General features: G+C 43.0%; 65 protein-coding genes and 5 pseudogenes. 53 read left to right on the top strand and 17 right to left on the bottom strand.

From position 1 onward, the window contains the following. Window positions 1-26: 26 nt before the first annotated feature. Window positions 27-464: a Spy/CpxP family protein refolding chaperone gene (locus tag IQO02_RS16525; RefSeq protein WP_010430581.1), complete on the bottom strand. Its 438-nt coding sequence runs from the start codon at window positions 462-464 to the stop codon at window positions 27-29. Between the two features lie 201 nt (window positions 465-665). Between IQO02_RS16525 and IQO02_RS16520 the strand changes: the two genes are divergently transcribed. The 4 genes from IQO02_RS16520 to IQO02_RS16505 all read left to right on the top strand — a co-directional run bounded on the left by IQO02_RS16520 (window position 666) and on the right by IQO02_RS16505 (window position 4649). Beyond that, entirely contained in the window at window positions 666-911 is a 246-nt protein-coding gene (locus tag IQO02_RS16520) for a hypothetical protein (protein WP_010430578.1), read from the top strand. Window positions 912-1294: 383 nt separating this feature from the next. After that, the gene (locus IQO02_RS16515) at window positions 1295-2299 is read left to right on the top strand and encodes a response regulator (RefSeq protein ID WP_010430576.1); all 1005 of its coding nucleotides are present in this window, start codon (window positions 1295-1297) and stop codon (window positions 2297-2299) included. Window position 2300: 1 nt separating this feature from the next. After that, window positions 2301-2738, top strand: a complete 438-nt coding sequence (locus IQO02_RS16510) for a PAS domain-containing protein (RefSeq protein WP_004731659.1) — start codon at window positions 2301-2303, stop codon at window positions 2736-2738. 867 nt (window positions 2739-3605) lie between these two features. Next, on the top strand, window positions 3606-4649 hold the full coding sequence (locus tag IQO02_RS16505; RefSeq protein ID WP_016796868.1) for a GMP reductase: 1044 nt from the start codon (window positions 3606-3608) through the stop codon (window positions 4647-4649). Window positions 4650-4773: 124 nt separating this feature from the next. On the opposite strand, the gene IQO02_RS16500 is transcribed toward IQO02_RS16505, so the two are convergent. Then, window positions 4774-5805 carry a tyrosine-type recombinase/integrase gene (locus IQO02_RS16500; protein ID WP_193838619.1) on the bottom strand — a complete coding sequence of 344 codons (1032 nt, stop codon included), beginning with the start codon at window positions 5803-5805 and terminating at the stop codon, window positions 4774-4776. Window positions 5806-5956: 151 nt separating this feature from the next. On the opposite strand from IQO02_RS16500, the gene IQO02_RS16495 reads away from it, so the two are divergent. Together IQO02_RS16495 and IQO02_RS16490 are read left to right on the top strand one after the other, a co-directional pair. Next, complete coding sequence (locus IQO02_RS16495; protein WP_193838618.1) at window positions 5957-6337, top strand: hypothetical protein; 381 nt, start codon at window positions 5957-5959, stop codon at window positions 6335-6337. Between the two features lie 119 nt (window positions 6338-6456). Then, on the top strand, window positions 6457-7323 hold the full coding sequence (locus tag IQO02_RS16490) for a hypothetical protein (protein WP_193838617.1): 867 nt from the start codon (window positions 6457-6459) through the stop codon (window positions 7321-7323). 30 nt (window positions 7324-7353) lie between these two features. Here the strand turns inward: IQO02_RS16490 and IQO02_RS16485 are convergent, their stop codons facing one another. The 4 genes from IQO02_RS16485 to IQO02_RS16470 all read right to left on the bottom strand — a co-directional run bounded on the left by IQO02_RS16485 (window position 7354) and on the right by IQO02_RS16470 (window position 12789). Beyond that, the gene (locus IQO02_RS16485) at window positions 7354-8730 is read right to left on the bottom strand and encodes a DUF3427 domain-containing protein (RefSeq protein WP_193838616.1); all 1377 of its coding nucleotides are present in this window, start codon (window positions 8728-8730) and stop codon (window positions 7354-7356) included. Beyond that, complete coding sequence (locus IQO02_RS16480) at window positions 8727-10553, bottom strand: AAA family ATPase (protein WP_193838615.1); 1827 nt, start codon at window positions 10551-10553, stop codon at window positions 8727-8729. Before IQO02_RS16480 ends, IQO02_RS16485 begins: the two co-directional genes overlap by 4 nt. A 217-nt stretch (window positions 10554-10770) precedes the next feature. After that, window positions 10771-12162 carry a hypothetical protein gene (locus IQO02_RS16475; protein WP_193838614.1) on the bottom strand — a complete coding sequence of 464 codons (1392 nt, stop codon included), beginning with the start codon at window positions 12160-12162 and terminating at the stop codon, window positions 10771-10773. Then, window positions 12163-12789: a helix-turn-helix domain-containing protein gene (locus IQO02_RS16470; RefSeq protein ID WP_193838613.1), complete on the bottom strand. Its 627-nt coding sequence runs from the start codon at window positions 12787-12789 to the stop codon at window positions 12163-12165. It lies immediately after the preceding gene. A gap of 88 nt (window positions 12790-12877) precedes the next feature. On the opposite strand from IQO02_RS16470, the gene IQO02_RS16465 reads away from it, so the two are divergent. The 12 genes and pseudogenes from IQO02_RS16465 to IQO02_RS16415 all read left to right on the top strand — a co-directional run bounded on the left by IQO02_RS16465 (window position 12878) and on the right by IQO02_RS16415 (window position 19315). Then, window positions 12878-13090: a hypothetical protein gene (locus tag IQO02_RS16465; protein WP_004742462.1), complete on the top strand. Its 213-nt coding sequence runs from the start codon at window positions 12878-12880 to the stop codon at window positions 13088-13090. A gap of 114 nt (window positions 13091-13204) precedes the next feature. Beyond that, a complete protein-coding gene (locus IQO02_RS16460) occupies window positions 13205-13744 on the top strand; it encodes a phage regulatory CII family protein (RefSeq protein ID WP_016793057.1) in 540 nt (179 codons plus the stop codon). Window positions 13745-13755: 11 nt separating this feature from the next. Further along, window positions 13756-14049 (top strand): hypothetical protein, encoded by a 294-nt coding sequence (locus IQO02_RS16455; RefSeq protein WP_016798827.1) that lies wholly within the window; start codon window positions 13756-13758, stop codon window positions 14047-14049. Between the two features lie 110 nt (window positions 14050-14159). Continuing rightward, on the top strand, window positions 14160-14564 hold the full coding sequence (locus tag IQO02_RS16450) for a hypothetical protein (protein WP_026084426.1): 405 nt from the start codon (window positions 14160-14162) through the stop codon (window positions 14562-14564). Between the two features lie 2 nt (window positions 14565-14566). Then, window positions 14567-15010 carry a DUF3850 domain-containing protein gene (locus tag IQO02_RS16445; protein WP_017632641.1) on the top strand — a complete coding sequence of 148 codons (444 nt, stop codon included), beginning with the start codon at window positions 14567-14569 and terminating at the stop codon, window positions 15008-15010. Then, complete coding sequence (locus IQO02_RS16440) at window positions 15007-15408, top strand: hypothetical protein (protein ID WP_016788132.1); 402 nt, start codon at window positions 15007-15009, stop codon at window positions 15406-15408. The genes IQO02_RS16445 and IQO02_RS16440 overlap by 4 nt, the downstream gene beginning before the upstream one ends. Continuing rightward, window positions 15408-15638: a hypothetical protein gene (locus tag IQO02_RS16435; protein WP_102518963.1), complete on the top strand. Its 231-nt coding sequence runs from the start codon at window positions 15408-15410 to the stop codon at window positions 15636-15638. The genes IQO02_RS16440 and IQO02_RS16435 overlap by 1 nt, the downstream gene beginning before the upstream one ends. Beyond that, a complete protein-coding gene (locus tag IQO02_RS16430; RefSeq protein ID WP_193838612.1) occupies window positions 15635-16165 on the top strand; it encodes a hypothetical protein in 531 nt (176 codons plus the stop codon). The genes IQO02_RS16435 and IQO02_RS16430 overlap by 4 nt, the downstream gene beginning before the upstream one ends. A 3-nt stretch (window positions 16166-16168) precedes the next feature. Beyond that, window positions 16169-18277, top strand: a complete 2109-nt coding sequence (locus IQO02_RS16425) for a hypothetical protein (protein ID WP_193838611.1) — start codon at window positions 16169-16171, stop codon at window positions 18275-18277. Between the two features lie 65 nt (window positions 18278-18342). After that, on the top strand, window positions 18343-18573 hold the full coding sequence (locus IQO02_RS16420) for a hypothetical protein (RefSeq protein WP_193838610.1): 231 nt from the start codon (window positions 18343-18345) through the stop codon (window positions 18571-18573). A 24-nt stretch (window positions 18574-18597) separates the two neighbouring features. After that, window positions 18598-18981, top strand: a pseudogene (locus IQO02_RS22250) (replication endonuclease); the annotation flags it as partial. Window positions 18982-19093: 112 nt separating this feature from the next. Continuing rightward, on the top strand, window positions 19094-19315 hold the full coding sequence (locus tag IQO02_RS16415; protein ID WP_193838609.1) for a hypothetical protein: 222 nt from the start codon (window positions 19094-19096) through the stop codon (window positions 19313-19315). Here IQO02_RS16415 and IQO02_RS16410 read toward each other — a convergent pair. The 5 genes and pseudogenes from IQO02_RS16410 to IQO02_RS16385 all read right to left on the bottom strand — a co-directional run bounded on the left by IQO02_RS16410 (window position 19312) and on the right by IQO02_RS16385 (window position 24682). Further along, window positions 19312-19563, bottom strand: a complete 252-nt coding sequence (locus tag IQO02_RS16410; RefSeq protein ID WP_193838608.1) for an ogr/Delta-like zinc finger family protein — start codon at window positions 19561-19563, stop codon at window positions 19312-19314. The genes IQO02_RS16415 and IQO02_RS16410 overlap by 4 nt on opposite strands. Before the next feature lie 61 nt (window positions 19564-19624). Beyond that, window positions 19625-20343: pseudogene (locus tag IQO02_RS22590) on the bottom strand (putative phage abortive infection protein). Between the two features lie 832 nt (window positions 20344-21175). Next, window positions 21176-21394 (bottom strand): hypothetical protein, encoded by a 219-nt coding sequence (locus tag IQO02_RS16395; RefSeq protein ID WP_193838606.1) that lies wholly within the window; start codon window positions 21392-21394, stop codon window positions 21176-21178. A gap of 482 nt (window positions 21395-21876) precedes the next feature. Continuing rightward, complete coding sequence (locus IQO02_RS16390; RefSeq protein WP_016788140.1) at window positions 21877-22896, bottom strand: phage portal protein; 1020 nt, start codon at window positions 22894-22896, stop codon at window positions 21877-21879. 4 nt (window positions 22897-22900) lie between these two features. Then, window positions 22901-24682 (bottom strand): terminase large subunit domain-containing protein, encoded by a 1782-nt coding sequence (locus IQO02_RS16385; RefSeq protein WP_193838605.1) that lies wholly within the window; start codon window positions 24680-24682, stop codon window positions 22901-22903. Window positions 24683-24858: 176 nt separating this feature from the next. Here IQO02_RS16385 and IQO02_RS16380 point away from each other — a divergent pair, with 176 nt between their 5' ends. The 28 genes and pseudogenes from IQO02_RS16380 to IQO02_RS16245 form a co-directional block, all read left to right on the top strand. Beyond that, window positions 24859-25734, top strand: a complete 876-nt coding sequence (locus IQO02_RS16380; RefSeq protein ID WP_017083973.1) for a GPO family capsid scaffolding protein — start codon at window positions 24859-24861, stop codon at window positions 25732-25734. Further along, entirely contained in the window at window positions 25735-26745 is a 1011-nt protein-coding gene (locus IQO02_RS16375; protein WP_193838604.1) for a phage major capsid protein, P2 family, read from the top strand. Between the two features lie 9 nt (window positions 26746-26754). Beyond that, complete coding sequence (gene gpM, locus IQO02_RS16370; protein WP_016788144.1) at window positions 26755-27471, top strand: phage terminase small subunit; 717 nt, start codon at window positions 26755-26757, stop codon at window positions 27469-27471. A 129-nt stretch (window positions 27472-27600) separates the two neighbouring features. Then, the gene (locus tag IQO02_RS16365; RefSeq protein ID WP_016796846.1) at window positions 27601-28020 is read left to right on the top strand and encodes a head completion/stabilization protein; all 420 of its coding nucleotides are present in this window, start codon (window positions 27601-27603) and stop codon (window positions 28018-28020) included. Further along, a complete protein-coding gene (locus tag IQO02_RS16360; RefSeq protein WP_016788146.1) occupies window positions 28017-28508 on the top strand; it encodes a phage tail protein in 492 nt (163 codons plus the stop codon). Before IQO02_RS16365 ends, IQO02_RS16360 begins: the two co-directional genes overlap by 4 nt. Beyond that, on the top strand, window positions 28492-29148 hold the full coding sequence (locus IQO02_RS16355) for a virion morphogenesis protein (protein ID WP_016796845.1): 657 nt from the start codon (window positions 28492-28494) through the stop codon (window positions 29146-29148). Before IQO02_RS16360 ends, IQO02_RS16355 begins: the two co-directional genes overlap by 17 nt. Before the next feature lie 15 nt (window positions 29149-29163). Then, window positions 29164-30285, top strand: coding sequence for a DUF2586 domain-containing protein (locus IQO02_RS16350; RefSeq protein WP_102576115.1), 1122 nt, complete (start codon window positions 29164-29166; stop codon window positions 30283-30285). A 2-nt stretch (window positions 30286-30287) separates the two neighbouring features. Beyond that, window positions 30288-30743, top strand: a complete 456-nt coding sequence (locus tag IQO02_RS16345; protein ID WP_016788149.1) for a phage protein — start codon at window positions 30288-30290, stop codon at window positions 30741-30743. Between the two features lie 26 nt (window positions 30744-30769). After that, window positions 30770-30988, top strand: a complete 219-nt coding sequence (locus tag IQO02_RS16340) for a TraR/DksA C4-type zinc finger protein (RefSeq protein WP_016788150.1) — start codon at window positions 30770-30772, stop codon at window positions 30986-30988. After that, window positions 30985-31407, top strand: a complete 423-nt coding sequence (locus IQO02_RS16335; RefSeq protein WP_016788151.1) for a DUF5675 family protein — start codon at window positions 30985-30987, stop codon at window positions 31405-31407. The genes IQO02_RS16340 and IQO02_RS16335 overlap by 4 nt, the downstream gene beginning before the upstream one ends. 3 nt (window positions 31408-31410) lie before the next feature. Then, window positions 31411-31995, top strand: a complete 585-nt coding sequence (locus IQO02_RS16330) for a 3TM-type holin (RefSeq protein WP_016789676.1) — start codon at window positions 31411-31413, stop codon at window positions 31993-31995. Continuing rightward, a complete protein-coding gene (locus tag IQO02_RS16325; RefSeq protein WP_016788153.1) occupies window positions 31996-32232 on the top strand; it encodes a hypothetical protein in 237 nt (78 codons plus the stop codon). Then, a complete protein-coding gene (locus IQO02_RS16320; RefSeq protein ID WP_016789677.1) occupies window positions 32229-32492 on the top strand; it encodes a putative phage tail assembly chaperone in 264 nt (87 codons plus the stop codon). Before IQO02_RS16325 ends, IQO02_RS16320 begins: the two co-directional genes overlap by 4 nt. A 41-nt stretch (window positions 32493-32533) precedes the next feature. Further along, window positions 32534-32677 carry a DUF6890 family protein gene (locus IQO02_RS16315; RefSeq protein ID WP_016788155.1) on the top strand — a complete coding sequence of 48 codons (144 nt, stop codon included), beginning with the start codon at window positions 32534-32536 and terminating at the stop codon, window positions 32675-32677. Between the two features lie 27 nt (window positions 32678-32704). Next, window positions 32705-34819 carry a phage tail tape measure protein gene (locus tag IQO02_RS16310; RefSeq protein ID WP_193838603.1) on the top strand — a complete coding sequence of 705 codons (2115 nt, stop codon included), beginning with the start codon at window positions 32705-32707 and terminating at the stop codon, window positions 34817-34819. Then, window positions 34819-35151 carry a DUF2590 family protein gene (locus IQO02_RS16305; RefSeq protein WP_193838602.1) on the top strand — a complete coding sequence of 111 codons (333 nt, stop codon included), beginning with the start codon at window positions 34819-34821 and terminating at the stop codon, window positions 35149-35151. Before IQO02_RS16310 ends, IQO02_RS16305 begins: the two co-directional genes overlap by 1 nt. Continuing rightward, entirely contained in the window at window positions 35144-36331 is a 1188-nt protein-coding gene (locus IQO02_RS16300; protein WP_193838601.1) for a baseplate J/gp47 family protein, read from the top strand. Before IQO02_RS16305 ends, IQO02_RS16300 begins: the two co-directional genes overlap by 8 nt. Before the next feature lie 19 nt (window positions 36332-36350). Next, complete coding sequence (locus IQO02_RS16295) at window positions 36351-36851, top strand: hypothetical protein (RefSeq protein WP_193838628.1); 501 nt, start codon at window positions 36351-36353, stop codon at window positions 36849-36851. A 4-nt stretch (window positions 36852-36855) separates the two neighbouring features. Further along, entirely contained in the window at window positions 36856-37449 is a 594-nt protein-coding gene (locus tag IQO02_RS16290; protein WP_193838600.1) for a phage tail protein, read from the top strand. Beyond that, window positions 37442-38317 (top strand): hypothetical protein, encoded by an 876-nt coding sequence (locus IQO02_RS16285; protein ID WP_193838599.1) that lies wholly within the window; start codon window positions 37442-37444, stop codon window positions 38315-38317. The genes IQO02_RS16290 and IQO02_RS16285 overlap by 8 nt, the downstream gene beginning before the upstream one ends. Continuing rightward, window positions 38318-38662 (top strand): phage tail assembly chaperone, encoded by a 345-nt coding sequence (locus IQO02_RS16280; RefSeq protein ID WP_193838598.1) that lies wholly within the window; start codon window positions 38318-38320, stop codon window positions 38660-38662. 8 nt (window positions 38663-38670) lie between these two features. Continuing rightward, window positions 38671-39207, top strand: coding sequence for an adenine glycosylase (locus IQO02_RS16275; protein WP_193838597.1), 537 nt, complete (start codon window positions 38671-38673; stop codon window positions 39205-39207). A gap of 15 nt (window positions 39208-39222) precedes the next feature. Next, complete coding sequence (locus IQO02_RS16270; RefSeq protein WP_193838596.1) at window positions 39223-39912, top strand: hypothetical protein; 690 nt, start codon at window positions 39223-39225, stop codon at window positions 39910-39912. Continuing rightward, complete coding sequence (locus IQO02_RS16265; protein ID WP_193838595.1) at window positions 39903-40601, top strand: hypothetical protein; 699 nt, start codon at window positions 39903-39905, stop codon at window positions 40599-40601. Before IQO02_RS16270 ends, IQO02_RS16265 begins: the two co-directional genes overlap by 10 nt. Next, complete coding sequence (locus tag IQO02_RS16260; protein WP_193838594.1) at window positions 40601-40798, top strand: hypothetical protein; 198 nt, start codon at window positions 40601-40603, stop codon at window positions 40796-40798. The genes IQO02_RS16265 and IQO02_RS16260 overlap by 1 nt, the downstream gene beginning before the upstream one ends. Before the next feature lie 186 nt (window positions 40799-40984). Next, the gene (locus IQO02_RS16255; RefSeq protein WP_193838593.1) at window positions 40985-41422 is read left to right on the top strand and encodes a hypothetical protein; all 438 of its coding nucleotides are present in this window, start codon (window positions 40985-40987) and stop codon (window positions 41420-41422) included. 268 nt (window positions 41423-41690) lie between these two features. Next, window positions 41691-41981, top strand: a complete 291-nt coding sequence (locus IQO02_RS16250; protein WP_193838592.1) for a hypothetical protein — start codon at window positions 41691-41693, stop codon at window positions 41979-41981. Between the two features lie 130 nt (window positions 41982-42111). Continuing rightward, a pseudogene (locus IQO02_RS16245) lies at window positions 42112-42369 on the top strand (IMP dehydrogenase); the annotation flags it as partial. A gap of 474 nt (window positions 42370-42843) precedes the next feature. Here IQO02_RS16245 and IQO02_RS16240 read toward each other — a convergent pair. Further along, window positions 42844-44328 carry a dihydrolipoyl dehydrogenase family protein gene (locus tag IQO02_RS16240; RefSeq protein WP_016785411.1) on the bottom strand — a complete coding sequence of 495 codons (1485 nt, stop codon included), beginning with the start codon at window positions 44326-44328 and terminating at the stop codon, window positions 42844-42846. A gap of 187 nt (window positions 44329-44515) precedes the next feature. Continuing rightward, a pseudogene (locus IQO02_RS16235) lies at window positions 44516-44721 on the bottom strand (hypothetical protein); the annotation flags it as partial. 353 nt (window positions 44722-45074) lie between these two features. On the opposite strand from IQO02_RS16235, the gene IQO02_RS16230 reads away from it, so the two are divergent. Together IQO02_RS16230 and IQO02_RS22380 are read left to right on the top strand one after the other, a co-directional pair. Next, on the top strand, window positions 45075-45557 hold the full coding sequence (locus tag IQO02_RS16230) for a hypothetical protein (RefSeq protein ID WP_016797317.1): 483 nt from the start codon (window positions 45075-45077) through the stop codon (window positions 45555-45557). A gap of 104 nt (window positions 45558-45661) precedes the next feature. Further along, the gene (locus tag IQO02_RS22380) at window positions 45662-45790 is read left to right on the top strand and encodes a hypothetical protein (RefSeq protein ID WP_016797318.1); all 129 of its coding nucleotides are present in this window, start codon (window positions 45662-45664) and stop codon (window positions 45788-45790) included. Window positions 45791-45796: 6 nt separating this feature from the next. Here the strand turns inward: IQO02_RS22380 and IQO02_RS16225 are convergent, their stop codons facing one another. The 3 genes from IQO02_RS16225 to IQO02_RS16215 all read right to left on the bottom strand — a co-directional run bounded on the left by IQO02_RS16225 (window position 45797) and on the right by IQO02_RS16215 (window position 47763). Then, window positions 45797-46141: a hypothetical protein gene (locus tag IQO02_RS16225; RefSeq protein ID WP_102282436.1), complete on the bottom strand. Its 345-nt coding sequence runs from the start codon at window positions 46139-46141 to the stop codon at window positions 45797-45799. Window positions 46142-46164: 23 nt separating this feature from the next. Then, the gene (locus IQO02_RS16220) at window positions 46165-46560 is read right to left on the bottom strand and encodes a hypothetical protein (protein WP_016797320.1); all 396 of its coding nucleotides are present in this window, start codon (window positions 46558-46560) and stop codon (window positions 46165-46167) included. A gap of 723 nt (window positions 46561-47283) precedes the next feature. Beyond that, the gene (locus tag IQO02_RS16215; protein ID WP_016800378.1) at window positions 47284-47763 is read right to left on the bottom strand and encodes a type II secretion system protein; all 480 of its coding nucleotides are present in this window, start codon (window positions 47761-47763) and stop codon (window positions 47284-47286) included. A 306-nt stretch (window positions 47764-48069) separates the two neighbouring features. Between IQO02_RS16215 and IQO02_RS16210 the strand changes: the two are divergent. From IQO02_RS16210 to IQO02_RS16200, 3 genes and pseudogenes are all read left to right on the top strand, one after another. After that, window positions 48070-48673 (top strand): annotated as a pseudogene (locus IQO02_RS16210) (tyrosine-type recombinase/integrase). A gap of 554 nt (window positions 48674-49227) precedes the next feature. Further along, entirely contained in the window at window positions 49228-50790 is a 1563-nt protein-coding gene (locus IQO02_RS16205; protein WP_046209106.1) for a Gfo/Idh/MocA family oxidoreductase, read from the top strand. Next, entirely contained in the window at window positions 50790-51992 is a 1203-nt protein-coding gene (locus tag IQO02_RS16200; protein ID WP_016798965.1) for a multidrug effflux MFS transporter, read from the top strand. Before IQO02_RS16205 ends, IQO02_RS16200 begins: the two co-directional genes overlap by 1 nt. Window positions 51993-52536: 544 nt before the next feature. Here the strand turns inward: IQO02_RS16200 and IQO02_RS16195 are convergent. After that, the gene (locus IQO02_RS16195; RefSeq protein ID WP_016767464.1) at window positions 52537-53442 is read right to left on the bottom strand and encodes a LysR family transcriptional regulator; all 906 of its coding nucleotides are present in this window, start codon (window positions 53440-53442) and stop codon (window positions 52537-52539) included. Window positions 53443-53550: 108 nt separating this feature from the next. Between IQO02_RS16195 and accD the strand changes: the two genes are divergently transcribed. Together accD and IQO02_RS16185 are read left to right on the top strand one after the other, a co-directional pair. Next, the gene (gene accD / locus IQO02_RS16190; RefSeq protein WP_029189428.1) at window positions 53551-54417 is read left to right on the top strand and encodes an acetyl-CoA carboxylase, carboxyltransferase subunit beta; all 867 of its coding nucleotides are present in this window, start codon (window positions 53551-53553) and stop codon (window positions 54415-54417) included. 473 nt (window positions 54418-54890) lie between these two features. Beyond that, window positions 54891-55469, top strand: a 579-nt coding sequence (locus IQO02_RS16185) for a hypothetical protein (protein WP_193838591.1), incomplete at its 3' end; no start/stop codon positions are given.

The following is a 55469-nucleotide window of genomic DNA, read 5'->3' as shown; positions in this document are numbered from 1 at the left end:
ATCGCTATCAAGGCAAAGAGTGGCGTCTATTTGTTACCAGACAACACGGACTTCATCATTGTTTTGAATTGCTCTTTCTGCTCTTCAGTCAACACGTTATAGATGTTGTTCTTAAGACGCATTTCTTGCATCACCATCGACTTCTCGGTTGCTTGAACCGTGTCGATGACCTTTTCCATTTCAGCTTCATCAAAATCCGGTTGAGTCACAAGGCTGATCTGTTTCTTCTTAAGCTCTATTGCTTTATCCATATCAATCTCTGTTCTATCGGATTGATAGTCTTCTACAAAAGAGAACACTTCTGCTTGTTGCTCTTCGGTTAGGTTTAAAGAAGCAATGACCATTTGTAGCGGGCTCAATACTGGCTGAGGCAGTTGTTGTGGTGATGAAGCACTCACAAACGGAGCGGTAACGAGTAAAGCTGAAGCAGTTAAGACACAAAGCGACTTTTTCAGTGATTTCATTGAGTTTCTCCTGTTAATGGAAACATGAGTATAGGTAGCCAAGCTGAACTCGAGATGAACACGCCGTTCAGTTAACTGCGTTCAATTCAGTACTATGTTTAGATAAGCAGAAAACGAGTTAGACCTTGGTCTTACAGAAACCGAGCTAAAAGGTGACTAGAATGATTCGAGTTGCTTAATGTTTTATCAAGGAATGCACAAATGGAAGTTGGATTGTTCTGGGCTGAAAAAGGAATGTTGGTGCTTGGTGCACTGTTTGTTTTAACAAGCATGATGCAATATGGAAGGCGCAGTAGCGATTGGAAAGGGGTGATTACGATGTTTTACAAGCGTATCCCAATGAATATAGCTGAATATAAATGGTACCGTTTAGGGATCGCTCTATTGGTTTTTGCCGTGATCATACGTTTTGCGTTACTGATTCTATGGCCGTCCTATCAGTTCTAGCTTTTTTCCCATAGCGTTTACATTAACTTTTGGATACTCGCCTTGTGGGTCAGTGCTACTTTGTTTGCGCTTGTTTGTTGGACCTATAAAGGCGATAAATGTATGAGTCGTTCGAGCCATAATAAACCCACTTATTAAGGCTGGCATTTCATAAATTCGCCGTGTTGTTTCACCCAAAAAAGTGCTATTGCTCTATAATTACAGTTTGTTATTACCTTTGTAGCATATTGTTTTTCATAAAGAATAATGTCAAATAATAGCTTACCTGCCTGTTTCATCATTCTTACTAATAATCTACATATAAATCTATTCACCCCGTACCTGATACCATAATGATCTGTTACACTCGTGCCAGTTAGCTTTAATTTGTCGGTGGTGCATTTATGTCGTTCCCAGTTCTTATATGTGATGATTCTGCGTTAGCAAGGAAGCAAATGGCTCGGTCACTGCCTAGTTCTCTAAATGCAGATATAACTTTTGCTGTTCATGGGCTTAATGCACTTGAAGAGTTAGCTCAAAACCAGTTCAAACTTATGTTCCTCGACCTCACCATGCCGGAATTAGACGGCTATGGCACATTGGAAGAGATGCAACGTTTAGGTGATACCACACCTGTTGTGGTTGTTTCTGGTGATATCCAGCCAAAAGCGCAACAGAAGGTAATGGACCTTGGTGCTAAAGCGTTTTTGCAAAAGCCGATCGATAAAGAAGCGTTAAAAGCCATTTTACGTGAGCATGTTGAGCCACCAAAACAGCCTCAACTCATTACGCCTTCGCCTTTAGAACTCCCAATTCTTCGCCGACGTGACATCTACATGGAAGTTGCGAACGTAGCGATTGGTCGTGCAGCAGATGCATTGGCTCGTCACTTCAATGTGTTTGTTCATTTACCACTGCCGAACGTTAACATCTTCGAAGTGAGTGAATTGCACATGGCACTTCGTGACCTAGCTGACAATGACCAAGTATCGGGTGTTTGCCAAGGTTTCAGCGGAGAAGGCATCGCAGGCGAAGCATTAGTCTTGTTGAGCGATTCCAGTGTGAGCGACCTTAAAAAGCTCATGAAAGTGCCAACCGAAAGCGAACAGTTGGAAGAATTAGAGCTACTGATGGATGTATCTAACATCCTTGTAGGCTCATTCTTGAATGGACTAGGGGAGCAATCTGAAGTTCGTTTCTTCCAGAGCTCTCCTGTACTGCTCGGGCAACACATCTCGATCGATTCGGTCATCGAAAATACAAGTGGCTCATTTAAGAAGACCATGACTTTCGAAGTCAGCTACAACATTGATGGCACTTCTATCCGTTGTGACCTTTTGTTTATGTTTGTCGATGAGTCTCTGCCTCTTCTAGACAACAAATTGGCCTACCTAATGGAGGAGTTTTAATATGCTGAATCTTCCTGCTGAATTTGAACAGTTCCACTGGATGGTGGACATGGTTCAAAACGTCGATATGGGGCTGGTGGTCATTAATCGTGACTTTCAGGTACAAGTTTGGAATGGCTTCATGACGCACCATAGCGGTAAGCAATCGCATGATGCGATCGGTAAGTCGATCTTTGAGTTATTCCCTGAGATCCCTGAAGAGTGGTTTAGGCTGAAAACCAAGCCAGTCTATGACCTAGGTTGCCGCAGCTTCATTACATGGCAACAAAGGCCTTATCTGTTTAAGTGTCGTAACGTTAGGCCAGTAACCCAACAAGCCGATTTCATGTATCAGAACGTGACGCTGAACCCAATGCGCTCACCAACAGGGCAAGTCAGCTCATTGTTCTTATCTATTCAAGATGCGACCGCTGAAGCGTTAGTTTCTCAAAAGAACTAGCACTGCTCTATTCACTAAACAGCAATTTTCTATGTGCGTATTAGCATCAGTCTGATCAGCGAATAAAAATGGCTAAGGTTAACCACTTTAGCCATTTTTTTGCTTTCTATTCTTTAAATCTTGTCTTTCCCCCCAGTTTTACACGTCAACCAATCTTCTTTTTCTGTGCGCTTTGCAGAGTCTTCCAGGTTAAATGAACGAAAGGGCAGCCACGAAATGTGCTTTTGGAACGGTAATGCTACGGGTTAATAGAAATTAGATTTATAAAGCTTGAGCTTGAAAGCATTATTTAATGGAGTGCGAGGGCTGGATTCTCAAACCCAAATGAATCTCGACCTCAAAATCGAACCCATTGCACAGTGCTTTTCCAAATTGGGGCTAGTTGGCAAGGTGATGAGATTACCTAATTTGGTCGAGAGCAAAGAAAATTTGGGAAAAAATCGAATTTATTTAAGAAAAAAGACAATTTTTTGTTGGAGAAAAGTGTGATTTTTATGTGATTTCGAGGCACTTTCTTCACATATTTGCTTAATGAGGGTGATATTGAGTGAAATAGGGAGGAAAACGATTGCGCAATAAATCGACAGCGTTTGCGTGAATAGTTCGCTAAGTTATTAATTAATAAGAATTTAGTGGAAAAGTAAAGCTGAGGGGTTTGAAGCAGGTATGGAATCTTTGAGAGCATAGCATAAAAAAAAGTGAAATATCAGACTTGCTGTTACTAAATCACGACCTATAATGCTGAAAACCGGAGCGTCTGCCAACGCTCCGGTTTTTTTGTGTCCGAAGAAAAGTAAACTCGTCTGCCAACGGTTTTACTACGCATTTCGCGAGAGACACATAATTTTATGAATCAAGGAAAACACCATGCGTATCGAACAAGAACTTAAGTTAGGTTTCAAAGATGTACTCTTCCGTCCGAAGCGTTCTACCCTTAAAAGCCGTTCTCAAGTTGAATTAACCCGCGATTTTACATTCAAGCATAGCGGTCGTCAATGGTCTGGTACTCCAGTAATTGCAGCTAACATGGATTCGGTAGCAAGCTTTGAAATGGCAGCTGCTCTAGCAGAGCACGGTGTTATGACTGCAGTACACAAGCACTACACAGTAGAGCAGTGGGCTGAGTTCGCTAAAACAGCAGACAAGAAAACACTGAACAACGTATTTGTATCAACGGGTACGTCAGAAGCTGAATTTGAAAAAGTTAAGCAAATCATGACTCTTAGCGAAGATTTCGTATTTATCTGTATTGATATCGCTAACGGCTACTCAGAGCACCTAGTTGAGTACGTACAAAAAGTACGTGCTGAATTCCCAGACAAAGTGATCTCTGCAGGTAACGTTGTAACAGGTGATATGGTTGAAGAGCTAATCCTAGCGGGTGCAGACATCGTTAAGGTTGGTATCGGCCCAGGTTCAGTTTGTACTACACGTGTTAAAACAGGCGTAGGCTACCCTCAACTTTCTGCAATCATCGAGTGTGGCGACGCAGCACACGGCCTTGGCGGCATGATCATCGGTGACGGTGGCTGTTCATGTGCGGGTGACGTATCTAAAGCGTTCGGCGGTGGTGCTGACTTCGTAATGCTAGGCGGCATGCTAGCTGGTCACTCTGAGTCAGGCGGTGAAGTTGTAGAGCAAGACGGTAAGCAATACATGAAATTTTACGGCATGTCTTCACAGTCGGCTATGGATAAGCACTCAGGTGGTGTTGCTAAGTACCGTGCTGCGGAAGGTAAAACTGTTTTACTTCCGTTCCGTGGTTCTGTTCATAATACAATTTCTGACATCCTTGGCGGTGTGCGTTCAACTTGTACATACGTAGGCGCAGCAAAGCTTAAAGAGCTAACTAAGCGTACGACTTTCATCCGAGTGCAAGAGCAAGAAAACAACGTATTCGGTCGCGAATAACGTTTAAAACACTTGTTTAAAATTTTAGGAATTGAGCCACTTTAGAGTGGCTCTTTTTCTACCTGAAATTTGGCAAGTGGCGACAAAGTGGCGACAGCCGAGCAAAAAATTTTGTGGCGACAGGTTACAGGTTAGAAAGAGGGTTATGGATAATTGCTTCAGATAGGTGATCAGGTGCGAAGTGGGCATAGCGCATTGTCATGCTGATATCGGCGTGGCCTAGAATGTCCCTTAGCACTAAAATATTGCCGCCATTCATCATGAAGTGACTTGCGAACGAATGACGCAAAACATGGGAGGCTTGCCCTGAGGGTAGGGTGATGCCCAGTTTATTCTTCAATATGTAGCAGAAAGGTGTATAACACTCTTCAAAGAGCTTCCCTGAGGTTGGTTTGTATATCTCGTTGTAAAGCGCTTCAGAGATGGGTACTGAGCGATTCTTCTTCGTCTTGGTGTTGGTGAACGTAACTTTATATTTGCTTAACTGAGAGCCTTTTAGCTGAGCTGCTTCATTCCAGCGAGCCCCGGTGGCGAGACATAGCTTCACTATTTTCAGCATATCTGTTCGGCTGTGTTTAGACACATGCTCAAGTAACAAAGTAATGTGCTCTTTATGAAGAAAAGACATGGTACGTTCGTGATCTTTAAATGGCTTCACTTCCTCCAATGGGTTCGGTCCTTTCCACTCCCCAAGTTCTTTTAACTTGCTGAACATTGCTTTAAATCGAGCGAGTTCTGAATTTAGCGTTGCGATACTAGGCGCTCCTTTTTGCCAGCGCGCATCAACAAAGCTAATTTGTCCACTCATTCGGTTACTTCTGAATTCAGAATATGTTTTTGCATTAAAAACTGTCGCGATAGGGTTACCCATCGCGTTAGCCATTCTTAGAAATTTACTATGAATGACATTGCCTTTGGTAAGGGTTGCACCATAGTGCGAATACCAAAGCTCGATAAGTTGAGACAGCCTTCGGTGATCCGGCTTGTCTCCCATCCAGGGCTTATCGTCAATCTCTTTCATTGTGTGAAGCTCAAAAGCCTTGGCTTCGCCTTTAGTCGCAAACTTCTTACGAACGCGCTTCCCCGATCGCCCGTTTGGGTAACATTCGCAGATCCAAGGTTTGGTTGAGCCATCTTTTAAATTGCGGGTAGACATAATAAAGCCTAAAATAACTGTATATAAAAACAGTATAATTCAGGCTAAAACGTAGAACAATGTTTTATATTGGGGGAATAGCACATGACTCGCACCCTAGTAAGAAACACGTTAGTACGTTGAAAAGTCGACAGTAGTAAACGGGCTTTCTATGTTTCAATCAATTCAAGTGACGGCTGGCTACAGCATTTTCAAGATCAACAGTGATGGTCCAATAGGGATAAATAATAAGAATCAAGGAATGATTGAAGCGCTTTTGAAGCTAGGTAATCGATTTAAGGCGCCATTTGGTGGGTTTATAGAAGCAGATAACGTGATCGGTTTGAAGTGGGTGAAGCTGGTCGATATTAAGTATCTGTGCACTGATGAGGAAGCCGAAACTATCGAATACGTGATACAAAAAGACCACTATGTAGTGGGGACGTATCAAGACCGGAAGTTGTATATCTTATTGTTTGGTGGGGAGCCAAAACACCATCAGATCAAAGGCTTTGAACAAGATGGGAAAAACAATGTATTCGGATTGTTTTAATACTAATGAGATAGTTTATAAAACGTAAGATATAGGTCACATTGTGCATATGATTGTAAGCTGAGAATCTTATAAGTTTGGTAGAGTGTTATCATTCAAATCAATCGGTTGCATAATCTATGATCACCTGCACTTATAGAGAAAATGGTAGTAAATGTACAACAGAGGATTACGAAGCCAATCCTGAAAAGTACCGAGGCCTGATCGACTGCACTGTTTGTGGTAAGAAAGCTTGGTTTGTTAAAGGTTACTCAACAGCCAAAGTTAATCGAATGGCTTGCTTTGGTGCTAAGCATGAAGATGGGTGTGATGCGTCAACGGTGTTATTTAGTAGTGACGATGTTGATGAAGATAAAGACGGTGATGGTGAAACAACCGCCGATTTAAAAGTCGATCTGGATAAAACCGGTGCTAACTCTCTTTATGTTTCCAAAGACAATGGTTTGCACGGTGACGAAGAATCAACACGCGTAAGCAGTAAGCAATCCAAAGGCTTGGGTAATGGTAGTGGTTTCCCTTTAAATAAATCACTAAGAGCTCTACTGACAAACCTTTGTCGAAACCCTCATTATGCAGATAGAGGGCAAACCATCAAAATCGTTACAGATGGCGGTAGAGCAGTTATTGAAGGGCTGCTGTCTGACTTCTTGGTACCAATATCTTCAGTAAGCCGCGAGCATATTGGTAAGGAGTTCATCTTCTGGGGAACGATTAACAACTTAAACGTCGATAAGAATGGAACGTTGTGGCTGAATTACGGCGATTATAGGAAGGAGCCGAGTGTCAGTCTTTCATCTTCATTAAAAGAACAGTTGTTAAAGAACTTCAAATTGACTGAAGTTTCAGAGCTGGATGGTTCAGACGTTATTATCGTCGGGCATGTAGGATTCTCTGCTAATGGCAAAGCGATTATTAGTACTGGTTTTACCAAGTATCTGTCGTTTAGAAAAATGAATGTTACAGCGATAGAAGAGCCGGTATCTTAGTAACAATAAAGCCCCTAACTGGGGCTTTAATTATTTAACGCGGGCTTTATAGTTTTCAGGGACCAAATCAAAATGATCTTCGACGGGCCCATTTAAAGGGTAAAATTTTGCTTTGCCAGTCTTTTTGTTTAGGTCGTAAACTCGGTATACCCAATACTGACTCCCAAGTTCACGAGAAACTTCAACTTCATTCCTTGATATGAAAAAAGCAGTTCCTATCGTTTTCTCAGTTGTTTTAACTTCAATAAACTTCTCGGTACCATTCTCGTCAAATGACTTCACGTCGTAACCTGCGTAATCATCTTTCTTAGCTACATGAGTAATTTTATCTGCAAGGTCGGATAGCCCTATACTCATGAGATACTGCTTTTCATGTGCTATCACGAGTTCTTCTCCGGCTAGTCCAAGATTGCGATTTCTCTCATCAATATCGGCCCAGTTGTTAGTTTTATTCGTTGCGTTCCTGGTCCCTTTTTTTGGTGACTTCTTTCTAGTAGAGGGCTTTGGAGCTTCCGTTTCGGTTAGAACAACGTCTGAAATGTCTATTTTGTCGTTGGCTTCCAACTCTTCATGCGAAGTCCATGAATATAACTCACCTAAAAAGCCACTCGCCGGGTGTTGATGATCAAGGACCTGATAAATTACTTCAACAGGGATCTTTTTACTGTCTATGGGATAACTGTAGTCAATGCAACTTAGCTGACCGACGTATACAAAAGGTTGCGTTTTACTTTTAATTTTTTGATGAACGCGAGCGAAAAGAACCACCGGCTCTTTGTTAATGATCATCTCCATATGAGGAGTTGATGGGGTGTTGGCGTTTTGTGACTCCCAATGAAACTGTTTACCACTTAATACAAATGAATCTTTGTATTTATGGGCATCTTCCTTGTCTTCTTTATTTAGAGTAACGAATAGAACTACACAGTTTTTGAATCGAGTAATACCCGTTATATCGCGAACTTGCTTTGGAGGAGCTGCACCAGCTAAGTCGATTGCTTCTAACTTGGAGTACAGTTTCCCAATTTCAAAGTTAGAATAATCAAAAATCTCAGTTTCTCTTTTGATTTTGTCTCTAATCTCGAAGCCTAGCTTCTGGAGTACTTTAAAGCATTCACTCGTTTTACCTCCAGCGAAGTGTTTTGACTGGACTGTCGCATCGAGTAACTTAGACAAAGCTAAACCAAAAATGGCCTTTGGGGGGTAGGTGTTATCGTTAATGACGACATCATAATCGGTTGAGTCTTTATAAGTACTGACCTTGCCATCAAGCCCCTCGAATGCCTCAACAGCTGAATAGATATGACTAGTGCTCAAAGGTGATGACAAGGTGAGTAGGTTCGAGATTCTACCTGTACCTGGTGCTAAAGGGATAGGTGATCCTGTATTCGTTAATAGCTCGGTCATGAGTTGTGTACCTCAATATGCTCCCAAAGCCTCTTACACAAAGTATTTAATTCAGGTGTAAGCTTCCAGTCTTGTTCATCCATGATTTTTATAGCCGTATGACAAAACTTAACTTTGTCTTTAATAGTACCTGATTTATCTTTGTAGAAATCTCGCTCCAAACCGGGCGCCTTAGTAACATAGGTTTCAAGTACTCGACCGATACCTTCGTTTTCTTTCTCAAATCTATTGTTTTTTATATTGGCAAAACGATCAATAGAACATCCATCCGTTTGTCTGAATGTTCCCCACCTGGCTTTTGCTGTTTCAACAAGAATGTTCTGAGGGATATAGTTTTCTATTTCTTTCCATTTAAGTAACAGGAAACCATCACCCAAAGCCCCCTTGAGATCTTTTGTACGATTTCCTTTTCCATCAATATCAGCATCAGCGATGAGTAATATGTTCTTATTCAGCTTTTTAGCAGGAGTTTGAGTATCCGTCGTTTCTTCTCCGAATGCCCAGTGAGTGATATTACTACCTTGGTACTCGGCAAAAACATAATGTAGATTTTCATGATAGCTATTGAGTTCATTCGCTCTTTTTGTGTGCCCATTGTCGCGAAGCTCTTGAATATATTTTTTCATGTACGTGCGTAAGTAGAGCTTGTCAGTAACGCCTTCAACCCAGATGGAACAATTAGCTAGCAATACGGAAGACGCGCGTACTCCCAAGTTATCGAGTAAATCACCATATTCTTGAGTAGGGGTTACTACTGTCTCACCATTTTCTTGATGCACTTGTTGGATGGCCACGTCTCCACGTTCTTGCGCGAGATCTAATAGGTGATTCGAATGCGTGGTCATAAAGAACATATGTTCTTCATGCTGAGCGAATGTTTCTATTAATGTCCGTTGTAGGCCTGCATGGAGATAATGTTCCGGCTCTTCAATAAAGAAAATAGTTGGTTGATCTGCCATGAAAATAGGAAAGGTCAAAATGATAATAGATTGAATGCCATCACCCAAGTCATAAATTGGACGCTCGGTTTTATCACCTTCTTTAAAGTAAACGACATCCTTCTCAATCATGGGCACTAAAGAAATAATTTGGCCAAAGAAAAATTTTTCGGATAAGTATTGTTCGTACTTTCTTACCATTTGGCGTTGTTCATGGGTGCCAAGTAGATGTCTTGCTAGATCTTGATACAGTGAGTGACCCGTAAAAATCAGACCCAATTTATTTACATCACGGAAGTAATCAGTTTTTGTTCTTGTAGTTAACAAATCGTTTTTTGGATCGAGGTTTCGCAGACTGCGTAAGGTTGGGATATAAGTAGATGACCAATCAATATTGTTGAAAGATTCAACATGACTGATTTCTTTCTTATATTCAGATGTGTAAGGCTCAATTAGAATGTCTGCAAGTTGTTTTGAAGCAGAACTATCTCCAATGCTACCGATAGATTTTCTATAAATGTGGTCAGCTAGCTGAAATATACCAATCGGAGGGTTAGTAGATATGAGATTGTCAAGTGTCCCTTTTATTTTTTCAATATTAGCATATCGAACATAATTTTGGATATCTCGGCGGACGGATGCTTTCTCTTCGATAATCTCTCTTGCGTGTTCCAATACACCAATTGCAGGATATGAGTATGTATCAATCAACCATTGGTTTATGTCACTAGTAAACAGCTCTCGAATTTTTCTACTCTTACCAGAGTTATTGGGACCAATGAAAAAGTTGATTTGTTTGAGGTTAGTCAGAGTCCATTCGTTAGGCAAGTTAATACCCTCAAAGCAGGCAATCTTATCAATGTTATTAGTTAATTTATTGGTCATCATTAATCTTGGAGGTATTAGTAAAGTGCGATAGCCCAAAGCTTTTACAAAGCTCTTGTTGCTTAGTTATCGGCATATCATGTCTAGTTACTAAGGCTTGAAAGTATTCGGGATCTTGTAAACGCTTCTTGAATTTATACTTCTGATATTTGTAATAAAAAATCACAAGACCTATTAGTATCAATATTGTCATTTCAAGAAGCATTTAAATTCCTTTTTATTTTGCCTTTCTGTTGAAGCGCTGAGAAACTGTCTTTGTTTGAGCGTTTATTGACTTTGCAATCCCCACGGCTTCTTTCATATCACGTATGAAATCTGGAACATTCTTCGTATCTGATTTTCCATCATGAAATGTGAAGAAGTTTTTAACCAACTCTTTCTTTATTTTCACTTTTTCATCATCAGGGAACTCGTCAATAAATGGCTCTATCGCCGCCAATTGAATACCACGTTGACGATATAGATTTTCTTTTTGACGATGAATAGTTGCTTCTTTTAGTAAGAAAATACCGGGGGCTGTAAGTAATAACACTAAAGAAATACGCTGTAAAAACCATACTAAACTCGACGGTTCAGTCGAAGTCGTTAAATCTGCAGAAAGCTTATCTACAGAAGTTAGTTCAACAACCGAAAAGATACTTTCTAACATAGGAACTTTAAATCCTAACGAAGACCCGAAAATAGTGAGGGTACTAGCAATGGCTAACATTAGCATAATGAAGCCAGTTAGTTGGAAAAAAACAAAGGCTCTAAATTCTTGACGGGCTTGTTCTTTATGCTCATGTGACATCGAAGCACCCCCAATTGCCCCTATAACATTTTCTAAAGCAATCTTTTTAGATTCAAATGCTGAAACTTCAGTATCTATTCTTCCTGATATAGAATCTATTCTGTCATCTATAGCACCATTAAAGCTCTGTAGAGCTCCATCTTGAACCTTTTTAAGTTCTTCTAAACGCTCAGATGATTGGCTAGACATCCTTTTTATTGACGCCTGTTCTATATCATTTATGTTGTAGTTGATGTTGTTTATAAAGTTATCAGACAAGGCGCTTATTTTACCCATGGCTATTTTTAGCTCATGCTTGATATCTGATTGAATATTATCCCGTAATATTTTCAAATTGTCAGACTCATTAATAATCTCTTGTTTTATAGCATCTAATTCTTCAGTGTGCCGGCTAAGTAATTCGGCAGATTTTTCTTCTAAATCTTCAATTGTAACTCCCACCTCCACCGGACTACTTTGTATGATATTTTTTGCCTGTAAAAGAGGAAGTGAAGCCCGCCAAAGACTAGACAACGTTGCTTGTTCCTCTTCACCTAGATCGTCTTCAACGTTCTCTTTAAAGAGTTCAAATGCAGTAAGGTAATTATTTATAATATGTAGTTGTATATTTTCAGATTCACTCAAAGTGTAAGCGAGCATATTATCTATGGCACTATTGAAAGAAGTGACTAAATCTAATTTTTCTTGGTCTACATAGGCGGAATAAGGACGTTTAATGTCATTGCGGGTAGCTAAAAGGATGTCTTTGACTTGTTCTGCGGAGTCATTGAATTCATGGAAGATAATTGTATTACCTACATAATAACTAGAACTATTCACTTACTTCTTCTCCATCACCAGCGCTACTCTACCCACAACTCTCACGTCATCTTCTTCGACTGTTAGAGTTGAACCGTTAAAGCTGATCGCTAGTTTCTTACCTGGTAGGCGCTGAATGTCGTTTAGTGAGAGTAGGCCGTCCATATCTACTAAGTACGTACCACTAATTGCTTGTTGATTCTCTTTGTCAACGATGTACGTATTTTCTCCATCACGTATTGCCATTGGATTGGCTACTTCAATGTCATTTAAATAAGACTTATCGAACGTGAGAGTTTGTAGGTTCTCAAGCTTTCCATGCTTAATGTTGAATGAGTCAATATCGAACAAGAATTTTGTCTCAAGGCGTTTTGATTGGTGTTTTTGAGATTCCCTGTTCGGAAATGGCTCCCCCTCTCCAAGAGTTAACCACTTCAAAGATGCACCTGTGTACATATGTGCTCTTAGCACAATTTCGAAAGGGCAAAGCGCACGCTTATGCCAAGTGGCTATTGTAGAAGCAGAAATGTCTAGTTTTTCGCCGAGCTCTCTGATTGTCTTGGTTCCTAGGATTTCATGGAGCCTATCTGTGACAAGCTTCCCACCTTGATAATCAAAAGAGGTCAATTTGGCTTGATTTGTTCGCATATACGATCAATAATCCAATTCAAATGGACTGCGAGCTGCAACTCGTAAGTCCGGTGTTCAACATTTAGTAACTTAACAGGATATCACTATGCTCTCATATCAAGTAGTCCTAAATACGCCTTTCATGACGTACGACCAATACTCTCAGTTCTCTGGAATGCCTAAACGCACCATCATGGATTGGGTAGCCGACGGCCGCTTACCTATTAAAACTAAAGCAAAAGGTAAAGAAACCCCTCTCATCAATATGATCGCCTTAGTAGAAATGGCGACTCGTGAAGCTATGGAAAAGTTGGGGTAGGCCGTCATGCGTTTATCTTCCCTAATTCCAACCAAGGAGTATTGCCCGTTGTGGCTCAATGTTCTTGGTTGGGGCTTCGTTTTCGTCCCGTTTGTCTTCAATTGAGTATTGGTTATGAACGAAATTGACTCAATGTGCGAATTCCGTGGCTCTAAACAAAAGGCATTTAACGAAGCGTGTTGTGCATTTGCGAACTCGGAGAACATGACCAAGTTAGCAAAGGCCGTGGATATGAATGCCACTATGCTGCGTAACAAGCTCAACCCAGAGCAGCCGCACATCCTTACCAGTGTAGAACTTGTGATGATCACCAAGGCGAGTGGCAACTTCACCATTCTTAATAGCCTTTTGCTTGGCCTCGGTGTGGTGACCGCACAAATTCCCAATGATGCGAGTGAAGAAACCTTTATTAAACGCGCATTAGAAAACGCGATGCACTCTGGTGATTTATCCCGTATGGCTTTAGAGCATGCAGGACAAGATCGCCTTAGTCGCACCAACAAACACGTCATTATCCAAAAGGCACAAGCGGGTATTAGCAACCTTGTGCTTCTTATAAACGATATAGAAAGCCGCACAAAAGGCGTTTCCCCATTCTTAGCTATGAGTGTGGATTTGGTCGCCAATGGTTCGGCTATTCCCGGCTTAAGTTAGAGGAAAATAGTATGTCAGTTGCAACAGTCGAACATTCAAACCTAGATGTACCACCACTAGAAAACCCATGTCCTGATTTGCCTTGTTGGTCTTTGAACCGTGAGCAAAAAGAACGTGGCCTTTCAGCATTACAGCGCACGCGAAGAGAACTTGGTGAGCGCCAACTAAAGCCACTTCGCTCAAAGCGTGAAGAGTTACAAGCTCAGTTTTCCAAGAGTGATTGCCGCGCTGAACAAATGCGCCTTTCACGGGAAATTAACCGAATTGATGCCAACGCACAGGATGTACTTTCGCGCTGGTCATAAGCCAGTTACACCCAAACAAACCTAGCTACTAGGCGTTATGCCTACACCCTTTATCCCTCTTTGATTTAAGGAGGGAGGGTTTTTTATATCCAAAATTTGAGGAAATGATGATGAGTAATATTGAAGAACACCTATTTAGTCAGTCTTTTAACCAAATCGCAGAGCGTTTTAATTCAAGCAATCAAGAGCAGCAACACCAAGTTCTTATCCAGCTCGATGCTATCGCGAAGAAGCAAGAACCTATTGCTACCCACCGCCCACAAGAAGACGTGTTGGCCGACATCAAAGAAGCAATGGAAAGTGATCGAGCTCGTGTGTTCTTTGGCTATTCATTTCCAAGTTGGTACCGCAACGGTTCGATTGAACAAGTTTCACAGCTTCACCATTGGGCGAACTTAGATATGAGTAACCGCCATCTGTTTCTTGAAATGCTTGGCCTCCGTGACTTAGGCCACTTTGACGATGAAGCGTTATATCAATTCGAACAGTTCTGTTTATCGGCAGTGGGGGCGTAAGCATGAAATTACATGAAGTAAAAACCCAATCAGAGTTTTTCAACGAGGTTCGTTTAGGTCGTAAAACGGCTGAAATTCGAGTCAATGATCGTAACTATCAAGCCAACGATGTGTTGATACAGCATGAAGTAGACAGCGAAGGCCATAAAACGGGTGCGTCCCTGGTTCATGAAATTACGCACGTACTTCAAGGCGGTAAGTTTGGTTTAAGCAAAGAGGTGTGCGTTCTTTCTCTTTCAAATTCATCTCATTTAAACAGTGTGATTTTGATGGGGCATTTACGAGATCGTTTAGTTGAAGCTGCCGATTGCATGGAAGCGGGTATTGACGTGGTTCGAGAGGCAGGACTCACAACCGCTGATCTAGAAAGACAGATTCAAGACTCACGCTATTTTGCTACAGAGGCAACGTCTCTACTTAAAAAGTTAGGGGAGGAGGCTGCATGAGCACTATCTCTGTTTATCAGAAAGACTTAAACCACGCGTTGCGTTCAGAAGGGTTTACTACTCGCAAGATTGAACAGTTCATGCGTGTTTTCAATATCACAGAAACTAGCCAGGGCGATGTGCTGAGCTTGGACTCTACTCGGGCATTACTTGTGAATGTTAACGGCACTGAACAGGGACTCTGCTTGGAAGATTTCATTACCGCTTGGTGGGCTTTTTGGATTGTGGTTTACAACACGGCTTCTGACCGAGATATCGCAAATCAAGCTTTAGGTGCCGTTCGTGCGCTGTTCTTTGTGTCGGCTTGTAATAAGTCCACTTCTCAAACTACTCAAATGCAAATGTGGTGGCGTGATATGGCCGATGAGCATGGCTACCCAACAGTGGAGGCTTGCTGATGTTGAGTTATGTAGCAGTTGCCCTGAACAGCGGTGGCGGCGTTGTTCGCCATGATGAAACTAACGAAGTGAAGAACGTGTTGTTGGGTGAGTTTGACTCACCAGAGCCAGCGATTGATACGGCTTGCGAGCTGTTCAACTGCCAGCACGTTTTGAACGGGGTGATTATCAAAGGCAATCATACGGGTGGCCACATGATTATGGATACACAGGAGTTAGCAGGGTTATGAGTGACTTTTTAGAAACGCCTGAAAAACAAGCTCTCATTATCAAGATTAATGGTCGTTACTTTTCCAAGTTTGGTAAGAAAGGGCAGGTCCAAACTGCTTGGTCTTTGGCTGGTGCTGAAGTGTTTTTCAATTCATTGACGCCAGTACTGAACAAGTTAGATGAGAAAGGGAAAAAGTACACTGTAGAGCGAGTTGAGATTGTCGAGCGCCTTGAGTGTTACACGGCGAAAGATGTGTTTAAGCTTCGTTATCGGTTAGAGCGTATGGCTGCCAACTCTCAGTTTTATGATCTTACTTTGTGTTTTCGGAAAGCTAAGCGAAACATTGTTGAAGAAACTGCAATGACCACAATGCAGATGATGAAAGCTGAGCAAAGTATTTTGAAGCGCACTGCTGTGAAAATAGATAAATACATTACTTGCTTTGAGTATGAATTGTTACCTTCAGATTGTCTTGAATTGAGATTGTTCAACTACAAGAACCGCAAAAGTGTCGGTCGTGTATCTTACTTAAGTGATGGGTGTTGATGCATGGAATTGAATGATCTCCTCTATAGCGTAGGGGCTGTGATGCCCCTCGACAAAATTCGTAGAAACGATGCCAGCTTTAACGCTGGTTTTTTAGTATCCAAAATTTACACTGCCCAAGAGCAAGCACTTTTAGATTCAGGTTTAGTGAAGAAAATCCCGATTTACGATCGCGTTTTTAATCAGAAATCGAAGCGAGAAGTGGAGCTTCAGAAATCGACCGATCTCTTTAAAGCGCTTAACCATCTCACGGAACACGACCGCGAAGCGGCGGCGAGAATCGCCGAAGAGGCTAGGCTAGTCAAAGGGTGCAAAAGTCAGACAGAAAAATACAGGCATCGAATTGAGCGAAATCGTCGAACTCTGAGACTTTTGGGCAAGGTTGTGAACCCGCCAGAAGAGTTGCAGAGCCCGGAGTCGTATTTCAATCACGACTCGCTCTATGGCTCTACAGAGCGAAATCAGCCTGCCGTGTTGCGTGAGAAGGGGAGGGAAAACCGCTGCGAACCAAAAATCCTTCCAACTTCGGTACAACTGCAACAGCGAGAATGTTTCAACCAGTATCGTATTCAGCACATAACACAAACACCGGCAAGCAAAGCACCTGTGGCAAACAGCGGTGATAGGTATACAGACAAATTAACCAAGCGAGCTGTTACCCAGATTTTCGAAAGTGCGGCGTATTCGGCAATTTGCAACGATGGTTTCACCACGTTCCTAACCCTAACGTTTACCAAAGCTCAGCGCTTAGCGATTTTTGGCGGTATGGCCGATGAGTCTGATCTAGGTCATCTTGGCGCGCGACATCCTATCCGCTATCGAAGAAACATGGTGACTTACGCGAGTAGCTCTGCAGAGAAACGGGTGGCGTTACCGGTCATGGATATTGGTGGACCTTATTCTACTGTCCCATTTGCCAATAGACCTCGGACTAAGTTGATGAATGTGGATGGTGAGATAGCTGGTGATTATTGTCGCTTGGAAGATAAGCCGACAACTGAGTTCACCTTAGAGAAAACCATTGAAACCACTATGGGTAAGGAGGTCTCTCGGATTCTCGATGCGATGAAGAAAATGTACCAAAGGGGGTGGGTCGCTGATCATACTCTTCAAATCGATTACGATAGCGGGCAGAAATACTGTGATTTAAAAGCTGAAAAAGTGTCGGCTCATATTGGTAAGTCAAGTGACATGGGACCAACAAATAAACCTCTCGACTTTCACTACATTTGGGTCGCTGAGTGCCCAGCGAATGAGGATGGTGAACCCAACCCTCACGTACATGTTCTTTTAAAGTGGAATGTTGAACCTAGGTTTTTTAGTGCCTGGGCAAAACGACTGGAAAAAATTTGGGGACACGGATTTGCAACGCTCGAGCGAATCAAAAAGCCAAAGGCTGCCGGCTCTTACATCATCAAGGCCGTGGGTTATGCTGCCAAAGGAGGGGAGTCAACACAAGGGCTGATAAAGGGAAATCGTTACAGCATATCCAAATGTACAAGAGCGCCCAAATGGCAATGTTTGGCATCGTTCGAAGCTGACAACATGACGGCGGTGATTAAAGAACTTGGCCATAAGCTAGACCAGTGGAAAAAACCGTTAAAGCGGAGAATATCAAAGCTGAAGGTTGCTAAAGACCAAACGATTAAGGCCAAGGCGATAGCCATTAAACAAGGCAAACCGAAATCACTCACCGACAAGATGCAGAGCCGCATTATCCGTCTAGAAAAGCAGGCGGAAAAGGTAAACAAAGAAATCTGTGAACGAGGGGTACATGCCTCTAGTGGGAACCGGTTCTCAGTGACATTTGAAGGTGACGAGTCAAAAACAAAAGTAGATGAATTCTTGTTCTGGGCTGCTGGCGCTCGAGGCTGGTCGATGGAATGTAGAGATATTAATTTGACTGACCTCAAGCAAGAGGCTGATGAGTACTACGAAAGGAGCTTTATCCATCACCAGGAACGGCGAGCCTATTGGAAGGCTGTATTTGAAGATAGCCCTCCCATTTTGGATGTGGGTGACGACGAAAAAAGTTACTGGATGAACGTTCAATTAGAATATGCAGAAGGTCTATATAACCCATTGTTGTACAAAGCAGAATTTCACCTCTAAGGAATATTGTAATTCAAATTTTTTTGTCCAATATTAGAGTAGATACTAATAGAGTGGAGTAAATTATGCCAAAAAGTAAGAATGAACGATTTTCTGAATACAACGCTAATAAGAATCATACTGTAGGTTCTGAAGCTTGGTTAACGGAGGCTGAAGTTAAAGCCAAAAGAAGAATAGAAGAAGCAGAAGATCCCAACCATCCAAGTAATAGCCCAGAAGCTAAGGCAGCCAGAAAGCGTAAGCTAGAACAGTTAGTGGGTAAGCCTATGAGGCAATATGGCGATATGAAAGGTTAGTGGGGCGATTGTCCCGCTATAGATTCTCGGAGTTCTGTCAATAACTGTACGCTACCGCAGAAAGTACAGGTCAGCGATCAGCTTAAGCGATTATTAGAACCTTACTCTGTAGGTGGTGGGTTTCCGCCAAACATTGATGGGTCAGCTCTAATCGCGCTGCAACAAGGTAGTTCAATTCGAATAGATGATGAAACGAGTATAAGAATCCGCCCAGCGGAGCACCTACCATGCGGCACGGTTCGCCATGCCCAGCTGGTTGAAGAGTACCAACGCAAACCAGATTTAAGCTGGTTAGATAATTTCGAGGCAAAACAGCCTGAACCTTTAGTTGGAGAAGATGGCGATTATGAATATGAACAGCCTAATTTGTCGTTCTTCCCTGAAACCGCTGAATGGCCGCTGATATGAAGCTTAGATTAGTTATCAGAATGAGGGGTGAATCTCGCTTCATAAAAACACTGTATGAATATTTACAAAAGTACTGTATATTCATCCAGTCTTTTGGGTTTGGAGTAGAGCTATGTCATTAAAACAACAGGACATATTTTTACAAGCGATGGAGTTCATTATAGATGCTGTAGCACTCAGCACTGAAGGTGAAAGCAGAGCTGATGTAGGTATTTATTTGATGAGTTTATTGGTTGCGGACCAAAGAGAAGAGTTGAAGCCTGAAAAGTTAGCCACTATGAAGCAGCTAATCGAGATGGCTGATGGTGGAGATAGCCCTGAGTTTAAACTTTAGAGAATTGATAGCTGCTGTTTGAGTTCTTGGCGCTGATCGGGTGCCAGGGCTTTAACCATTTCAAAAGCTAACTGAGAAGTCGTTTTAGCCGAAGGGCTAAGAGTGTGGCTGAAGGTTAAGTTCATCACGAAAGAATGGCCGCATTCGGGGTCACTACAACTACAATATAAATCGCTATAACCCGCTGAAATACGGTTTGATTTTTGTATGCGGGCTTTCTCACTACACTCGGGGCAAATTACTCTCATATGACACCATGAACCTATCTGTCTGATAGGTCCATGGTACTAAATTATGTTCAGTTAATCATCATGACTTATCTGACTCTACGAACTGTTTAGGGGAAATCTTACCTAGGAGCCCTGCTGATTTATATAGCTCAAACCCATCATTCTCTTTACCAAATGCACTAGAATGCAAAAGGGAATCGTGGACAAACAAAGTATATTTTCCGATCTGTTCAAGTGTGATGTAAAAACAACCTTTGATTGACAGAACAACTTCGTCTCCCCGGTTAACTTGTTTAATGAACTCAATCGTTCCTTCATCTCCATATGTACCAAATGAAATGTGTTTGAGTAGCTCATACCTAATAAGTAGTCGTCGGAATTGTCCTTTATCTACTGCGACATCAAGACCATTGAGAAAGAGTAGTGCTAGCTCATCACTTGAAAGTTGAGATCTTAATATTTTTAAATACTTTTTTTCTCGTCAAATGTGAGTGATGTATATGAATCTACGAAGCTGATAATTTGGTAAAGGTTGCGGAAGTAATGACCTAGAACTTGATTATTTTTAGTTTGAAGGATGTGGAATCGAGACGCGGTTTCCTTTGCATTAAGACGTACATAAGATAGTTCATCATCGCCGAAGTAGAGATTTACCTTGTGACTCAACAGCGTATTGAGTTTAGCAAATACGTTTCGTCCTTGGATGCAGTTTTTATTTCTAGTCTCGTAGTACTCGCCGAGGTCATATAGGTTGGTAAACTCGAGATTCTGAACTATGTTGTTGTGTAGGCTAAGCATGTTAAAAAAAGTATTTTCAAATGCTTGTTGGTGTAGGGCTTTTTCAGCCTTACCTTGTGCCTCTGCAGATCTCTTAATTTCTTTTCTAGTTTCTTTCAATTCTTTTGACTGCAGAATTATCGTGAATAGTATTGCTATTAAACTCAAAAAGCTGAGTATAGGGTTGAGGACCCCTCCAAGGAAGTCACCAAACACTCCCATTTGTTCTTGAAAACCTAGAAAGCTAAAGCTTAGATTCATGACAAGAAGCCCTGAAAAGAAAGCTGCAGCAACGATCATTAACTTTGAAAGGGACGATAGTAGAGCGCTGTCATTAGTTGTAGCTGTATTTAAGTGCTTACTTATATTGCTATTGAGTCGCTTAAATTTTGCTTTTGGCACGAAGTGAAAAAGTGTAAGACCAATCACCAATACAAAAATAATAAAAGTTAATGTGTAAAGTGTGTTCGTGCTGAAAAATGCTTTGATAACAGGGGTTGTACTTTTGGGAGCAGCTAGTACTTCAGCAGTCGCATTTGATAATGATTTTTGAACAAAAAGTGCTCCAATACCCCATAGACTTATTGCAAAAGTAAGTACGGCTAAACACCAAGTTAGGAACTTCTTCACCTTACATTCCTCAAAAAAATAAAGAATATTGTTCCATATATACAAATTTAGGTAAATAGACATTAACCTAAAAGTTATGATTATGTGCTGTATAACCCTTTGAATTTACGATAAACCAAAACGGTGAGCGTGTCTTAAAGACTAATAAAGCATCACAAATTGAAGAAGAGCAGGTGTTTGTATATTTGAAAAATGCCCTCTAATGAGAGCAATTTTTGTGGAATTAAGCGAGGTCTGTCCCATGGGCTGCATTATGGGTTTCGTTGTTCACAACCCAGCTAGCGATGACATTCATATTGTGAATCTCTATTCGGATTTCCGAAATATTTTTCCAACCTTTATTAGTTAGTTCTGTTAGCAGCTCTTTTCCTTCTCGCTCTGCTGTTGCGCAACCTGTTTCACCTAGCTCGTCTGGAACGATGTAAACAAACTGAGTCGTCATAAATATTCCTTATTGTTTTTTTAGTCGTCCTGATGCTAACAGCTTTAACAAGATACGGAAAGCGAATGTAAGTGCGACGGAAAACGCACTCCTCCTCCCCACCTGAAGCGTTTTCGATCTCATTTTTTCGCAATTCTATTTCAGTGAAATTCTGGCGCCGCTATGGAAGGCTAACAAGCCGCTAGCCCTTTAGGAATAACGGTGCTTGCCGCGAGTTAACAGTCCTTAAAACGGCTTATAGAGCGCCCAATAAAATTGCGAAGAGTGCAAAAAATTGAAAGGAATTGAAATTATGACGACCAGTGTTGATCTGGTTGGTTTCATTAACTATCTGAAATGTATGGATTTTTGTATTTTAGGTCGATTTTTTAATGATCGTTTGTGTTTTGTGACGATCGTTTGAGTTGTATATCAGCCCTTATGAAGAAAGGGCTGAGCGTAAATTGCAGTCAAAAGTGTAATTGCAAAAAACATCATGCTACTTAGGCCGCGACATTGTCCAAATTGAAGGTCAAATGCAGGTGTTCTGGTACTTCTGGGTCGCTGTTCACTGCATCCATGAACATTTCGCAAGCGGGTATCACTTCGTTTTTACAGTAAACGTAATCAAATTTAATCGGGTCACCACGAGTACCACCGTTTGGAATGATTGCGGCTAGTTCCACAGGGAAGCGATGACCGGTGATCACCTCTTGTGCGGTGACGTTTTTAATTTTCTCGTACTCATCTTTTGTTGCAATGTCGCCAACGGGTATCAACTGAATCCCTTTTTCGTTGCCGTTTGGAATGTTGATGAACATCGACCGGAAGTTCCCCACGCCACGGCTTGAAGCCATCTTCTGCTTTAGGTCTTCCTCATCGTCTTTACTCAAGTTCGGGTCAGTCGCATAGAAGATAAAGCCCATGTGCAAACCGTTTTTATAGTAACGGCGACGGAACGTGGTGGAGTCCTGGCTAAGCAAAGCAGATTGAACACAACCAAGGTAATCCGGTCCACCGTAGACTTGCTGCACTGGGTCATATTGTTTGATGAAAATGATGTCTTCTTTCTTGTAACTCTTCTGTTTGTCGTCTCGCTCTAAGAATGCGAAGTCACCGTTCTTACGTTTACGTAAATACATCGTAGGGATAGGCCATAGCCCAATGACTTTGCCAAAGTAATTACGCAGCTTAAGCAGGGCAGTGTCACCAAATTCTAAGAAGTCATGTACGGCGGATTGCATTTGCTGCTTCTGCATTCCACCTTGGGTGTAACGGCCCGCAATCATGTTACGGCGAGCCATTAAGATAGAACCGTGATAAGCGTTAGCCCGAGTCAGTTTATTTAAGCCAGCTCTATCGAGTGGCGGTTCCCAGTAGTTTCCGTCTTCGTTGTAGTAAAGCTCGTTGTATTCGTAGTTGGTGAAATCACGGTCCATGATTTCTGGCTCACCAAAGCTAAACATTAAGCTTTCATCATTAGCGGATTCTTTCGTGATTATTTCTGTTGTCTGTTCAGTCATTGATTTACATCTGCCAAGTTGATTTACGTTTTTCAGAGTGATCGAGCGGCTCATTAATGCAGGCATGGGAAATCGCCCAGAATGCATCGGCATGTCCGGTTAACTCGCTGCGCTCTGCTTTGAAGGTCATGTTGTTACCACTATTGGTGGTCGCTCGCTTGATGGCCATGAATGCCATGGCGATATCTTTGTGCTCAGCATCAAACTGAATGCGGTTGGCTTCGACCACATCTATCATCTTCATCACCAAGCGGTTCTTACTCTCATTACTGTATTGAATGGCCACGGTTTCTCGCGGGTGTTTCTTGTTAATCAAGTCATAGACACCCGCGCCAATGCCTGTTGTATCAATACCCAAATAGCTCACGTTATAACGCTCAAACACTTTTGATACTTGCTGCGCCTGGTACTGAAAGTTCAAACCTCGCCAGTAGTGTTTTTCAAGTACTCTGAATTTTTCAATGGCAACAATGGGCGGTGCTACCACAACTAAGCAAGCATTGTCTCGAGTTCGGCTTGGGTCGTAACCTAACCAAACTTCACGGCGATCGAAGGGGTCTTTGTCATTGGGCTTGAAGTCTTGCCACCGGCTAATGTCCACCATGGCTTTTTCAAGGGCTGAGAACTTGAAGACGGAGCTGGCGCCATCAACGAAAATACACATAAACAGATTATCAAAATCGTCTTTGCTGTATTCGTCGCGCAGTTCATCAATATCAAAAAGCTCACAGCCGCCTGCAGCTGCATCTTCAATCGTGACTATGTAACGCCATTGCTTGTCTGGGCAGAGTCGGCCGCCATCTCGGTATTCGTCAAAGGTAGGGAACTCAATGTTGGTGCGAGTATCACGGCCTCTGCGCCATTGGTCACCGGTCCAAAATGTGTAAGCCTGGTGCGTTTTGGCGGAAGGGGTAGAGAAGTAGGTTTTGCGCCAGTTCTTATGAGTGGCCATAGCTGACGCGAGCTTGTTCAACTCATCGAATTTCGGGATCCAGAAATACTCATCCACATAAACGTGGCCATGATAACTCTGCGCGGTTTTTGAGTTGGTGGATAAGAATCTGAGCTCAGCCCCGTTAGAGAGAATGATCGGGTTACCCGTCAATTCAACACCTAAAAATTCTTCACCAATCGCAATAATGTAGCTTCTGAATACTTCTGCCTGGGCGCGAGAAGCGGATAAGAATATCTGGTTATCGCCAGTCAAAATCGCATCTTCTAACGCTTCGCCACTGAAGTAATAGGTGGCGCCAATCTGACGAGATTTAAGAATATTACGCGTACGTTGGTGCAGGTTGTTACGCATCGTGTGCTGATATTCAAAGAGTGATTCATGCCAAGTCGCGAAGTTCTCTTTGGTCAGCTCAACAATGTTGTTCTTCTTTTTACTTTTCTTCTTTTTCTGCTTGTCGTCAGACTTATTAGAACGCGAGCTTTTACCATTAGTTTTAGCTACAGGTTCAGTTTCGTTAGATGAGTGTTTCTCTCCAACTGGCTGAGCTTGTGCATGGAATTTCTTAAGTTGTACGTGGTGCTTGATGAGCCTATCAAGCATATCGAGCTGGCCTTTGGTTGGGTTTTCTAGCTCAAGCAGGGTTTCAATTCTACGCGCTATCGATTCATCAATCGTTTGCTCGCGCAACATATCACGCCATCCAAATTTGTCAGCCCAGTGATAAATAATTCTGGTGCTGTTCAAACCTAATTCGGAAGCGATTTCATTGGGCGTCCAAGCCTTTAAATAAAGGGAACGGGCCGCGTGTCGTGTTTCAGGAGAATATGCCATGAAGCAATCATACGCCGAGGTAACAACCTAAATTGCATAGCAAAATTCGGATGGGTTCGGATACGCCCTGTATCCGAATTGGTCGGAATTGAAGTGGCTGAAACGGGTAAATCAAAGGCGTATTGTGAATGCCAGAAACACCTAACTGACAAATTAATACTAGGTAAAAAACTCAAATGGCAAAAACCAGTGATTGGAAAATTGTAGCAACAGAAGGGCCGACGGTTGATGGTCGTAAGATCACCCGAGAATGGCTCATGCAGATTGCAGAAAATTACGCCTTGAGTGAATACACCGCTTTGATTTGGCCTGAACACAAACGCTTTGCTGGTTACGGAAGTAACTGGGGCAAAGTGCTTGCCGTAAAAGCTGAAGAAGTGGATGGGAAAATGCGCTTGTTTGCCAAGCTTGAACCTAATCAATATTTACTTGAAGCCAATAAGCTTGGGCAGAAGCTGTTTACCTCCATAGAACCCAACCCAGACTATAAAGGGCAAGGAAAGTGCTACCTGATGGGATTAGCCGTGACCGATTCCCCGGCGTCGTCTGGTGTTTCATTACTTCAGTTTTCGCGACAAGAAGGTCAAACCACAGAGCTGAGTTGCAGCCAACTGGAAGAAATCAGCCTTGATGAGTGTTACTCAAAAACAGACCGATTCTTTGCCTTGTGTAATGCCTTTTTCAATTCTGGTGATGAACAACCAGAGCCACAACCTGATCCTGAACCAGAGGAAGAAGAAGTGAACGAAGAACAATTCAAAGCTGCAATGAAAGAGCAGTTCGGCATTATGAAAGGTGAGCTAAAGGAGGAACTCAAACAAGAGTTTAACCTGCAAACGCAAACGCCTAATGAACCCGAAGCCAAACCCGAAGGTGAAATTCAAACGTTCTCTTTGGAGCAGTTCTCTAGTGAATTAGAGAAGCAGCTTGCTCCTGTAGCCGAGCAAGTACAAAACCTTGAAACCCAGTTCGCAAAGCTTAAGCAAGAAGTCCCTGGTCAAAAGCCTGGTGAAGAAGGCAACGGCGGCGAATCAACAGTGGAGGTCGTGTAAATGCTCAATGCAGTATCGACTCAATTTTTAGATGAATATTGCCAAGCCGTAGCAAAAGCGGGCGGCGTTGTAGATGCGTCTAAGCAATTCAATATCACGCCTGTGATGGAAACCAAGCTTCGCCAAGCCATTGTTGAATCCGACTCTTTCTTAAACCGTATTTCGAATATCTCGGTTGACCAAATTAAAGGTCAAGTGATCGATGTGGGTGACAGTGGCTTGCTGACAGGTCGAGTGAAAGACGGTCGTTTCATGGGCTCTCTTGACCAAAGTGGCAATACCTACGAGTTAACCGAAACGGACTCAGGCGCTCATATCAACTGGATCACGATGACAATCTGGGCGAACTCGGGTGGTAAAGGTCAGTGGATGAAGCTGATGAACAACGCCATCACGCGTAATTTTGCCTTAGATAAGCTGCGTATTGGTTTCCATGGCACCTCCATTGCGGGTGAGAGTACGGATCCTAAAGCAAACCCGATGGGTGAAGACGTTAACAAAGGCTGGCTACAACTCGCAAAAGAGAAGGCACCGGCTCAAGTCTTACCTGCGGTGAAATTGGATTCGACAGGGGCAACCGAGGGTTCATATCGAAACCTCGATTCACTGGTTAACGATCTGATTAACACCACTATCCATGAAGTGCATCAAGGCGACCCTGATTTAGTTGTTCTGATTGGCCGCAACTTAGTGGCCGCGGAGCAGCATCGTTTATTGGAATCGGCAGAAGTACCCACCGAGCACAAAGCCGCGCAGAGCTTGGCTAAGACCGTTGCAGCTAAAACGGTGTATACACCGCCATTTTTCCCGCCGGACATGATTTGGGTAACGAACTTAAGCAACCTGCAAATCCTGACTCAAAAAGGAACGCAGTGGCGTAAGTCTCGTAATGAAGAAGACCGTAAGCGCTTCGAAACGTCATACCTACGTATGGAAGGTTACGCGGTGGGCAATTACCACAAGTTTGCAGCGATTGAAGAAGTCACTGTCATTGTGCCAGCCGCAGGTTAAGGGGAAGACATGGCCAGTCCATTAGCGAAGTTGCGCCAAGAAGCCTTGGCAAAACAGCAAAAGCAATCGACACCTGAGAAACAGTTTGTTGCTAATCCTAACAGCCTTCACCTGCTTTTAGCTGAACTCGAAAGTGATTTGAAGGTGCTAAAAACCTTCAATCGTAAGGATGAAAAGGTGAACCACAAACGTGAAGTTTTGGTCCCTAAATATCGTGAAGCAATTGAAGCTTACCTAGCCGGTGACGAGCAGTTCGATAACCCGTTATTTACTCAGATGGTGATTTGGCTCTTTGATATCGAAGATCTAGAAACCGCCATCAAGTGGTGTGATATCGCTATTGAACGCGGGCTAGATACACCAGAACGATTCAAGCGTGATTTTGCCACCTTCTGTGCGGATGAAGTCTTGGCTTGGTCAGAGCGTATGGCAGACAAAGGCCAATCGATTGAGCCTTACTTCTCCCAGGTATTTGAGAAGGTCACTGACGACTGGAGCATCAACGAAAAGCCAACGGCTAAATGGTTGAAGTTCGCGGGCCTGTACCTACTGCGTAACGATGAAGGTAAGCCTCATGCGGCCTCTGTCGGAGATGTGGCGACGTTACAGAAAGCGCGAACTCATCTTCAAAACGCGCATGAGCAATACAGCGCGATTGGTGTTAGCACCATGATCGATAACATCGACCAACGTATCCGAGCATTAGAGAGTGGCGACAACCTCTAGCTTAAAACAGCTCCTATGCCACCGCGCCTCGACTGACGAGGAAGAGCAAGTGATTCATCACCCTGCTTATTCCGTCGACTCAGTGGCTAGAGGCGCCCTAATTAACTGCAGTAGCAAAAAGGTTGAATCATGAGCTTTGGCGGAAAAATGGATAAAACGAGTGACCAAACCATACCTGGTGAAGGTTGGCCAAGCTTATCGACCGATGAGTTTCGCCAATTACGCCGTATTCCGCATACGTTTGATAACGACTCTATTGCTGCAGCCATCACGATTGCTGCGCTGAATATTCAAGAGAAGTTAGATCGCTTGTTGGTTGATGGTATTCCGCCATCAATGAGCATCGCCAAAACCACATTGTACAAACGTGCGGTGTATGGCCGAGCTCACTCTGAATTGTTACCCGAGTTTGCGACTCAAGACAGGCGTAAAGAAGGGGACAACGCGGCGATAGATGAGCCACAACAGGCGGCACGTTTCCTAGCTCAAAGTAATAAAGATGTCTCTCAATTGCTCGGGCGCAGTGCTAATGGCATCGATTCGATATGAGCGACACGGTTTACAACAAAACCAAGCTTGAGCATTTAACGGATTACATCGTTAGTCACCTCAATAGCAATGTTCTCGATAACAAGATTGATGCGTGGCAAGAAAACGGATCGATAGTGCCAAGTGGTGAAGACCGTGGGAACGGTGGGTATATCGCCTGTTTCTGGAAATACAACGCGGTGATCTCGGTTGAGGAATTCCCTCACCAATTACTAGACCCACGCTGTTTGTTGGCTCTGATTGCTTGCTGGTTAAGTGACCATGAAGAAGAGCGTAACGAGCAAGAGCTTGAAGACCCGACTTTATCAGTGGATGTGATCAGCAGCGAAGCGGCCGATGTGAGTATTGAACTTGAACTGATGGAGCCGATAGAACTGGTACCTGATGAAGCAGGAATGATCACTTGGCGCGGGACTCGATACCGAGTTCAAGCCGTCGAGATATATACCGCCGAAGAAGCGGAGTTGGTGAATGAAGCCGACAGTTAATGTCAATCAAAGGGATGTGCTCAACCTGCAAGAAAAGCTTGCCATGTTAGCGCTTCCACCCAGAAAGCGTGTTTGGATATTGAAAACCCTAGGGCGTTGGGAAAAAGCCAAGACTCGAAAGCGCATTCAGCAACAAAAAGACATTCACGGCCAAGCCTTAGCACCGAAGAAACGGAATAAGCGCGGAAAAGTCATGCGACGTATGGCCAAGGGGTTGACCCCCTATGTAAGAAACGCCAATACGCTCGACCTAACTTGGAGCAATCCGCTCACCGCAAAAATTGCAGCCAGGCATCACCTTGGTCAAAAGCAAAAAATGACCAAGCGCCAAATGCAAAAGCGGTGGGGAAAACCAAACTATTCTGCGCCTTGCTCTAAAGGGCAAGCGAGAAAACTGAGGGAACTGGGTTACACGGTCCCGCGTAAGAGTGGCAAGGGAAGGAAGAAACCCACACTCAAGTTGTTGATGGCTACCGTAACCCACGGGCAAGCAGGACAAATTATTCGTGAGTTGAGCAATCAACCGAGTGTGTCGACTTGGGATATCCCCTTAAAAGAACGTCAGATATTAGGCAGTAAGGAACGCGAAGTCACCCGCCAACTCATCACCATTTTTGAGCAGGCCAGAAAGCGAAAATAAGCGAGGAAATAACCAATGGCAACCGGAAAGGTAGAGGTTAACAACCTCAATTTAGGGCAAGGCGGGATCCCAGAAATTGAACGCCACCTGCTTTATATCGGGCGTACCGATAAAGCTGAACTGCAAGGCAAAGTCACGCGTGTGAATAACATGACCAACCTTGATGAGGTCGTAGCCGATGACGCTCTGGGCGCTAACCTCAAAGCGGCGCAGCTCAATGGGAAACAGAACTGGACAGGCGCCGTGTTTGGTCTCGCTGAAGGTAAAACGTGGCAGGAAGCGGTTGATATTGCTAATCGCACGGACTCGTTTGAAGGGGTTTGTGTGGTGGACATCGTGACCAGCAAAGCAGATTTTCAAGCGATGCAAAGTAAAGCGACTGAGCTCACCAGCAAGCTTGGCCGTTGGGTGTTCTTCTTAGCGGCGTGTCCTGGCATCGATAAGAGTAAGCAAACTTGGGCGAAATACGAAACCAGTCTATTGGCGTTAGTGAAAGATGTGTCGGCCAATATGGTGACGCCTGTGCCGATGCTCAATGGCAATAACATTGGTGTGTTGGGTGGGCGCTTGTGCGATCGAGCGGTGACTGTCGCCGACAGTCCAATGCGAGTAGCAACGGGCAGCGTGTTGGGGCTTGGTGAAATGCCTATTGATAGCGCAGGTAAACCACTGGAAATGAGCACCATCGCAGTGTTAGCCGATGCGCGCTATTCATTGCCGCAATGGTATGCCGACATGGAAGGGGTGTATTGGACAGACGCGACTACGTTGGAAGCGAAGGGCGGGGACTATCAATATCTAGAATACGTTCGTCCGGTTCACAAACTGAATCGCCGCGTTCGCATCAAAGCGATCCGCCGTATTGCTGACCGCATCCTGAATTCAACGCCACCGAGTATCGAACTTAACCGCACTTACTTCAGCAAAGACATGCGCGATATGTCGAAGACCACGGAGATTGGTGGCATTCCGTTCCCTGGTGAAATCATGCCACCAAGCGATCAAGACGTCACCATCACGTGGCAAAGCAAAACAAAAGTCGTGATTGGTTTGATGGTCACGCCACACAACTGCCCGAAACAAATTGTTGTGAACATTGGGCTTGATCTCTCTAACCCTGCAGATACGGAGGCGTAACCATGAGCATGCGTATTTCTGGCAAGAACATGCACTTTTCAATGGGTGACTACAAGCTCACCGCGCAAAAGGTCACGCTGTCGATTGAAGATAATTCTGCCGTCAACAAAACCAATGGTGTGCCTGACGGCTATGTCGATGGTGATGTGGCCGCCAGTGGTGAAATGGAACTGACCACGCAGCAATTTAACCGATTAGGCAAAGCCGCTAAAAGCGCCGGCTCTTGGCGCGGTATGCCGGACTTTGATGCCTTGTTCTACGGCAAAATTGATAAAGACGAATTGAAGATTGAAGCCTTTGGTTGTCGTCTGAAAATCTCAGACTTACTCGATGCGGATTCCAATGGTGGCAGTGCATTAGTCCATAAGTTGCCGTTCGAAGTGACCAGTCCAGATTTTGTGAAAATCAATGGCGTTCCATATTTGCGCCCAGATGAAACCGAAGATTTGGTTCAGTAACGTTTACTCAGTAAGTAGGGATTGAAATGTCTGATGTTCTTGACCAAGCCAGTGGCTTTGAAAGCCAATTCACGGAAGTGGCGCTTACCAACCAGTTGGCAAGGGCTAAGCAAGTTAACCAGCGGGAAAGCGCACAGGAATGCGGCGAATGCGGTGTTCCCATTCCAGAAGCTCGCCGCCAACACATATCAGGGTGCCAATATTGCACTCAATGCCAAAGCGAATTGGAGCGAATGAAACGATGAAACACTATTTGATGAAACGCCGTTACTTTGAACATGGCACCTATTCGTATCTCTATCGTCCTGATGGTTCCAAAGTCTGTTGCGTGGTTGAACGACCAATGCTCAACAACAAGCCTAGTGAATCTTGCATTGTTGAAGGCACTTACGACCTTTTGCCGCATCAATCTCCACGCTTTGGCCACTGTTACGCAGTAGAAGAGCCAATGTTAGGCGTCACCCGCAGCGGGCCAAGCCTTCGAACTCATGTGCTGATCCATAAGGCCAATAAACCGAGTGATCTGCAGGGGTGTTTAGCACCCGGTGTCGATTTTGGTTTCGTCGGAAATGAATGGGCCGTTGTCAATTCTAGTCACGCTTTCAAAGTGTTGATGGCAGAGCTGAACGGTAAACCAGCCAAACTCACCATCGTTAAGGATTAAATCATGTGGGACAAAATTAAATCACTACTTGGTAGCGCAGCGCCACTTATTGGCACTGTTATCGGTGGCCCTGCAGGGGGCGCGGTTGCGGGAATGGTCGCCAGTGCACTTGGAGTGGACAGCAGCCCGAAAGCCATTGAACAGGCACTTATCAATAACCCAGAAGCGTTATTGAAAATTAAACAGCTTGAGTCTGATGAACGGGTAAAGCTTCGTGAATTTGCCTTTCAACATGCTGAACTGGAAAGTGAAGAACGTAAGCTTGCCATAGCCCAACAAGCCTCAACAATGAAAGTAGAAATGGCGAGTCATGATCCATTTGTAAGGCGTTGGCGTCCTACTTGGGGTTACACCTTGTGTTTGAGTTGGGCGCTGATGTTCTTTGGACTGTTTGTTGTGATGATTATGGAGCCCAAAGAAGCGGCCAATGTCGTCAATGCTATTGTCGCGCTGACACCATTGATTTCTGTTGCTCTGGCTGTACTTGGTGTGAACATCCACAAACGTTCCGTAGATAAGCAAATCACTGCGGGGCAAAAGCCGTTTAGCCTAATTGGTGGACTAAAGCAGGCGGTAAAAGGGGGTTAGATGGACCCGACTTGGTTATCTGCGCTGGTCGCCCTTGCCACTTTGTTGGTGATGTTGATCGGTGCATTGATTAGCAAGCTGTTTTCTCTTTCGAAAGAGCTTGCTGATTATAAAACCCATGTGGCGGAGAGCTACGCCACCAAAGAAGAAGTGAAGGATGGTTTTGAGCGACTTGAGCGTCAACTTGAAACCGGACTCACCCGAATTTATGAATCACTAAAGCGAGAAGCAGCATGACAAAATCCATTGTTTTAACCGTTGGAACAGCCGACCTTGAATTCAACCCAACACCGGCAGAATACGACGAAGCGCAAAATACCATCCTTTCGGGTGATGCAAGCGCGGCAGCACACAACTTTTTGATGAGCTGTGTGAGTGAAGGTTCAAAAGACGCACTGCGTGAGATGACTAAAGAGAACGCCGGTGCAGCAATGCAGATTTATGGTGCGGTTCTTAAAGAGTACACGCCGAAGCTTGTTATCTCCGTAAAAAAATAGATGCGCTTGTCGCGGCCATTGATGGCAGTGACAGGCAAAAGATGTATGCGTGGCGGCGTAAGTGGCTACCCGATGCCCCTGATACTGATCAAAATCTTGCCTATGCGATTTGGTTAGAGAAGAACCATTGGGAAAACATGCAAGCCGTTACTGCAAGTGGGGTGGCCAAAGCTTTTGGCGCCTAACTCTAATCAGCATAAAGAGAGTGGTTGATGTTACCTGAAGCGCTCAGATTTCAAGTTGGATTGATTGACCAGATATCAAAACCTCTAGGCAACATTCAGCGCCAAATATCCGATGTCACGAATACCTACAAACAAGGTACTCAAACTATGGTTTCGGGCGCAGCTGGCATGGTAGGCGCAGGTTTTGCCCTGCAACAAGCTTTAATGCCAGCCATTGAAATGGATAGAAAGCTCGGTGAAGTCAAGTCACTCGGCGTTGCTGATGACCAACTCAAAACCCTTGCTCAAACGGCAATGAAATTCTCTGTGGATTATGGAAAGTCAGCGACGGAGTTTGTGGCCGCTTCTTATGATATCCAATCCGCGATTGCTGGATTAGGAGGTAACGAGCTGTCTGAGTTTACGAGAGCGTCGGGTGTGCTCGCGGCTGCAACGAAAGCGGATACTGGAACCATCACCAATTACGTTGGGACCATGTATGGCATTTTTCAAAACTCGGCCAATGAAATGGGCAAAGCGGATTGGGTGAACACGCTAGGTGGTCAAACGGCCAGAGCTGTGCAGATGTTCAAAACGACTGGCGCTGGTATGTCTTCTGCGTTTACCTCTGTTGGAGCGGCGGCGACCTCTGTTGGTGTCGGCATGACCGAGCAAATGGCGATTCTCGGTACGTTGCAAGCCACGATGAGTGGCAGCGAAGCGGGCACAAAATACCGCTCGTTCTTGGCGGGTACCGCAAAAGCTCAAGAAGCATTGAACATGCAGTTCACTAATGCTCAAGGGCAGATGCTGCCTATTGTCGACATTCTTAACCAAATTAAAGGCCGTTACGGTGACACGATTTCGGTAGCAGAAGCGGCAGAACTGAGTAACGCGTTTGGTACCAAAGAAGCGTCGGCCATGATCCAGCTGCTGATGCAAAACACGGATGGTCTTGCCAACTCTATTTCTGAGCTTGGCGAAGTTAAGGGTTTGGATGTCGCCGAACAAATGGCTGGCGCCATGACCGACCAATGGGAACGGCTAGAGCAAGGCGTGTTTGCGGTGCGAACGGCCTTTGGCGCAGCATTGTTGCCCGCTCTTTTACCTGTGGTTTCAAGTTTGTCTGATGGCGCGATGGAAATCATCGAATGGACACAGATGTTCCCAAATCTCACCAAATACATTGGCTTTGCTGGCGTAGCTCTTTTGGGCTTGGTGGCTGCAGGTGGCCTGTTGACCATGATATCTGGCGCTTTGAAAGTAGCATGGGCAACGATGACTTTAGGTGTTGGTGTGACCAAAACCGTCACGGTGGCGATGTGGGGATTATCAAAAGGGGTGATGGGCGCTACATGGGCACTCTTGAAACTGTCGGTGGCGTTACTGGCTAACCCTATTTTCTTAATTGCTGCCGGTGTTGTGGCCGCCATTGCAGCGGTTGGGGCTCTGATTTATTACTGGGCCGACCTGAAAGCGTCGTTTGGTGATACGACCTGGTTTCAAGTGTTAGAAGGCGCAATCGCGTTAGTTACGCTGCCATTTAGAACACTGTTTGAGTTTATCAAAGCCGGTTGGCAATGGGTGATGAGTGGCTTTACCGATACCAGTGGTTTTACGTTTATTGGTCAGATGGTGAATTCGTTAATCAACGGATTTAGAAGCTTGGTTTTTGGTTGGCAGATGCTGAAAGTAGAAATGGCAGATACTGGGTGGTTTTCCGTAATTTCAGGGGCGTTAGAGCTACTGACGTTACCATTTCAAACGCTGTTTCAATTCCTGTCAGCAGGTTGGCAATGGGTAATGAGTGGTTTTACTGATACCACTGGCTTTGCCTTCATTGGACAAATGGCCGACTCGATGCGAAATGTCTTTGGCAGTGTCTTTAGTTGGTTTACGGATAAGTTGGCGGGGATTTGGGAAAACCTAAAAGGGCTTGTTGATTGGCTACCTGGCTTTGGCAATGAAAGTGATGATTTAGAAGTGAAATCTAAGTCAGTGCAAAGCGCCGCGCCTCAAGCTCAAGTCCAGTTAGGTGGCGCGGCCAAGAGTATTGCGAGTTACCAAACGAGTTCAACCAATTACGGGGGTGTTGCGATTTATCCCACTTACATGAGTAGCCCACAAGACATGGCGAGCGAACTAGAAATGGCAGCGGGCTAATGGCGGAGTACCTATATCAAGACATTCTCATTGAAAACGGTGACGTGGTCCTCGATGCAGGCCGTAACCCGGTGTTGATTCATGATCGTGCGGTGATTGCTCAAGACATTAAACACGCGATTATTGAAAGTAATGTCGCGATCCATTTGATAGCTGAACGTAGTCCCGCGAAAAAAGCGGACGCGCGCACGCAACTTGAACTGCTGGTCGAAGAAGACGTTCGTTTGGTGCCTGGTACGGTTCGCATCGAAGAAGTGAACGATGGGCAAATTTATATTTTTTCAGAAACGGTGCGCTTTGGCAGCGTAAGCACAGAGGTGAACTTTGACTGATATCCCGAAACCGAACTTTACCGAGCTTGCTGAAAAGGCGGGGTTACCGCTTGATGAAGACCAATGGAAGGCGGTGCTGATAGAAGAAGCAAAGAAGCAAGGTAGCATCGTTGCTAACGATTCTAAGTACTCCCCGTTTTGGCGTTTGATTGAAACCATGGTGATCAGCCCAACAGTGTGGCTTATCAATACGTTTTTGGTTGGGTATGTTCTGCCGAATATGTTTGTTGCAACTGCAGTCGGTAAATGGCTCGACTTATGGGCTTGGCAATTCAATGTATTGCGAAAACCTGCAACGAAAGCAGTGGGTCAAGTAGTGTTTCATCGCGCTGCATCAAAGGGGCCAGTTATTACCCTTGCTAAAGGAATATCTATTCAGACAGACCCAATAAACGGCACTGTTTATCGAGTGGTGTTAAAAGAAGACACCACGCTACCTGAAAATGAGCTGTCGGTTATTGGTGAAGTGGAAGCAGAACATGAAGGTGCGGCCTATAACCTTGGTGAAGGTTACTATCATATTTTTGCTACTGCGGTACCTGGCATAGGACAAGTTGTAAACTCGGCTGATTGGCTAATTGAAGCCGGGGCAGATGAAGAGACTGATGATCAGCTTCGAGTACGTATCCGTAATCAATTCAGTGGTGTTGCTAAATGGCATATAGATGCAGCTTACCGTTCATTGCTCATGCTACGAGCGGGTATCAATAGTGAAAATGTTTACTTTGAGCATAACGCGCCACGTGGGGCTGGTTCAGCCAACGCTTTCATTTTGTTGGACTCTGGTGAGCCATCCCCCCAAATGCTCAGTGACTTAAACAAGCATATCAATCGTGATGGTAACCACGGTCATGGTGATGATCTTCTTGTGTATGCGATGCCAGGTAACCTCATTGATGTGACATGCAAAGTATGGGTTGGTCGAGTGTTAACCGGAAAGGAAAGGCAAGAACTAGAAACGGATATCGGTCTATTCATTGGTTCAGCATTTAGGCAGAACACGGACTACAAGGCGACGAAAACTAAACCATCATCGCGCTTTAGTTTTTCAAGATTGGCGCAAGAGCTTCACGGCCAGTTCCCTGAACTTGAGTCGATTGAATTCGATAATGCTGATATTGCCAATGGTATGGAAGTACCTCGCATTAGTAGCTTGGGGGTGACCATTGCAACTGCCTGAATTTAAGTTAAAGCACTGGATGGGTAAAGGGGAAATACTCAAATTAGCAAACGTCCTTCTTGGATACTGGGATGCAATCAAAGCCGTGTTGGAGTGGCCGCTGCAGCAATTAGATCCGATGGTGGCTCCCATTGAGTTTGTGGACTTGATTGCTTGGCAACGAGACATAGAGCGACTTCCTGAGGAGCCAGAAGAAATTTATCGCATACGGGTGAACTTTGCATACTCCTTTGCGGCAGGTGGCGGCTCCGAAGTGGGTTGGGAAGATATGTTTGCCAAACTCGGTTATCCACACATCAAAATTGATGAAAGGCTGAACTATTACCCATGGGATATCGTGAGCGTCAAAGTAAATGATGGGGACATTAACGATGTACCTGGTTTGATGGATGCCATTGTAAGGCAATATGGGCGAACATGCCGACGATACAGCTTTGATGTGACCACTACCGCTAATTTTCATGTTTCGGTCGCTGAGTTCAGCCATACCCATGAAACCTACTCCGCTTCAATAGGATAAAAATATGGCAGTCATTACTATCGCGGGCGAACAGCTTATTGCACAAAAGCAGCAAGCGGAAGTTCCACTAGAAATCGCAGAGTTTGTTTTGGCTTACATGCCAGGTGTTGATCCTTCAGTGCCGCCAGAAAGAAATCAGTCGTTGCCTCCAAGCAACCAAATTCGACTAAGAATGGCCCCAACACGTAGCGCGTATGTGAATTTGAATGAAGTGGTTTACTCACTCATTTTGGATAACACAGTGGGTAACTTTGATTTTAATTGGCTTGGGTTACTCAGTGAAGAAGGTGTGTTGGTGTCTGCTAACCACATGGTGGTTCAGTCTAAACGCAAAAATAACGAACTGACTGGTGAAGAAGGGAACAACTTAACGCGTAACTTCTTGCTTAAGTTCTCGGGCGCACAATCTATCACGAATATCACCGTGCCAGCCGAAACATGGCAATTCAATTATTCAGACAAAATTAATTACTTTGACACGATGGTGGTGTCTTTAGCAGCAAATCACTTTGCTTCTCAAAAACACATTATCGAGCTTTATCACAAGAACATTCAAATCACTGAACGATTGAATGCATTGGAGAAACAAAATGGTTAATCAAAATATTGAGCAGCTGTTGCAGCAAGCTGTAGATCTGTCGATGGCCCAAACGCAAGAAAGCCGAGAGTTGGCAGACGAAGTTTCTGGGAAGATGGCAGATGTGGACCAGAAGGTTGTTGAGGCTGAGCAGCGAACAGATACAGCTATTGCGGAAGTTAGAGCAGCTATCCCAAAGGCAATAAATACAGAGTTGAGTAAAACGCTGCACCTTAATCCTAACACTGGTGATGATGCCAATATGGGAATGTCGAATGGTGATGCTGTTAAAACCATGTCGAGAGCCGTTGCACTGATTCCTGAGTTCGGTGGGGCAACGATTGAGTTGCTCGCTAATCTAGATTTTTCGGAACAGATTTTAGTGAGAAACAAGTTTCTTTCGATCAAATTAAATAGCTTTGAATTTAATCAATCAACGAACGCTGGCGGCTCAGCAGGTAATTTTAAAATTAGTGGGCTATCAAAAGTACATATTCATAACGGTCCCGTTAAAACTGCGCTACTTGACGGCAATGTAACGGTGGCAACTCGTGATAACGCATTATTTGCGCGGTCTGACAGCTCAGCAAACCGAGTGTTAATGTTTCGTGTTAACTTAAATTTGGGTGATTTGTGGTTGATGGCTAACCCTACTGTGTGTGGTGGTTTTGCTGAGATTTTAATGAGCCACTCGACGGTCGAAATCAATGAGTCAACAGTCAGCCCTTATCTACTGTATTCAGCATCAACACCTACATTGATAGATGTGAACATTTTTACGCTTCCCGAAGGTGTCTTACTTAAAGATCTAGTACATGGCGTTTCGTATTTTCCGGATGGCTCGCCAAGGAATATTTTTTCAACGAGCGATTTTTCGCAGGTGGTATAAATGATCTCATTAATTTATAACGGAAAACGTTATGAAAATTGGCCTGAAAAGGAACTACTATTGGCCGATGTTCCCAAGTCGGTGATTGATGCAGCGCTAAGCAATGAAAAGTGGCAGTCTGTTCGAAAAAAACGAAACAAGCTACTGTTAGAAACTGATGGGGCATACCTCCGTCATCATCGTGAACTTCGTAATGGTAAAATCGCAGATGATGCAGACAATCCAACTACACTATCGACCGTTCAACTTTCAGTGCTCGATGTATACGTTCAAACGCTTGCTGACATTCCGCAAACGTATAGTGAACCGGATGATGTGGTCTGGCCTAACAATCCTGTATTTTAAGGGAAGTTATGCTAACCCTAAACGGAACCCAACTCCCACTAAAGAACCTACGTATTAGCGTTCGTCAGCAATTGGCCGGACAAGACATGTCCGGCCAAACCTCGGCGACTGACCAAGCGGAAACAGGCAGCAAGGGTAAAATACTGACGGTGAAAGGCGTGATCCCTTTTACCAAAAATCAGTTGCTGACTAACTTGTTCAGTATGGCCGAAGCGCAAGAAAGCGACGCGCGCCAAATCTATCGTATCAGTAATAAAACAGCTGAGGCGTTGAAAATTCGCCAGGTGAAATTCCAAGGGGTGGTTCGTGCTGATGAGCAAGAGTCTCATCGTCAGTGGAGTGTCTCGTTTGAGCTGGTCGAACACCTATCGGTGCCAGAGCGAGTCGAACAGCGTCAACAGGATAAACCTGCAGCGCAGCAAAAAGTGCAGGGTGTGAATACACCGGTTGAAACAGGACAAACCGACGATGTACCGCCAGGCACGCAAGTGGAATTAACGGGCGTCATGAAGGTACTGAAAAGCGTGGATAATGCGCTGGCTTAAACGAGGGCGTGGCCAATGACAACCAACAACAAGTTTCTTTGTCGCGCTTACCTAGGTAAAGAGAAAACTAAGGTTAAAAGCCATCGTATTGTCTTCAGTGAAAATACGCCTGGTCGTTGTGAGCTTTCGGTTGAAGGCAACCCTGAACCAAGCACGCTCATCGCTATCGACTTAGGCTGGGGTGATGACATTACTCGCGTCTTCTTGGGTTACATCGAACGCGTTCAACCTGCTGAAAAAGGGTGGTCGAAAGTATTTTGCCGTGAGCTCGCGGCCATTCTCTATAAACCGCTCAATATCATATTGCGCCACCCCACACTTATGCAGCTGCTGAGCGAGGTCACCAATAAAACGGGGCTTCAATTTGTGGTACCCGAGAAGGCTTACAGTAAAACGGCTATTCCTTGTTTCTACAGTGATGGTAATGGGTATCGAGTCATCGATGAGCTAGCCCAGGCATTTAGCATTGATGATTTGTTCTGGCAGCAGCAAGGCAATGGCCAAGTGTATGTCGGCAGCTGGCCTGACTCATTTTGGGCAGATAAGCCGATCACTTTGCCCAATGCACTCATGACTAACCACACCGCCAACAAATCGGTAAAGATACCGGCTATCCCAAAGCTCAAGCCAGGTGTTTTGGTTAATGGGCTTCGATTAGTGGGTGTCGAGTTTGAAGGGACGGAGGCAAAGCTAACATGGATGTGAATACCATCAAGCGCATCATCTTTAGGTTGTTCCCTGAATTCACAGGGCGATGGCACTTACCCCGTTGGGGAAAGGTCGTAGCACTACCAGAGTTGCCTGAAGAGGGCGATTTATCCGATCGCTTTTACCCACATTACGCGGTAGATGTTCAGCTACTCGATGAAAAAGGCATGGAGTATGAAGATAAGTCACCACTGCAAGCGGTGCCGCTTCCCGTTCCTGGTCTAGGCGACCATGCTGGCCGTTTAGAGCCACCGGCTATCGGCAGTATTGTTGAACTCGGTTTCATGTTCGGTCAACCAGATAAGCCCTTTATTCGTTGCGTGCTGCCACTGGGATTCAAGCTACCAGGCATCAAAGAAGGTGAAAGCCGATACCAACAGCGCAAAGGTGTGTATCAATTGGTGGACCAGAAAGGCAACTTCGAGCGTAAGACCGACCAAGCCGACAAGCTTGAATGCCTTACTCAACAAATCAAAATACTAGAAAATCGAATCGCTGAAATTGATGGTAATCACACCGAAACCGTCAAAGGCGCTAGAACCATCAAAGCTAAAAACATCACCGAAGACGCCGACACCATCAAATTCAATGGCGGAAAAGGCGTGTGCACTGGCGCGAGCATTTGCCCCTTCATGGGTAAACCGCATGTCGATGTATCAACCACCGTATTCGCAGGAAAAGACTAATGGCATTAAGTAAAACATCATTGAAACAGAAGCTAGAAACCGAACTGAAAGCCCAGGGCTTTGTGCTCGATGGCGAATTCGCAATGGCTGGCATGATGGCTGAAGCCATCGCGAATGCTGTAGTAGATGAGATCACGCAGAACGCTCAAGTGGCAGTAACAGGTGGCAGTTCTGGGGGAAGTTACAAAGTAAGCTAGATAGATGAAGGGTAATTTGAACAAAATACATTCGAGATTATTGGTAACGAATTGTAAAACAGGCTTAATCATACAATAAGATTAAATTATACTGTATTCAGGAATGATTAACAGATTGCCGGATGCATATAATGCCCAATCAATTCAGGGTATAGAATAGTAATTATTAATAAAAGAGATGTTTAAATGAAAACATTTGCTGTGGCAATAGTTCTTGCCTTGAGTGTTGGTAATGTCTATGCAGATGAATGGTCAATTAACTCTCATGGAGTTGCTGTGGTACTGCAAAAGGAAGAGCCTGTAAGTGATAAGGTAGAAGTAATGATGGTCAGTTCAAATGGAATGTCATACATCATTTCAGGGTATGATGAGAGTTACTGCAATGATAGGGCGATTCTTGTTAATAATCAAGCAGTTAGCTTTGAATCTCACTTTGATGAATCAGATAACAAATATATCAAACCTCATCAGTGCTACTACACCCCAAAAACAGAAAAGGGTGCACGCTACTTGTTTGATGCGTTTGCTGAAAGCAATGAGGTTAAAGTTAACGGAACTAACTTCTCGGCAATTGGTTTTAAGAAAGCTATTGAACAACTGATTTCATTGAATGAGCCAATATGATTGTTGCTGGGTTAAAGAATCCAGATCTGAAAACAGATTTATTGTTACCTTGTTTTTATCTTAGATCTCAAAATTTGTCGCCATGTTGTTTGTTTTTCTGCCTAAAGTTATGATTTTTAGGTATTGATTTTGGCTATTTGTTGGCGAGGAATTCGCACTCAAATACGATTTCTTTGTTAAGTCAGACGAATTTATGCACTAATCTCCTTGTATGAATGAGTACTTGCTATCGAATATAGATTACAAATATGTTTGTGAAGGAAGGTCAATGATCATTGCTAAGGAGTTAGTCCCATTATGTCGCTACATACGAGTTACTATTTCTAAAGTACTTGGCGGGGAGCCCAAAGAGTGGCACTCAGATTCGGAACTGGATAGCTACATAGCAAGTGTAAATATCGATATAGTTAATCGAATGCATGACTTGATAGTGATGCTTGACTACTTCTACGCCTTAATAATAGTAAATACGCCATTGGAAAGTGAAGAGCGTGAGATTTTGGATGTTGCAGAAAGTTTGATTATAGAAGTAAGACGAACGAACATTCCGAATCAATAAAAGTGGCGGCAAAAATGGCGGCATTCATTGTAGAACAGCGTTATTTATGGGTATAAATCGTCATTTTTTACTGTTTTTACACACATGTAATTTAATGTAAGCTATTGATTATATAGTTATTGTTGTATTTTTTGTTAAGTTCTACGGCATGTCGTCTCAGTCGGCTATGGACAAGCACTCAGGTGGTGTTGCTAAGTACCGCGCGGCAGAAGGTAAAACTGTTTTACTTCCATACCGTGGTTCTGTTCACAACACAATTTCTGACATCCTTGGTGGTGTACGTTCAACTTGTACATACGTCGGCGCAGCGAAGCTAAAAGAGCTAACTAAGCGTACAACTTTCATCCGTGTACAAGAGCAAGAGAACAACGTATTCGGTAAAGAGTAATCTGAACAAATTCGAATAGTTTGAAAATCAAGAGCCGCTTTTGCGGCTCTTTTTTTGGGACTTGCAAACACATTTGGGATATCATTGGTGGCTCAGCGACACATCACGAAGAAATGCCTAGTTTAGAAAAATTTGTGCAGCTATTAGACCGTTGAGGCAAATGAACATACAAATAATTTGAGCAGATTCGCAACACTTGGCGCTCTGGGTTAGCAGTGTTTTTTTGAGTGTTTAAGGTGCTACGCAGCGACTTAGTTTGTGTGTTGCTCATGACTTAAACAGGCATTACCCATTTTCTCATCATTCAATGCTAAGAAGGCTATTTATTGAAGTGTGGAACGTGCTAAGCAAATAATAGTGCTGATGCCACAGCCCAAGTAGGGCGGCAACAGCTTCAGCCCGCACAATGCGGCCTGAAGATTATTGGCACTTATACAAACTTTAAAAACACATCACTTTTCCCGTACCATTGCGTTAACCACGTTTCCATGTGTGATATTTTTCTAATAGTTTCAATACTGTCTGCGGTGCGTGATTGCGTTTCCACTCTCCTGCTGCGTACTTATTGCCTTCAGCCCACGTAGGATAGCTGTGTATCGTTCCTAATATTTTATTTAGGCCTAGGCCATGTTTCATGGCTAGCACAAATTCTGCTATTAGATCACCCGCGTGCTCAGATATAATAGTAACACCCAAGATCTTATCTTTACCTCTTGGCGTAATGACTTTAATAAACCCGTCTGTTGAGCTTTCTGTTATTGCTCTATCGAGTTCCTTAAATTCAAATCGAGTCACTTCATAATCGATGCCCTTTTCTTTTGCTTCATATTCATTGATGCCAACTCGTGCAATCTCAGGATCAATAAATGTTGTCCAAGGGATCACTCGATAGTCCACCTTGAATTTTTTAAAATGACCAAATAGTGCGTTGACGGCAGCATACCAACCTTGATGGGCTGCAACATGTGTAAACTGGTATGGGCCAACTATATCACCCGCCGCATAGATATTTGGGTAAATCGTTTCTAAGTATTCGTTAGTCACAATTGTGCGATTAGTTTCAATACCTAGTTCCTCTAAACCGTATCCTTCAAGACGAGCACTACGTCCGACAGCACATAACAACTGATCGTATTCGACCTCTATTTCTTGATCATCATGCTTCACAATTATAAATTTTTTGTCGGCTCGTTGCTCGCATCGAAGTGCTTGATGAGAAGATAAGATATTGACCCCGCTCTTTTTCAGCGCTTGTGTGGCAAACTCAGAAACTTCAACATCTTCACGTATCATGATTCTTTCTGCCATTTCTATTTGCGTCACATTGGATCCTAGACGAGAAAAGGACTGAGCTAACTCACAGCCAATTGGACCTCCTCCTAAAACAACCAGCTTTTTTGGTGCTTCATCAAGCTTAGCGAACTCGGACCAAAGTGTATCACTGGTTACATACCCCGTATCTTCAATGCCGGGTAATGGCGGCACAAACGGACGTGCACCAGTGGCAATTACGATACTGCGAGCCGTTAGTGTAGTTGTCGTACCATCGTCATAGGCTATTTCCACAGTCCAGGGGTCAAGTAACTTCCCATATCCTTTCTGTACCTCTACACCCAAATTCGTATAACGTTCAACGCTGTCATGCGGTGCAACTTCAGCTATAATATCGTGTACTCTTTGCATGACTTTTTTAAAAGAAAATTGAGGAGTGAAGTTGTCTAAACCATAGTGGTGTGAATTTTCTATAGAGTTTGCCATCTTGGCACTCTTAATTATGGCTTTGCTGGGTACACAACCGTAATTCAGACAATCACCCCCCATCTCTCCAGCTTCAATCAAGGTTACTTTTGCCTTAACCGCTGCTGCGATATAACTAGTCACAAGGCCGCCCGCTCCTGCACCAATAACAATCATGTTGCGGTCAAACTTCTTGGGTTTTGTCCAATTACTATTTTTCATCTTTGCACCACCGTTTGTTTAATTTAAGAACTGATCCCTATGACTCATTCTGTTTGTTCACTTAAAATTGCACACTAACTTATAGGTAAATAGAACGGAGTGAATCTGTTTTTATTTCAGTATGAGAAAAATAACAGGTAACTTATTTAGTGGCTTTGCAAAGAATCTATTTTATGGCTAAATAGCCTTATAAAGTGAACAGCATTCGTAATATGCTGCACAAAAAGTATTTGCTCGTTATTTTAGGTGTTGACCATTGTCAATTAGCCTTTGTAGCCCGCTATCGATAAGATCTTTCAATTCGTTATCTTGCTTTCTAACAGCGACGCCAATACCTTTACCAAACCACTTCTCGTCTGTAAATTTAGGGCCGGTAAATGATAGTCCTTGTCCTATTATGTATCAGCGCCAATCGAACTATTTTCAGCCTATTTGTTGGATTGTGGTGGCACAGTTAATTTAGCAAAATCACTGACTCAGTTTTGACCAGAGGCTTCATAGACCTGAATTTTTACACGTGGCATTTACTAACTCAAAAGTGCCCCATTATTCGTTAGATTAGATACCCTACACTTTTTCTGGGGCGTACGTTTTCCCTACTAAATCTAATCCAGTTTGAGAGTGCAGAACATGCTGATTTTGTGCGTGACCATATTTAGCGTTATGATTGGTTGCATATAAGTATGGAATAGCTACGTATAATGAACGTCAATCTTTGAATCAAATAAATCTGTTCGGGAGGAATAGTGAATAGTTACGTTGTACTAAAGAAAGGTGCTACAAAAGTAGCAGTTGATATTGTGATTGAAACCGCTGGTGAGGAGATTCGTGGTTTGCAGTCAGACGGTTTTGAAATTGTGGCCGATAATATCCAAGCTGAAAACTCTCAAGAGGCTCTTGCAAAAACGGAAGAAGTGAATGGTGTTACCAATTCTGAAGTAGATTATCAGTCTAAGTATAAAACGGCACAGTTTGTATCAACGCTAATCAGTTTTTTTGGTTGGCTAACGTTTGCTGTAGGTATATTACTCACTATTGCAGGGTTAGGTTCAGGTAGTGGTCGCTATGGTTTTGATATTTGGCAGGCGATTGCTCTTGTAACTCCAGGGTTCACTACTTTAGTCTCTGGATTATTCCTAGTTGCGACAAGTCAGGTCATGAAGGCAACAGTAGATAACGCTGATCACTCATTTCAGATACTAGTAAAGATCAACCAACAGAAAAACTGATAAACAGTGATTAATATCTAAGATTATGTGGGTGAACTGAAAGAAAGCATGGTTCTTATAGGAACTGTGTTTTCTTTGCTGATCAGGAACTGATAGGGGCGATATTGGCAAAGTCATTTCTGCCCCTTTTCTTGTTAGAAGCTGATGAGTGGCTTCCAACATACGGCACGAGTGTTGCCCAAATTGAGCTTATGCTACAAGGTCACGTTGCAACCCTACCAAAGCTTAAATGAATCTATTCAACCACTAACTAACTTAAAGCGCACTGAAGTCGTTCTTTTAGGCTTGGTTTTTTTGATACCTAAGTTTTTTAAAGCTGTATCGCCTCCGAATTGCTTTACTGCATTAATAAACTCATCGCGCTCATCGTTATCGGTAAACCTCATGAACAAGCCCTCCTTTAGGATTTCATCCGTAATACCTGTATTGTTCGGGAAACCACCTTTTCGTGACTCATTTTTAGGAAGGCAATTGAAATAACCACGTATAAAGCCACCAGCACCACAAACAATTTTTCTCCTAAGTTTACGACCTATTTTAATACGAACAGATTTAGTGAAATGGCTAACATTCTTCAAACTCATGTTGATCTCCTTGTGCCTTGTGATTAGTTTTTATTTTTATGCAGTGATTTGTTTATAAGCTGTTGAACTTGTTTAAGAGTCTCAGTCTGTGAACGTACTATATTTTGAAGACGGGTAACTTCTCTTTGCAGATCTTCGGTTGATTTGTCGAGAAAATAATTATCAACTTGAACAGAATCTATTTCAGTTTGTGTAGTCGCTTGGTTGTCACGTAATTCCGTTAAATTTTCAAGAATTCTTAACAGGTTGAGCCGAGTGATTTCTACCGTATAGAAAGAAATTTTACTATCGTCGTTGTTAAATTTCCTTATCGCTCTTGCTTCTACACCGTATCGTTCCAGCTCTTCGAAGTAACGCTTGAAAGTAGCCTTACCTTCTTTGAAAGCCTTGTTCTTAACCGTCTTTACTAATGTAGCCATACCATCAACCCTCTAGAGACTTAAAATACGCCAAAGTCCATATATATGCTTTATTGTCCATATGTGGCATAAATTAGCACAAGGAAAAACATGTGTAAAGCCATATACGGGTAAGGCCACCTTGATTTGTCCGTATATGGTTTATTTGATATTCCTCTGAAACGCTATACAGGATTTGGGGTAACTCATTAACTTTGAATTTAGTCGAAGGTAGCGCACTTTCTACAACAGAAATGTTTGATTCAATGCGAGATGACCATCTTTAGAAACCGAGGCTAATTGTGGTTTGGGATACTAGAAGTTATTCTAAAGGTAGAGATCGGCTAAAAAACGTAACTCAGTTCTGTCCAGAAGTGTTACGAAGGTCTAATACGCTGTGTGATCAACAAGCATTTCTGTCGAACCGTAATGACCAGTTACTCAACTACCAATCCAGATAACTGATGTTTCTGATCAGACTTTATTGTCCTCCGATATGAAGTTAAAGTGGATTTAATCGGTGCATATTTGGAAGAAAATCAACGAGTGCCATATTTTCAATATAGGTAGTAAAATGAAGGGGCCAACTCTACTTATTGGTTTAATGGTTATGTGTAGCTTTGGGGTGATTCTTTTTGGAAGGCTTTATAAGCTGTGACACATAAAGCGCCCCCCGTACGGTAAGTATTGCACTCGTTAGTGACGAACCCATACGCGTATTAGCAAAGCAGAACGTTTGCAGACCTATAATTCCTTACAACTTGTACCGGAGATAGTAATCGTAGGCCTTTCCCCTTTATTTGCTTCCTTGTATATGAGTTTACATATAGTAGCGTTAGATTTTATCTCATCAACGCTCATGTCATTTGTTTGATTGAAAAAAGTAAAAATCACAGGGTTTGAGCTAGAAAGCATCCAGTCGGAATTTTCATCAATATTAATAACCCGCTTTAAGTTTCTTTGAGTATCTTTTGGATATCCCCAATGGACTTCTACGCCAGAAGCAAGCTCTGCTTCTTCTTCACTTTCCAGCTGCTCAATAGCGGCTTTTCCATAAGTAATATCATTCGCCGTTTCTAAATTAGACTCTAACCCTTGCATAGCAGAAAAACGGGAATCATTCTGAATGTTTAGAAACCGAGGAGCAGCTGTTACGGCAAGAATGCCGATAACAACGATGACCGCAACTAACTCAATCAATGTGAAGCCGATTAGTTTTTTCAAAATGCATCACCCTGAATGGTTTATAAACAAACACTTTATCACAAATTCTTCCCGCAACTAGTATTGATGGGATACGTATGTTCAATATATGTAACAGCGAAAATTTACCCTCCAAGTGACTTCAGAAAATGTAGCAGTAAACACTTGTTACCAGGTTACCTGCTTCAGCCAGACAGAATACAAAGCTAAGTAACTTCCCATAACTGTAGCTATCCATGATTTGCTAATTCATCAAATCTACTGGCTCATTTTTGTCCAAAATCCTTCCAACTACAATCGTGATGACCAATCAAAAAGGAGGTCATCATGGTGGTTTTCAACAAAACGAAGCGTAGTGGCGTAAAAAAACCTTTTCGGCTTGAGGAAATTTGGCGGATCAGAACCAGATTAGAAATTGAAAATAATTTGATGCAACTTGCGTTGCTCAACTTAGCAATTGATAGCAAGCTTAGAGCGAGTGACTTACTCGCTCTCAGAATTTGCGATGTATCTTCGCAAGATAGGATATTTAATCGCGTTAAGCATATCCAACTAAAAACAGACATTGAAGTTCAATTTGAGATAACGTCAAGAACTCAACAAAGCCTAATGAAATGGATTTTGATTGCTTCACTAAGCAGCCGAGATTTTCTTTTTCCAAGCCAAAGACGTGAGCATAAAGCTATAAGCTATAAGCTATTCGTACTATCGCTCTCTAGTTAGGAAATGGGCGTCAAACCTTGGATTAGATCCGAACCTGTATGGCACTCATTCGATGAGACGAACGAAAGCGACACTGGTCTATGCAAAAACTAAAAATATTCGAGCAGTGCAGCTTTTACTGGGACATACAAAGGTAGACAACACGATCCGCTACCTTGGTGTTGAATTAGAAGATGCATTGCTACTTTCAGAAGGCACTGATTGTTAGTCGAAATGAACCCTATTTAATAGGGTTCACATTGTCATCGACAAAGTTATGCCCCAAGACGTGTTTAGAACGCATGAAACCACCATGAGATTTATTTGTGAAACAGCCTGTTTCCCAATTTGTGCAACAGGCTGCTGCACAAATTATTCTGAATCAAAAATGCCCCAAACCTTTTTAGAACCTACCTTCCTAAATTTAGAAAAAATTGAGTAATGCTCTTGGTCAAAATCAAATGAGTAACAGTTTACCGTTAAATTATGAAACAGCTTGTTTTGCAAAGTGTCCAACAGGCTGTTTAGGAGAGATTCAGACAAGAGGAAAGCTATCTGAAGAAGGTGAACTCTTTGGGTTGATGAATCAATTTTATTCGTATAGGAAGTCGTTTTAACATTAAAAATCACAAAATTGTCAATAGGAAGTGTAAACGTTTACATGTTTACAAGCTAGTTTTTATTTGAAACCATATTTATAAATGATGCAATTAGAGTTATTTTGTGGAAACGTTATCACAATGCGAGGCTCGTTAGCTACACGGCTTTAGTTGGACATTTAATTTGATATTCACAACAAATTGGCTAAAAATAAAAATGAACGAAAACAACAAGAAAATTAACTTCCTATTGATTGGATTCGGTCCACATTCCAAACGAATCTTTCATCCTATCTTCGAGAATATTACTAACGATTCAACTTTAGTTTTGAAAGCTGCAATAGACCTGAAATCCAAGCAAGGTCGAGTTGAGAAGTACCTTGATGGTAAGGTAATGCAGCCCGAAATGTACTATCTAAACAACGATGAACCGGTCCAAGATCAGCTAAATACCTCTACTATAGAACTGCTAGACTCAATCGTAGATAAACACTCTATCAATGCGATTATCATCGCCACTGAACCGCTAGTACACCGAGCCTATGGAACCTGGGCGTTAAGAGCGGGTCTTCCTGTCCTAATGGATAAACCCATTTCCGCAAATATGAATGTATCTTCTGAACTTAGCAGCGCTGAAAAGATTGCAGAAGATTACTATTTCTTGAACGATGAATACGAGAAGGCAAAGGAAAAAGATCCAAACATAATTTTCTCTTTGCTTGCTCAGAGAAGATACCAAACAACCATAGAGCTTATCCGTAATGAGATAAGTAACTGCTTTGCAAAAACGAATTGCCCTGTAACGAACATCCAAACCTTTCACTCTGATGGTCAATGGAGAACCCCTACTGAATGTGTAGAGGAAATCTATCATGGGTACAACCAGGGTTACGGTAAGTGCTCCCATACTGGGTATCACTTCTTTGATATCGTTCCTTACATACTTTCTGCTGGACTCAGTGAGTCAAAATTTTATGAGCATATCGAAGTATTTTCACATGCTGTTAGACCGTTAGATGTCCTATCTCAGTTCAATCTTGAGGACTATGAAAGGCTGTTCGGTGCGGAAGAGTTTTCCAAAAACAATCCGCACAGTGAAGCAGAACTTCATGAACTTATGCAGGATTTAGGTGAGGTAGACTGTCAGAGCAGTATTGCATTCAAAAATGGCAATAATGTGGTTACAACAGCTTTGCTTAATCTAACTCATAATGGGTTTTCTCGCAGGAGCTGGCCTTCTATCGAAGGAATAGAGCTATACAAAGGTAATGGCCGGGTTTCTCACGAATCGCATATTATCCAACAAGGGCCGTTCCAAACCATTCATTTGCACTCATACAAGTCAGATGACTCTAATGAAAATGCTGATAGCAACGCAGAAGTAGTTGGAACAAAAAGGCACATTGCAATTTTTATCTTTAGAAACAATAAGCTGATCGGCGGTAAACCTACAGAAGTTATCAGACTTGATGACATTGAAAAGTTAGAGGGTGAGTCTATCGGGCTTCTTGGTAAGCCAAAGAGCAAGTGCTTCTTTGAGTTTGTTGAAGCTTTACGTGGAGAAATCACTAGAGAAGAGATGAAGTCTGACTTTAGTCAACATGAGCACGGAGCCGTCCTGGTCTCAGCAGTTTATCAATCTATGTGTAATCAACTGACAGGGAGTTCTCCGCTAATCAAAATGCCTCTAGAAATGACTGGTGACAATACATCTACTTTTAATGCTCAAAAGGTTAGGGTTTGCTAATGAAAGAAAAACTATCATATTCTTTTTGGCTTTTTCCAATCGTAGCTGTTTCGTCATTAGGGTTGGATATTTTTATCCCTGCACTACCGGCAATAAACGATGCTTTTGGTGCAAGCCAGCAATCAACGCAATTACTCATAAGTGTTTATGTGTTTGCCTTGAGTATTGGACAGCTAATATTCGGGCCTTACATCGATAAACATGGGTGTCAAAAAGCATTTAACATAGGTATTACGCTTTGTGCAGCCGCTTCTGTTGCTATTGTTTTTAGCGAGTCTCTAAGTTTATTGGTACTGATGCGCTTTGTTCAGGGCTTGGGTGCTGGTACGGTCGCTGTATCAGTTTTCTCTAGTGTGCCAAAGATTTTTAAAAAGGAAATAAGCGGTAAAGTATTTGGCCTCTTTAGCAGTGTGCTCAGTATCGTGCCGGTTTTGGCTCCACTATTAGGAGGCCTCTTAACGGCGGTGTTCAACTGGGAAGCTTGCTTTTCGTTCTTAGCAATCTACATGATATTTTGCATCTTAGTTAATAGGTATAAACCTCTTCCTTCAAAGGTCGACGTTAACCAAGATACTTCTGATGCCGGAAGGAACTTGTATGCAAAATTACTTACTACCCGGAGTTTTATTATTGGCTGCATGGCTTGTTCATTGGGTTTCTCCACACAGTTGGTATTCTTCTCAAGTTCACCACTAGTAATCATCGAACAGTTTGGTATAGGTACAGAGTACTTCGGTTTGCTTTTCGCTATTAATGCTTTCTCAATCACTGCAGGAAGTCTTTTAGCTGTAAAACTGATTGGTAGATGTAGCGAAGAATCAATCATCAAAGCTGGCTCTGTTATTCTGTTGGTATCTGGTTTCGGTTTTAGTGCCTATCACTTTATGACGGATGTCAATGTTTGGCATTTCATGGCTCCAAGCTGTTTAGGAAGTTTTGGGTTTGCGTTATTGATGTCAGCGGGAACAACATTAGCTTTAAGTGAGTTTTCTCAACAATCTGGTAGAGCTTCATCTCTGAATGGATCTGCTCAGTTGATTGTAGCGTCTCTATTCTCATGGTTAGTGATCAATTTCTGGGATAGTGAATGGAAAACAATTACCATATTCTACGTATTTGGCGGTTTGATGATTTTTGGCTCCACGTTTTTGCGAAAACCCATGAATCGAGTTAAAGCTACCTGCATCCAACCGAGCAAATAATAGTTCAATTTGAATGGCCAAAGACAATTTTGGCCATTTTTTGGGGAGATTTAGTATAGAAACTGCGCAAAAATGACCACTGTAAGTAAGCGGTGGCCATCGTGTTTTAGATACCAAAGATTATCTGAAGGATAAACCCCGTTCGAAGTGTCTAAATGTTTCTGTCCAGAATCTTCACAGTTGGCATGTCGTAACTCAGAACTGCCCCAAGACGTGTTTAGAACGCATGAAACCACCATGAGATTTATTTGTGAAACAGCCTGTTTCCCAATTTGTGCAACAGGCTGCTGCACAAATTATTCTGAATCAAAAATGCCCCAAAGCGCGTTAACGTAATTACTCAGTGGCGGATCTCGTGCCATTGAAATCACCGTACTTTTACTCATAGTTACCAGTTAAGAGGCCGTGACTGAAAACTCACACTCCCGAGCATCGCACGGCCTATACCCAGTAGCCGTACTTTTGCATAAAAATTCATATAGCTAGCCATTTATTACAAAAGAGGTGGCTAATACAAAGTCTGTCATCAGAACTACTCTTGTATCTATGTACCTTTATCTATGTTTGCTTGGTGCTGTAAGTGTTCGATAAACATCGGGATCTTTTTGGCCAAGTGTTTTCTGGAAGCATAAAAGACATACAAAACTAGATCTTCAGGTTCATACTCCAGTTCAACGATTTCCAAAGAGCCAGCATCTATCTCATTAAGGCAGGATTCGATTGGTAGTATAGCGAAACCCAAACTAGCTAATGCACCTGATTTGGCAAGATGTCCACTATTAACTTTAAATGAGGACTGCACCTTCTGGGTAATTAGCTCACCTTTAACGTTTTTGAAAACCCAAGGAGTACCATTTAATGCGGTAAAACTATTGATGCAAGGAACGTGTTTCAAATCAGTAATCTGAAAAGGTCTGGGAGAGGTCTGTAGAAGTTGAGGGGATGCTACAACAACACTTTGCCAACGTTTAACTTCCTTAGCTACCCAACTGTTGTCTTCGAGCTTTCCTCTGTGAAAACTTAAAATGACGTCAAACCCATCAAGTAAATCTTCCTTGGGACTAATGCTCGTATCACAGCACAATGAAATTGAGGGATGCTGGGTACAAAAAGAAACCACTGCTTTGGCTAAAGCTGGAGAATCAGGCATTAGGACTTTAAGTCGTCCTATTACTTCATGAGAATGAAGGGTCACTTCCTCAAGTGCATCATTAAGTTTGTCCAGCAGCGGCTGTGTTCGTAAATAAAGATGTTCTCCTGCATCTGTCGGAGCAATTCGCCGTGTAGTTCTGTCAAATAGTCGTGTATCCAATCGCTCTTCCAGCAAAGCGATATGGCGACTGACGTTTGATGTCGGCAAGCTTAGAAATTCCGCTGCACGTTTAAAGCTGTTGTTCTCGTAGACACAATGAAAACTTTTTAACCACTGCTGGTCAATCTTATCTAACATTTCGTTTAATCCCATAATATTGGATTATTAAATCTATAAGCCATACTTTATTACCAGAAACTGGCTTATACAATACCCATTACTGAAGTCGTATGGTAAAGGTGTCCAATGAGTTGGTTAGAAAAGCTATTAGATAAAAAGAATATAATCCGTACACGCAAGGCGTCGATCCCAGAAGGAGTATGGACTAAATGTCCCTCATGTGACCAAATCCTCTACCGCATGGCTCTTGAGGAAAATTTGGAGGTGTGTCCTAAATGCAATCATCATTTGAGAATGTCGGCACGCCACCGCTTAGACAGCTTTCTGGATAAAGGAGAACGCGTTGAGATTGCCAGTGAATATGAACCACAAGATTTACTGAACTTTAAAGATCTGAGACGCTATAAGGAACGCCTTGCTGTAACCCAGAAAAGTACAAGGGAAAAGGATGCCTTAGTTGTGATGGAAGGAAAGTTGCTGGGCTTACCTGTTGTTGCCTGTGCTTTCGAGTTTTCTTTTATGGCTGGCTCAATGGGTTCTGTTGTCGGCGCTCGTTTTGTCCGTGCGGTTGAGGCTGCTATTGATGCAAATTGTGGATTAGTTTGTTTTTCTGCCAGCGGTGGTGCTCGCATGCAAGAGTCCCTGATGTCGTTAATGCAAATGTCTAAAACCAGCGCAGCGTTAAATCGTTTGTCCAGTGCAAGTCTCCCTTATATATCTGTATTAACAGACCAAACATTGGGTGGTGTGTCAGCGAGTCTAGCCATGCTGGGAGATATTAATATCGCGGAACCAAAGGCAATTATTGGGTTTGCTGGGCGTCGTGTCATCGAGCAAACCGTTCGTGAGAAGTTACCCCAAGGCTTTCAGCGAAGTGAGTTCCTTTTAGAGCATGGCGCTATCGACATGATTGTAGATAGACGTGAGATGCGCAAGCGAATTGGAGGGCTAATAGCTAAGATGACTAATACCACTATTCCACTGGAAACATAGTTTATAGGTTCTGTAACGAAATTGAGCTAGCAAACTAGAATGATACTCACTGAATACTTGCATAAAAATTTTGAGCAAAGCATGGTTACGATGCTCGTTATTGTCCAGAATCTTCCATCTTAGGCACTGCGGAAAGCGGTGCTTGATTGCTTTTTGAGATACGAGAAGTTATCTGAAAGCTAGATTGTAGAGTATTTACGTTAACTTGCTTTTGTCCAAAAATGAGCTGCCAGTCATTGAACGACAGTGTAATCACCAAGCGATTCTGTCGTATTAATTACCAAGTAACTTTGTCATTACGTTAACTACAGAGAGAAAATGACCCAGAATAGGCAGGGAGTGTTAATACGATAAAAGTTCTACTTATACGACTTTCTGATCTATAACACAGTATTTTCTATACTTAGGTGAATGCGTGTTCACGTAAGTATAAAATAACTAAGTTATTGTATTTAATTTAGAAGGATTTTTAAGTGCTCGACGTGATCCAAAAATTAGTTCATTTTTTCCTAATAGCGATATTTGTCTTTGTCTTGGTGGTGTTATTTTTATCTAACCCACTTATGGGTATCGCTGTTGCCGTAGCTGCAGGTTTAATCTTTTATAAAGTTAAGTTGGCGACGAATACATATAACTTTTTCTCTAAGTCGAATTCGGGTAGAACAAGCATTGCGTCGACGCCATGTCATGGCAGTGAACTAACTAAATCAAAGAAAAGCTCTTACGAAATAGTCATTGAGAACAGCAAAGATCTTGAAGGTCGGTTAGCTAAAGTTGGAGCTACAGGTAAAGGGTTGCATGAAAAAACATCTTCAGTTTCTGCGATGCTTGCTCCAGAGCTTGTCAAAGAGTTAAGAGCTGTTGCGACGATCAGAAATAAACTAATCCATGAAGAGGATTTTACCCTCACTCAACGCGAGTTAGATGATTTTGAAGATCTAGCATATTCAGCATACAAACAGCTAAGAGACATTCCAACTTTACCTAAAATATTAGCTCATCACTTTACTTGTTCCAAATGTATGAAAACGGATATTGCTCATATCACAATG

The organism is Vibrio sp. OPT24, from assembly GCF_015163545.1.
GTDB lineage: Bacteria > Pseudomonadota > Gammaproteobacteria > Enterobacterales > Vibrionaceae > Vibrio > Vibrio cyclitrophicus.
Note: the sequence above shows the minus strand (reverse complement) of the source record. Positions and strands in the feature narration are given on the sequence as shown.

What these genes read in the sequence shown, in the direction of transcription:
- IQO02_RS16525 (WP_010430581.1), bottom strand. Translation starts at nt 464, where the DNA reads ATGAAATCACTGAAAAAGTCGCTTTGTGTCTTAACTGCTTCAGCTTTA.
- IQO02_RS16520 (WP_010430578.1), top strand. Translation starts at nt 666, where the DNA reads ATGGAAGTTGGATTGTTCTGGGCTGAAAAAGGAATGTTGGTGCTTGGT.
- IQO02_RS16515 (WP_010430576.1), top strand. Translation starts at nt 1,295, where the DNA reads ATGTCGTTCCCAGTTCTTATATGTGATGATTCTGCGTTAGCAAGGAAG.
- IQO02_RS16510 (WP_004731659.1), top strand. Translation starts at nt 2,301, where the DNA reads ATGCTGAATCTTCCTGCTGAATTTGAACAGTTCCACTGGATGGTGGAC.
- IQO02_RS16505 (WP_016796868.1), top strand. Translation starts at nt 3,606, where the DNA reads ATGCGTATCGAACAAGAACTTAAGTTAGGTTTCAAAGATGTACTCTTC.
- IQO02_RS16500 (WP_193838619.1), bottom strand. Translation starts at nt 5,805, where the DNA reads ATGTCTACCCGCAATTTAAAAGATGGCTCAACCAAACCTTGGATCTGC.
- IQO02_RS16495 (WP_193838618.1), top strand. Translation starts at nt 5,957, where the DNA reads ATGTTTCAATCAATTCAAGTGACGGCTGGCTACAGCATTTTCAAGATC.
- IQO02_RS16490 (WP_193838617.1), top strand. Translation starts at nt 6,457, where the DNA reads ATGATCACCTGCACTTATAGAGAAAATGGTAGTAAATGTACAACAGAG.
- IQO02_RS16485 (WP_193838616.1), bottom strand. Translation starts at nt 8,730, where the DNA reads ATGACCGAGCTATTAACGAATACAGGATCACCTATCCCTTTAGCACCA.
- IQO02_RS16480 (WP_193838615.1), bottom strand. Translation starts at nt 10,553, where the DNA reads ATGACCAATAAATTAACTAATAACATTGATAAGATTGCCTGCTTTGAG.
- IQO02_RS16470 (WP_193838613.1), bottom strand. Translation starts at nt 12,789, where the DNA reads ATGCGAACAAATCAAGCCAAATTGACCTCTTTTGATTATCAAGGTGGG.
- IQO02_RS16465 (WP_004742462.1), top strand. Translation starts at nt 12,878, where the DNA reads ATGCTCTCATATCAAGTAGTCCTAAATACGCCTTTCATGACGTACGAC.
- IQO02_RS16460 (WP_016793057.1), top strand. Translation starts at nt 13,205, where the DNA reads ATGAACGAAATTGACTCAATGTGCGAATTCCGTGGCTCTAAACAAAAG.
- IQO02_RS16455 (WP_016798827.1), top strand. Translation starts at nt 13,756, where the DNA reads ATGTCAGTTGCAACAGTCGAACATTCAAACCTAGATGTACCACCACTA.
- IQO02_RS16450 (WP_026084426.1), top strand. Translation starts at nt 14,160, where the DNA reads ATGAGTAATATTGAAGAACACCTATTTAGTCAGTCTTTTAACCAAATC.
- IQO02_RS16445 (WP_017632641.1), top strand. Translation starts at nt 14,567, where the DNA reads ATGAAATTACATGAAGTAAAAACCCAATCAGAGTTTTTCAACGAGGTT.
- IQO02_RS16440 (WP_016788132.1), top strand. Translation starts at nt 15,007, where the DNA reads ATGAGCACTATCTCTGTTTATCAGAAAGACTTAAACCACGCGTTGCGT.
- IQO02_RS16435 (WP_102518963.1), top strand. Translation starts at nt 15,408, where the DNA reads ATGTTGAGTTATGTAGCAGTTGCCCTGAACAGCGGTGGCGGCGTTGTT.
- IQO02_RS16430 (WP_193838612.1), top strand. Translation starts at nt 15,635, where the DNA reads ATGAGTGACTTTTTAGAAACGCCTGAAAAACAAGCTCTCATTATCAAG.
- IQO02_RS16425 (WP_193838611.1), top strand. Translation starts at nt 16,169, where the DNA reads ATGGAATTGAATGATCTCCTCTATAGCGTAGGGGCTGTGATGCCCCTC.
- IQO02_RS16420 (WP_193838610.1), top strand. Translation starts at nt 18,343, where the DNA reads ATGCCAAAAAGTAAGAATGAACGATTTTCTGAATACAACGCTAATAAG.
- IQO02_RS16415 (WP_193838609.1), top strand. Translation starts at nt 19,094, where the DNA reads ATGTCATTAAAACAACAGGACATATTTTTACAAGCGATGGAGTTCATT.
- IQO02_RS16410 (WP_193838608.1), bottom strand. Translation starts at nt 19,563, where the DNA reads ATGAGAGTAATTTGCCCCGAGTGTAGTGAGAAAGCCCGCATACAAAAA.
- IQO02_RS16395 (WP_193838606.1), bottom strand. Translation starts at nt 21,394, where the DNA reads ATGACGACTCAGTTTGTTTACATCGTTCCAGACGAGCTAGGTGAAACA.
- IQO02_RS16390 (WP_016788140.1), bottom strand. Translation starts at nt 22,896, where the DNA reads ATGACTGAACAGACAACAGAAATAATCACGAAAGAATCCGCTAATGAT.
- IQO02_RS16385 (WP_193838605.1), bottom strand. Translation starts at nt 24,682, where the DNA reads ATGGCATATTCTCCTGAAACACGACACGCGGCCCGTTCCCTTTATTTA.
- IQO02_RS16380 (WP_017083973.1), top strand. Translation starts at nt 24,859, where the DNA reads ATGGCAAAAACCAGTGATTGGAAAATTGTAGCAACAGAAGGGCCGACG.
- IQO02_RS16375 (WP_193838604.1), top strand. Translation starts at nt 25,735, where the DNA reads ATGCTCAATGCAGTATCGACTCAATTTTTAGATGAATATTGCCAAGCC.
- gpM (WP_016788144.1), top strand. Translation starts at nt 26,755, where the DNA reads ATGGCCAGTCCATTAGCGAAGTTGCGCCAAGAAGCCTTGGCAAAACAG.
- IQO02_RS16365 (WP_016796846.1), top strand. Translation starts at nt 27,601, where the DNA reads ATGAGCTTTGGCGGAAAAATGGATAAAACGAGTGACCAAACCATACCT.
- IQO02_RS16360 (WP_016788146.1), top strand. Translation starts at nt 28,017, where the DNA reads ATGAGCGACACGGTTTACAACAAAACCAAGCTTGAGCATTTAACGGAT.
- IQO02_RS16355 (WP_016796845.1), top strand. Translation starts at nt 28,492, where the DNA reads ATGAAGCCGACAGTTAATGTCAATCAAAGGGATGTGCTCAACCTGCAA.
- IQO02_RS16350 (WP_102576115.1), top strand. Translation starts at nt 29,164, where the DNA reads ATGGCAACCGGAAAGGTAGAGGTTAACAACCTCAATTTAGGGCAAGGC.
- IQO02_RS16345 (WP_016788149.1), top strand. Translation starts at nt 30,288, where the DNA reads ATGAGCATGCGTATTTCTGGCAAGAACATGCACTTTTCAATGGGTGAC.
- IQO02_RS16340 (WP_016788150.1), top strand. Translation starts at nt 30,770, where the DNA reads ATGTCTGATGTTCTTGACCAAGCCAGTGGCTTTGAAAGCCAATTCACG.
- IQO02_RS16335 (WP_016788151.1), top strand. Translation starts at nt 30,985, where the DNA reads ATGAAACACTATTTGATGAAACGCCGTTACTTTGAACATGGCACCTAT.
- IQO02_RS16330 (WP_016789676.1), top strand. Translation starts at nt 31,411, where the DNA reads ATGTGGGACAAAATTAAATCACTACTTGGTAGCGCAGCGCCACTTATT.
- IQO02_RS16325 (WP_016788153.1), top strand. Translation starts at nt 31,996, where the DNA reads ATGGACCCGACTTGGTTATCTGCGCTGGTCGCCCTTGCCACTTTGTTG.
- IQO02_RS16320 (WP_016789677.1), top strand. Translation starts at nt 32,229, where the DNA reads ATGACAAAATCCATTGTTTTAACCGTTGGAACAGCCGACCTTGAATTC.
- IQO02_RS16315 (WP_016788155.1), top strand. Translation starts at nt 32,534, where the DNA reads ATGTATGCGTGGCGGCGTAAGTGGCTACCCGATGCCCCTGATACTGAT.
- IQO02_RS16310 (WP_193838603.1), top strand. Translation starts at nt 32,705, where the DNA reads ATGTTACCTGAAGCGCTCAGATTTCAAGTTGGATTGATTGACCAGATA.
- IQO02_RS16305 (WP_193838602.1), top strand. Translation starts at nt 34,819, where the DNA reads ATGGCGGAGTACCTATATCAAGACATTCTCATTGAAAACGGTGACGTG.
- IQO02_RS16295 (WP_193838628.1), top strand. Translation starts at nt 36,351, where the DNA reads ATGGGTAAAGGGGAAATACTCAAATTAGCAAACGTCCTTCTTGGATAC.
- IQO02_RS16290 (WP_193838600.1), top strand. Translation starts at nt 36,856, where the DNA reads ATGGCAGTCATTACTATCGCGGGCGAACAGCTTATTGCACAAAAGCAG.
- IQO02_RS16285 (WP_193838599.1), top strand. Translation starts at nt 37,442, where the DNA reads ATGGTTAATCAAAATATTGAGCAGCTGTTGCAGCAAGCTGTAGATCTG.
- IQO02_RS16280 (WP_193838598.1), top strand. Translation starts at nt 38,318, where the DNA reads ATGATCTCATTAATTTATAACGGAAAACGTTATGAAAATTGGCCTGAA.
- IQO02_RS16275 (WP_193838597.1), top strand. Translation starts at nt 38,671, where the DNA reads ATGCTAACCCTAAACGGAACCCAACTCCCACTAAAGAACCTACGTATT.
- IQO02_RS16270 (WP_193838596.1), top strand. Translation starts at nt 39,223, where the DNA reads ATGACAACCAACAACAAGTTTCTTTGTCGCGCTTACCTAGGTAAAGAG.
- IQO02_RS16265 (WP_193838595.1), top strand. Translation starts at nt 39,903, where the DNA reads ATGGATGTGAATACCATCAAGCGCATCATCTTTAGGTTGTTCCCTGAA.
- IQO02_RS16260 (WP_193838594.1), top strand. Translation starts at nt 40,601, where the DNA reads ATGGCATTAAGTAAAACATCATTGAAACAGAAGCTAGAAACCGAACTG.
- IQO02_RS16255 (WP_193838593.1), top strand. Translation starts at nt 40,985, where the DNA reads ATGAAAACATTTGCTGTGGCAATAGTTCTTGCCTTGAGTGTTGGTAAT.
- IQO02_RS16250 (WP_193838592.1), top strand. Translation starts at nt 41,691, where the DNA reads ATGATCATTGCTAAGGAGTTAGTCCCATTATGTCGCTACATACGAGTT.
- IQO02_RS16240 (WP_016785411.1), bottom strand. Translation starts at nt 44,328, where the DNA reads ATGAAAAATAGTAATTGGACAAAACCCAAGAAGTTTGACCGCAACATG.
- IQO02_RS16225 (WP_102282436.1), bottom strand. Translation starts at nt 46,141, where the DNA reads ATGAGTTTGAAGAATGTTAGCCATTTCACTAAATCTGTTCGTATTAAA.
- IQO02_RS16220 (WP_016797320.1), bottom strand. Translation starts at nt 46,560, where the DNA reads ATGGCTACATTAGTAAAGACGGTTAAGAACAAGGCTTTCAAAGAAGGT.
- IQO02_RS16200 (WP_016798965.1), top strand. Translation starts at nt 50,790, where the DNA reads ATGAAAGAAAAACTATCATATTCTTTTTGGCTTTTTCCAATCGTAGCT.
- IQO02_RS16195 (WP_016767464.1), bottom strand. Translation starts at nt 53,442, where the DNA reads ATGTTAGATAAGATTGACCAGCAGTGGTTAAAAAGTTTTCATTGTGTC.
- accD (WP_029189428.1), top strand. Translation starts at nt 53,551, where the DNA reads ATGAGTTGGTTAGAAAAGCTATTAGATAAAAAGAATATAATCCGTACA.